The organism is Brevibacillus parabrevis (assembly GCF_003710905.1).
GTDB lineage: Bacteria > Bacillota > Bacilli > Brevibacillales > Brevibacillaceae > Brevibacillus > Brevibacillus parabrevis.
In genome coordinates this window covers 1-56,600 of sequence record NZ_RHHV01000018.1, presented here as the reverse complement: position 1 = coordinate 56,600, position 56,600 = coordinate 1, and the positions used below count along the sequence as shown (strand labels likewise).

The following is a 56,600-nucleotide window of genomic DNA, read 5'->3' as shown; positions in this document are numbered from 1 at the left end:
TCATGCAATCCAAAAACCTATCCGGTATTAGCATAAGTTTCCCTATGTTATCCCGGTCTGAGAGGCAGGTTGCCTACGTGTTACTCACCCGTCCGCCGCTAGGGTCCGAAAACCCTCGCTCGACTTGCATGTATTAGGCACGCCGCCAGCGTTCGTCCTGAGCCAGGATCAAACTCTCCAATAAAGTTTGTTACTGGTTCAAAGCTGGCAAATCATTAATGATAGACTCATCAACGCTTTCGCTGTTCAGTTTTCAAAGAGCATTTTTTGTCGAACGTTTTACATCTTATCACGTTCGTCATTTGCGAGTCAAGAACTTTTTTATCGAAAGTTGTTATCTTTTCTCGTTTTCTGTCGTCGTTCTTGGCGACAAGGAATAATCTATCACATATAAAAAATGAAATCAATAGTAAATTTCAAAGTTTTTTTCTTCCTGTGCAATCTATGCCCGCAATAGAGCCTTTCTGATGGCTGCATTCTCCAAACAAAAAAGAGCTGTTTCCGCTACATACAGCGGCTAACAGCTCCTTTGCACCTAATGGCTCAAAGCGAACTCTTCGCGTAAAATTCCCATCATAATCGTATCGTAATACTGCCCATTCACGTACTCGTTCTGGCGAAGCCGTCCTTCAACAACAAACCCGCATTTCTCATAAGCGCGAATCGCCCGGGTATTGCCGCTCCACGTATCGAGTTGCACACGATTCAGATTCAACCGCAAAAACAGAAAGCGAAGCAAAGTCTTCAACGTATCTGTCCCGTACCCCGTACCCTTTGCTCCAATACTCTTTTGCCAAAATCGCGATGCCAATCGTCGCTGTCCGCGTGACCGGATTGACATTGCGATAGTCACAATTGCCAATGTGAACACCTTCAAGCGTGTAAATCGAAAAAGCGAACCGATTCCATTTATCATCCAAACGAGACGTCTTTACGCTTTCCTCATACAAAACCCGCAGCGTATCAAGCGAGACATTGCTATACACCGCCATAGACGTTCCGGCGGCCAATGTTGCTGCCTCTTCGTCATTGCGCCACAGATACATTCTCTCCATATCCTCCGCCGCTACCGGGCGCAGTTCCACTACATTTCCTTTGATCAAATCGTTCCCTGCCTTTCAATCGGTGATTGTTTTCGTTACCAAGTCGTTCATGCTTGACGCTTGTTGTCTTCATAAGACATCACACCTTTCGAAAGTCAGATATTGGAATCATAACAAAAAACCACCCTACCGTACATAGAGTGGCTTCCAAACAAACTCAGATGAGCGCCTGGAACGCTTAACGCCTGCCCCGCAACTCAGCAAGCACATCATCCAAAGGCAGCTTCTGTTCCCGCAACAAGACAAGCAAGTGAAAAAGCAGGTCGGAAGCTTCGTAGCGCAATTCCTCGTGGCTGCGATTTTTGGCCGCAATAATGACCTCCGCTGCCTCTTCCCCTACCTTTTTCAAGATTTTGTCGACGCCTTTTTCAAACAAGTAAGTCGTATACGAACCTTCCGGCCGCTCCGCTTCACGCTTCGCGATCAATTCCTCCAATTCGCCCAGAATCGCAAACCGCTCGCCTGCTTCTCCCTTTTCAAGCTCCTTTTCCCCTGCCAAAAGCTCTCCGGAAAAACAGCTGTAGGCCCCGGTATGACAAGCCGGACCATTCGGCACTACTTGCACGACGAGCGCGTCGCTGTCGCAATCCACCTGCATGGAAACAATCCGCTGGGTATTTCCCGACGTCGCTCCCTTATGCCACAGCTCTTGCCTGGATCGGCTCCAAAACCACGTTTCTTTCGTCTCCACCGACCGCAAAAACGACTCCTCATTCATATAGGCAAGCGTCAAAACAGCCTTGCTCTGTGCATCTTGAACAATGACAGGAATCAATCCGTTTTCGTCAAACCGCAACTTCTGCGCTGCAAGTGCAAGTTCTACTGTCATGGCCGCACGACAACTCCTTTTGTCTGGAGATACTCTTTCACCGATTGAATCGATGTCTCATCATAGTGAAAAATCGAAGCTGCCAAAGCAGCATCGGCCTTCCCCGCTGTCAGCACATCGTAAAAATGTTCCTTCGTTCCCGCTCCCCCAGAGGCAATCACCGGAATGTTTACCGCTTCCGACACTTGCTTGGTCAATTCAATCCCAAAGCCTTTCTTCTCGCCATCATCATCCATGCTGGTCAAAAGAATTTCGCCAGCTCCCAACGCTTCTGCTTCCTGCGCCCAGCTGATGACATCTTTTCCCGCAGAATTGCGCCCGCCGTGCGTATACACGTCCCAGCGCCCTTCTCCCACCGCTCTGGCGTCGATCGCAACCACGATGCACTGGGAGCCGAACACACTCGCCCCTTCGCGAACCAGCTCCGGTCGAAACACCGCAGCCGTATTCAACGAGATTTTATCCGCACCCGCCCGCAAAATCCGCTTCATGTCCTCCACGCTGTTGATCCCGCCGCCAACGGTAAAAGGAATCGTAATATTCGCTGCCGTCCGCTCGATGACGTCCACCATTGTCTTGCGCCCTTCGTGGGAAGCGGAAATATCGAGAAAAACAAGCTCGTCCGCCCGCTCCTCGCTGTATTTTTTCGCCAGTTCGACCGGATCTCCGGCGTCGCGCAGCCCTACAAACTGAACCCCTTTTACGACACGACCGTCTTTTACGTCGAGACAAGGGATGATTCGTTTAGCCAACATTGCTTTCACGTCCCTCCATCCGACCAAGCGCTTCTTCCAATGTAAAAGCGTCCGTGTAGAGCGCTTTTCCGACAATCGCCCCGGAAACGCCGTCGGCTGCGTGCTGGGCCAACACCAGAAGATCGTCAAGCTGGCTTACTCCTCCCGATGCGATCACCGACTTGCCTGTCGCTTGCGCAAGTGCAGCAATTTCCGCGACATTCGGCCCTGTCATCGTACCGTCACGGACGATATCTGTATAAATGAACGTTTCCGCGCCATGCGTGACGAGCCGCTTGGCCAGCTCAGTCGCTGACACGTCAGTCGTCTCCAGCCACCCCCGCGTCGCCACCATGCCGTTGCGGCAGTCCAGCCCGATGGCGATTTGGTCGCCATAAGCTTGCAAAATCCGCTTGGTAAAAGGCTCGTCTTCAATCGCCGCCGTACCGACGATCACCCTCGCCACACCTGCTTCAAGGTAGTCCTTGATCTGCTCTTCCGTGCGGATGCCGCCGCCGACTTGCACAGGTACGGAAATCGTGCGGGCAATTTCCTTGATGATCGCAACGTTGACCGGCTTCCCTTCCTTGGCGCCGTCCAGATCAACGAGATGTACCCAGGATGCTCCCTGTTCCACCCAACGCTTTGCCATGGCAAGCGGAGAATCGGCGTACACCGTTTCCTTTGCATAATCTCCTTGAAACAACCGCACGCATTTTCCACCGCGAATATCAATAGCTGGATAAATGATAAAACTCACGCCAAAACCCCCTCGCATTGAACGGCAAAATTGCGCAGCAGCCGCATTCCGGTCTCGCCGCTTTTTTCCGGGTGGAACTGCATCCCGTACACTTCGCCCTGCGCCACAATCGCTGTCACATCCTGATAGTAGTCGCTCGTCGAAAGCAGCGCCTCTGGTTTGCACTTCACATGATAAGAGTGGACAAAGTAGACATAATCGCCTTCTGCAACTCCCGCCAAAAGCGGATGCTCGCGGTGCAGACGCAACTGATTCCAGCCCATGTGCGGCACCTTGTAATCCCCTTGGAAGCGGACTGCTTCTCCGCCAATCAAGCCAAGCCCGGTATTTTCCCCATGCTCCTCGCTTTTGTCGAACAAGAGCTGCATCCCCAGACAGATGCCCAAAATCGGCCTGTTTGTAGCCGCGTACGAACGGATGGCTTGATCCAGCCCCAGCTCTCTGATGTTCGCAATAGCGTCGCCAAAAGCCCCTACTCCGGGCAAAATCAACCCGCTATACTCCTGCAACCGCTCAGGGGCGGACACAAATTCGTACGAATAACCGAGCCGCTCCAGAGCCTTGCTCAAGCTGTACAAGTTGCCCATGCCATAGTCGATGATGCCAATCATGCTACAAAACCCCTTTGGTAGACGGGACCCCTTTGACACGCGGATCAATCGTCGTCGCTTCGTCCAGAGCGCGGCCGAGCGCTTTGAAAATGGCTTCGATCATATGGTGCGTATTGTGGCCGTAATGCAAAATCACGTGCAAGTTGATCCGCGCTTCAAGCGCCAGCTTCCATAAAAACTCGTGCACAAGCTCAGTCGGAAATTGCCCAACCATGTTCGTCGGATAGGCAGCCCGATACTCCAGATGCGGCCGATTGCTAATGTCGATCACCACTTGGGCCAGCGCGTCATCCATCGGAACAAAAGCGTTGCCGTACCGTTTGATTCCTTTTTTGTCCCCCAACGCCTCGCGGATACAATGTCCGAGACAAATGCCGATATCCTCCACCGTGTGGTGATAGTCGATCTCGATATCCCCTTTTGCTTTTACCGCCAGATCGAAATGCCCGTGACGCGTGAACAAGTCAAGCATGTGATCCAAAAAGGGTACGCCTGAAGCCTGACTGCTTTCCCCGGAACCATCCACCCCAAAGGAAAGGGCGATTTGCGTCTCATTTGTGTTGCGCTCTATTTCTGCTGTACGCAGCGTACGTTCACTCATCGTTTGCCACACTCCTGCTCTTCGCGTTCAAAGTCGCGCAGCCTTTCCGCTATGGCGCGCCCATGTCCTGCCAACCCTTCCTGTTCAGCCAGGGTAACGATCTTTTGTCCGTTTTTTCGCAAATCATGCTTGCTGTAGGAAATGACACTGGACTTTTTAATAAAGTCATCCACTGACAGAGGAGAGGAAAAACGCGCAGTGCCATTGGTCGGAATGACGTGATTCGTTCCGGCAAAATAATCCCCGACAGGCTCCGAGCTGTACGGGCCGAGAAAAATAGCCCCGGCATTTTGTACCTTCCCAAGCTGTGCGAATGGCTCGGCAATCATGATCTCCAAATGTTCGGGAGCGATCTGGTTGATGACCGCAAACCCTTCGTCCAAATCCTTGACAAGCAAAATGGCTCCGTAGTCGCGAATGGCTGCCGCGGCGATCGCATGGCGGGGCAAATCCGCCAACTGCCGTTCTACCTCAACAGCTACCTGCTCGGCCAACTCCTGCGACGCAGTGACCAGGATGGCAGCAGACATCGGATCGTGCTCAGCCTGCGACAGCAAATCCGCAGCTACATAACGCGGATTGGCCGTTTCGTCAGCCAATACGGCAATCTCGCTCGGTCCTGCCACCATGTCGATACTGACCAGCCCAAACACTTCCCGCTTTGCCAGAGCGACAAAAATATTTCCCGGTCCGACGATCTTGTCTACCGCCCTGATTTGCTCCGTTCCATAGGTGAGTGCCGCAATGGCTTGCGCTCCGCCCACTTTGTATATCTCCGTTACCCCCGCAATTTGCGCTGCGACGAGAATCGCCGGGTTTACTTTGCCGTCCGCTCCGGGAGGCGTTGTAATCACTACTTCTGGAACGCCCGCAATTTTTGCCGGAATCGCATTCATCAACACACTAGAAGGATAGGCTGCCGTGCCCCCTGGCACATACAGTCCCGCCCGCTGCAAAGGACGAACCAGCTGCCCCAGCATCGTGCCGCTTTCTTTTGTCACAAACCACGACTGGCGCACCTGACGACTATGATAATCGCGGATGTTCTCTGCCGCTTCCTCCAGTGCAGCTTTGACCTGTGCAGATACTTGCCCGTTCGCCTCGGCAAATTCCGCCTCCGTCACCCGAAACTGCTCCAGTCGCACGCGGTCAAACCTCTCTGTATACTCCCGCAATGCTTCATCTTTGCGCTCCCGAACATCCGTCAAAATGGCTCTGACAGCTTCTTGCTGTTCTCTCGTACCCGACTCCACTGACCGCTTCCCGTCAAACTCGCTGGCTGCCATAATCCGCATGGTCGCTCTCCTCTCCCCGTCTCTATTTTCTGCCTGGAATGACCTCAAGAAATTTTCCGGCGATGTCATCGACCGCTTCGCTTTTCATCCGATAGCTCGCTCGATTGGCAATCAGCCGAGTCGTAATCTCGCAAATATGCTCCAGCTCCACCAAGCCATTTTCCTTGAGCGTCCGCCCCGTAGAGACAATATCCACGATGCGGTCAGCCAGTCCGATCATCGGAGCCAGCTCAACCGAGCCATTCAGCTTGATAACTTCGACCTGCTGCCCTTGCTCGCGAAAATAACGGGAAGCAATCTTCGGGTATTTCGTCGCTACTCGCGGCGAGTCGGTCGGCTTCCAATCGGGCAATCCTGCCACCATCATGCGGCAGTAGCCAATCTGCAAATCCAGCAGCTCGTACACATCCCGTTCTTCTTCGAGCAAAACATCCTTGCCGACTACACCCACATCAGCAACTCCGTACTCCACATATGTCGGGACATCGGCAGGCTTTGCCAGGATGAACTCAAGACTGGCATTTTCCACCGGAATGACCAGCTTGCGCGAGTCCTGCAACTCAGCCGTTACTTCCAGGCCAGCTTGCTGCAAAAAGTGCACAGCCTCTTCAAAAATCCGCCCCTTGGGCATGGCAATCGTCAGCTTTTGCTCATTTGCGAAAAACGCCATCTGCTAATCCTCCTGTTCCGTCATGCAAATCACCCTGCTGTATCCTTGACCATTTTCTGCCGCGATCTCTGCCCTGCCGCCAACGAGTCTCGTGATAACCACGACTCCCTCCGCCCTCAGCTGCTGTGCCTTTGCCAGCGCTTCCTGACGCCGTTTTTCCGTATACAGCAGCAAAATTCGTTCGGTAGTTTCCCCTTTTACAGAGGGAGTAACGGTCAAAAGCCGATCCATTTTAATCGCAAACCCGGTGGCAGGAGCGGAACGTCCGAATTGCGCCAAAAGCTGATCATAACGGCCGCCACCCAACAGCGGAGAGCCGAGATCGGCTGCGTATCCTTCAAACACGACACCCGTGTAGTAATTCAGATTGATAATCAAATTGAAGTCCAACAGCAAATCTTCGGTGACGCCGTAAGCTTCCAGTGAGTCCCACAGCGAAGCAATCGTTTCTACCGCTTGCCCCGCTTTTCCATCCCCTGCTAAGGCTCTCGCCTCGGCAATCTTGCCTTTTCCGCCGCGCAAACGAAGCAAGGCATCCAGCCGTTTCTTCGCTTCGAAATCGATCCCGATCGTCTCCAGCAATTGGCGAAAACCAACAAAATCGCGTTCGTACAAAAACTGGCGGAATTGCTGGCGCGTGTCCTCATCGGCAATCACATCCTCCAAAAGCCCGTCAACAAAATCAACGTGTCCGATGGCAATGCGGAACGTCTCTACCCCTGCCGCACGCAGACAAAATACAGCAAGCGCGATGGCCTCGGCATCCGCATCAACTGAGCCATCCCCGATCAGCTCAATTCCCGTTTGAAAAAACTCCGCATTCCGGCCAGCTTCCTTTTCCTGCGCCCGAAATACATTGGCCTGGTAAAACAGCCGGATCGGCAGCGGCACATCCTTATATAAAGAAGAAACAACGCGAGCGATTGGCGTAGTCATATCCGGCCGAAGCACAACGGTATGCCCCTGTTTATCCAAAAGCCGGAACATTCGGTCCGTCAATGTTGCGCTCGCCGTCCCGACCGTATCGTAATACTCCAGAGAAGGCGTGGAGATTTCCTCGTATCCCCAACGCTCGATACAATGTCGCAACGACCGCTCCAAATGCCGTTGTTTCGCCAGTGATTCCGGTAATATGTCCCGCATCCCCAGCGGTTTTTCAAATCCCAACGGCTTCGCCATCGTCATTCCCTCCACCCATTCGCTTTACTCTGCTAATATGGTAACAAACTAAAGTGTTATGAAGAAGATTACCACGAAGCTCCGTTTAAGGTCAACAGAGATAAGAATAGTCGAAAAATTCTTTACCATGATCTTGCGCTACATAAAATATAGAAAAGAAGCCCGCCAATCAACGGACTCCCTTTTCTACCTAATTCTTCTACTCGCTGACGAACAGCCCTACTCCCTAATGGTCCGCAAGCCCTCCGGCGCGGATCACTTGCATCGGATTGCCGCCGACAAAAGCCCCCGGCGCTACGTCTTTATGTACCACGGTTCCTGCTGCTACGATCGCTCCGTCCCCAATCGTCACGCCTGGCAAGATAGTCGTATTGGCTCCAATCAACACTCTGTCGCCGATGATTACTTCGCCCAAGCGGTATTCCTCGACCAGATACTCATGAGCGAGGATGGTCGTATTGTAGCCAATCACACTGTTCTTGCCGATTTTGATCAACTCCGGAAACATCGTATCCATCATGACCATCAACGCCACGGCAGTCTCATGCCCGACCTCCATGCGCAAAAAAGTACGGTACATCCAGTTTTTCCAGGCCGGAAAAGGCGTATAGCGGGCAAGCTGGATGACAATGAAGTTTTTCATGACTTTCCAAAAGCTGACCGTGCGATACATTTGCCAGAGAGGGTTCGCTCCCTGGACCGGATAACGTGTTGTCTTTCTCATGCGCTGCTCCTCGTCCTACAAGTCCGAATCGGCATCTTCCAAAATCGCGTTGGACTGCTTGCGCGAGAAGTGCATCGCCGCATTGTAGCCCATCCGCTTCAAGCGGAAGTTCATCGCCGCCACTTCGATAATGACAGCCAGATTTCGTCCTGGGCGCACTGGAACGGTAATGATCGGAATTTCCGTGTCCATGATCTTCAACGTTTCTTCGTCCAGCCCCAGACGTTCGTACATTTTGTGTGGCTCCCACAGCTCCAGTTGAACCACCATTTCAATATTTTTCACATTGCGGACCGCACCTGCTCCGAACATGGTCATCACGTTGATGATCCCCACCCCGCGAATTTCAAGCAGATGCTGAATCAGTTCGGGGGCGCTGCCGCTAAGCTGACCACCTTGCGTCTGGCGAATCTCGACAGCGTCGTCTGCAACCAGGCGATGCCCGCGCTTGACCAGCTCCAGAGCCGCTTCGCTTTTCCCGATTCCGCTCGATCCCATAATCAGAACCCCGACGCCGTAAATGTCTGTGAGCACCCCGTGAATCGTGGTAGTAGGCGCGAGGCGATTCTCCAGAAAGTTGGTCATTTTGCCGACAAGCGTAGTCGTAGCCAGAGGGGATTGAAGTACAGGCACGCCCCAGTTGTTCGACGCCTCGATCATTTCCTCAGGTACAGGCTGGTTGCGGGTGACGCAAAAACATGGCGTCTGCCCTTGCATCAAAAAGTTCATCCGCTCCAGTCGTTCATCTCGGTTCAACGTTTGGAAAAAGTTGATTTCCGTCAAGCCAAACAGCTGAATCCGCTCTTCCGCGTAATAGGAGTAGTAGCCAGCCAACTGCAATCCGGGACGGCTCAAATCCGTCACTGTAATCTCGCGTCCCAGCCCTTCCTCGCCACTCAAAATCGTCATATTGAAATGATCCACAATGTGGCTTACATTTGTCCTTCGCATCAAAGCTTCCCCCTTGTCTGGGATAACCGTCCCCGGTAGTTCTTCTATTGTATCGAAACCGTCTTGCCTCCGACAACCTTTGCCAGGCAAGTCCTCGTGTCTATCGGATCAATTTGTCGTATCATTTACATTTTTCTTGTTATTTCATAAGATAGAAAATGAGGTTGGTATCAGGCAAAATCCGAGTTACAGTTCATATATAGACTGTTTTTCCGAATGTCGGACAAAAAGAGGAGGCAACAACTTGGACTTTTTACTCCGTTTCTTACTCGTAGACCTACCCGAAGCCTTCTTGCTACTGACGATTAGTTTAGCTTTTTTCAACCTGTCGGTGTTTGAGAAGAAAAAACAAGCTATTCTCTTTAGCCTGTTGTTTGCCGTGACTGGTGAACTGCTTGCTTTGTTGGAGGTGCCGTATCAGCCAAAAGTAATATTGATGTTTCTTACTGCAACTTTGCTTTTCCTCACCATCTACCGATTTAATACTCTTAAAGCAGTTTTTATGGGGACAGTTGATCTTGGCGTCATGATTCTCACCGAATCGATCATTCTCGCCATTTTCAACAGTCAGCAATATTTTTTAGAAGAGATTTTGTCTACCACTATGCTGACTGTCTTTGCTCGCATATTTTACTTGGGTATGTTCCTGACTATAGCCGTTGTGTTACGTGTCAATAAGTTCGATATCCATCAGCTCTTCAGACAAAATCGCTTAAATCGGTATTTGCTTCTGCTGATTCTACTGGGAAGCATCGAGTTCTTGCTTATATTGTTCATGAATACCTCCTTTTTCCTAAGAGAAAATAATTCATCACTATTTGCAATCTATACACCACAGTTCCAAATGTTTATTCAACTAGCCATTCTAGCTTTGTTTATTGTCATTGTTGTCTTATTCAGGATTTATCTCAATTTAACGATTAACCGAGTGGAAGAAGAAACCGGAACACCTTATTTAAACAGCATTCATGATCTTTTTACCGCTGTTCGCTCCATGAAGCATGACTCTTTAAATCATTACACAGCAATCAATGGCTTTTTGAAGAAAGACTTACATAGCTACGCCAAAGAATACGTAGAACAGTTGCTAAAAGAAACCGTCCTGATTGAAAGATCAGCTGACTCCAGTGTTCAAGTATTGGAGCAAATCAAAAATCCGGCTGTTGCCTCTTTACTGCAATCCAAAATGGTGGTCTGTCTGGTTGAGAGAATCTCGCTCACACTAGAAATAAAAGAAATTACTCAGTTCTCTCAATACAAAACGTACGATCTTGTCAAGATTTTAGGTAACCTGCTTGATAATGCAATTCGTGCCACCTCGTATGAGCTAGAAGAAAATCGTTATATCCTTTTTGAATGGGGACAAACAGAGGACGAGCATTACCTGTATATCGAGAATAGTGGACCAACAATTCCTGAAAATCAATTGCAAGAGATTTTCCAAGTTGGGTATACCACGAAAAAGAATGGTGAAGGTGGACTTGGTCTCGCCATCGTAAAAAATGTTGCAGAGCGTTACAACGGCAAAATAAAAGTCAGTTCCGTCGATGGTATCACCAGTTTTCGCATTACTTTTGCCAATCGATAACAGGAGGCAACATAATGACTTGGACACAGCGGATATCCGAAAGAATTGCCCATTTCATTAAAACGAGCGACTCTCCTTACACAGTGGAGCAATTGGCACATGGAATTGAACTCTTCTTGCTTAATACTCTCAATCTTTTCGTCATTCTTCTCATATCGGCTGGATTCGGTTTAACGGGGGAAGTTTTTCCTCTGCTGTGTCTATTCTTTTTGTTCCGATTACTAACGGGCGGAGTACACCTAAAAAACCCGTGGTCATGTTTAGCCGCCACGATTGTGCTTATGATCTCAGGTGGTGCCATTATCAATTACTCCCCCGTTGTTTCCGATTCTCTCTTAATGCTTATGATACTTGCATCGACCTTAATAGCCCTTGTGATCAATTATTTATATGGCCCTGCAAAACGTGCCTACATAAACGAAGATAGCAAAGCTCGAGAAAAGCTTCGAAGAATCGTCATAATCATCATCCTTATTAGTTGTTTTCTGTCAATTATATTGGTACAATATTCCTACAAGCTACCTATGATTTACATACTAGCAGTTTTATATCAGTCTCTTCTTCTTACCCCCTTTTCATTTCATCTTGTATCTTTCCTAGAAAAATCTTTTTCGAGAGGATGATACCATTGAAGAAAATTCTTTCAGCTTTTTGTAGTTTCTTTGGAGCCATTTCTGCTTTGAATATTGCAGGGGTTTTAAAAGCTGGCTTCCTTTACGAACCACTTCCCCCGCACATGAGAGAAGAAAGCTCAAAACATCAGACATAACCCGCTTCCACTAACAAACCCGCGCACTCCTCAACGAGCACGCGGGTTTTTTGATGCTTGCTACCTTTTCTCTTTTTTCATGCCGACGACCATTTCAATCAGCCAGCCGAAAATACTCATCAGCGCAGCGGCTACCATCACGATGCCGATGTTGTCGGGCCACGGTCCTACCTCGAAACCGTCGATGAAGTAGGCTGTCAAAGCAAACGTCAGGGCGTTGATGACGAACCAGAACAGCCCCATCGTCAAGATCGTCAGCGGCAAGGTGAAAAACGTCAAAACGGGGCGGATCAACGTGTTCACGACACCCAAAATCAGAATGGCCCACAAGGCCACGGTGAAATTGGCAACATAGATAGACGTAAACCATTTGCTGATCAGAAGCAAGGCCGCGCCGTTCAGCAGCATTTTGATTATCCAACGGATCATTCTCATTCCTCCTTTGGCTGGCGTCACCAGTGTCTACAAGAGCCCTTTTCCTTCCAAGTCCCAGCGCTCAAAAAATCGAACCATGAACTCGTGACGCTCCTCGGCAATTTGCCGGGCTGTTTGCGTGTACAGCCTGTCTTTGATGCGTCTCAGCTTCCATTCGTATTCTTTTGCCGGAGTATGCTGCTCCTCGTCGTCAGATTGGATAGGACCTCCAATAACACCAGTATAAGCAAAAACTCTGGCGACTCCAATAGCGCCTATTGAATCGAGTTTATCTGCATCAAACAAAATTTTCTCCTCCAACGATGCTGGAGGACGGTCTTTGCGAAAGCGATGAGCCAATATAGCCGACTGCACTCGCTTGATCTCTGCTTGCTCCATTCCTCGCTCTTGCAGCCATGTTCCTGCTGCCCTCGCGCTGATCTCGGCATGGCATTCGCCGGTTGCGCGCTCTTGTGCCCTTCCGACATCGTGCAGCAACGCTGCCAGCCGCAATACCTGCATGTCCGCCCCTTCCTCGCAGCCAATCCGCTCGCACATCGCCATGACGCGCAGATTATGCTGCCAGTCATGAGCCGGGTCCTGCCCGTCAAAACAGCGCTCGGCCTCCTGAACCAAATCGGCCGGAAGCGCAGCTATCGCTTGCTTTGCGTAATCCATAGCTTCTCCTCCTCCGTCTCGCCCTTGCATCACCGCACGACCATGTGCCAGTTGCCAGTCACTCGTTTTCTTTGTTAAACAGCAAAAGACGCCCCCCTGAACAATCAGAGAGGCAGTCTTTGGTTTACTTCGACACCAGCTGTTCCAGCTTGGCAATCGTTCTCGCTTTGTCTCTTTCCAAAATCGGCTTGAGGTATGTTCCGGTATACGAGCCTTCCAGCTTCGCCACTTCTTCCGGAGTACCCGAGCCGACGATCTGACCGCCGCGCGTACCGCCCTCTGGCCCCAGATCGACGATGTAGTCAACTGTCTTGATGACGTCCAGGTTGTGCTCGATGACCAGTACCGTATCGCCATTTTCCACCAGACGCTGCAACACCTTCAACAGACGATCAATATCGTCTGTGTGCAACCCTGTCGTCGGTTCGTCCAAGATGTACAGCGTACGCCCTGTGCTGCGGCGATACAGCTCGGATGCGAGCTTGACACGCTGCGCTTCGCCGCCGGAGAGAGTCGTCGCAGGCTGTCCAAGCTTCATGTAGCCAAGACCTACATCCACGATCGTTTGCAGCTTGCGCTCGATCTTCGGCAGGTTGCGGAAAAACTCAACCGCATCCTCAATCGTCATCTCCAAGACGTCTGCGATGCTCTTGCCTTTGTATTTCACATCGAGAGTCTCCCGGTTGTAGCGCTTGCCATGGCACACTTCGCAAGGCACGTACACGTCCGGCAAAAAGTGCATCTCGATTTTGATAATCCCGTCACCGCTGCACGCCTCGCAACGGCCGCCTTTGACGTTGAAGCTGAAACGGCCCTTTTTGTAACCGCGCACCTTGGCTTCGTTCGTCGAGGCAAACAAATCGCGAATGTCATCAAAAACACCCGTATACGTCGCCGGATTGGAGCGCGGCGTCCGGCCAATCGGCGATTGATCGATGTCGATCACTTTGTCCAAATGCTCCAGCCCGACGATTCGGCGGTGTTCGCCCGGTTTTACTTTGGCGCCGTTCAGATCGCGCGACAGCACCTTTTGCAAAATCTCATTGATGAGCGTACTTTTCCCGGAGCCTGATACCCCTGTCACAGCAACGAACAGCCCCAGCGGAAATTTGGCCGTAACGTTTTTCAGGTTGTTTTCCTTCGCGCCTTCGATCTTCACCCATTTGTCAGATGGCTTTCTGCGCTCCAGCGGAACAGGAATGAACTTTCTGCCGCTCAAATAAGCGCCTGTCAGCGAGTTCTCATCTTTCATCACTTCTTCCGGTGTGCCGGCAGACACTACTTGACCGCCGTGGATGCCTGCTCCCGGACCGATATCGATAATATAATCGCAAGCCATCATCGTATCTTCGTCGTGCTCGACGACGATCAGCGTATTCCCCAGCTTGGTCATATGCTCCAACGTTTTGATCAGGCGGGCGTTGTCCCGCTGATGCAGACCAATGCTCGGCTCATCGAGAATGTAGAGGACGCCCATCAAGCTGGAGCCGATCTGGGTAGCAAGCCTGATCCGCTGCGCCTCTCCCCCGGACAAAGTCCCTGCCGCCCGGCTCAAGGTGAGATAATCCAGTCCGACATCAATCAAAAAGTTAAGCCGTGCCTTGATTTCTTTGACGATCAGATTGGCGATCTTCGCTTCCCGCTCCGTCAGCTCCAGTCCGTCAACGAACTGATGGGCATCGAGAATAGACAAAGTCGTCAGCTCCGAAATGCTGCGCTCGCCGATCTTCACAGCGAGGCTCTCCTGGCGCAAACGATGCCCTTTGCAGACAGGACAAGGCTTTTGGCTCATGAAGCCTTCGATTTGCTCGCGAATGTAGTCGGAGCTGGTCTCCAGATGACGCCTTTGCAGGTTGGGCACGACGCCCTCGAATGGCACGACTGCTTCCCGCACTTGCCCGAACTCATTTTCATAACGGAACTGGATTTTCTCCCCTTCGCTGCCGTACATCAAAATCTGCACCTGCTCAGGAGTCAGCTCCTCGTACGGGATATCCATGCGAATATGGAAGTGGCGGCAAGCCGATTCCAACAGCTGCTGGTAATACGTCGACGACTTCGGCTCCCATGCACCGATCGCCCCTTCGTGCAACGTCTTGGTGGCATCCGGAACAACCATATCCGGGTCTACTTCCAGCTTTACTCCCAACCCGTCGCACTCCGAGCACGCACCGAACGGGCTGTTAAAGGAGAAAATCCGCGGCTCCAGCTCGCCAATGGAAAATCCGCAAATCGGGCAAGCGTGCTTCTCGCTGAACAACAGCTCCTCTTGTTCCATCACGTCGACGATGACCTTGCCATCTGCCAGACGCAAGGCCGTTTCCAGGGAATCCGCCAGGCGGGACTGCACATCCGGCTTCACGACAACGCGGTCCACCACAACCTCAATGTTGTGCTTCTTGTTTTTCTCCAGCTTGATGTCCTCGGACAAATCGGTAATCTCGCCATTTACGCGCACGCGAACAAAGCCTTGCTTGCGGATATCTTCCAACAGCTTGACGTGCTCGCCTTTGCGCCCCTGAACCATCGGAGCGAGAATTTGCATTTTGGTGCGCTCCGGATACTCCATCAGGCGATCGACCATCTGTTCAATCGTCTGGGATTGAATCTCGATGCCGTGTTCGGGACAAATCGCCCGGCCGACACGCGCATACAACAAGCGCAAGTAGTCGTAAATCTCCGTGACCGTACCAACCGTAGAGCGCGGGTTGCGGCTCGTTGTCTTCTGATCGATGGAGATCGCAGGAGACAGCCCTTCGATCGAATCGACATCCGGCTTGTCCATCTGCCCGAGAAACTGGCGGGCATAAGCAGACAGGGACTCGACATAACGGCGTTGTCCCTCTGCATAAATCGTGTCAAAAGCAAGCGAGGACTTCCCCGAACCGGACAAACCCGTCAAAACGACGAATTTGTCCCGCGGGATCACTACATCAATATTTTTCAGATTGTGGGCACGAGCGCCCTTGACGACAATATGTTCCAATGGCATGAAAATACCTCTCCTTAGAGTTCCGCCTTCAGTTCCAAAATCAAATCACGCAGTTCGGCCGCACGTTCGAACATCAAGTTGCGCGCCGCTTCCTTCATTTCTTCTTCCATACGCTCGATAACAGCCAGTCGATCCTTCTTCGGCATCTTCTTGAAGTCCGCATGTGGCAAATAGTCCGCTTTTTCCTCTGCCACCTTGGTCGCCTCGATCACTTCGCGCACGGCCTTTTTCACCGTCTGCGGCGTAATTCCGTGCTTCTCGTTGTAAGCGATCTGAATAGCTCGCCTGCGTTCTGTCTCGCGAATCGCGGAGTTCATCGAATCTGTCATTTTGTCGGCGTACATGATGACGCGCCCCTCAGCGTTACGGGCTGCCCGGCCGATCGTCTGAATCAGCGAACGCTCGTTGCGCAGGAAGCCTTCTTTATCGGCATCCAAAATCGCCACAAGCGATACTTCCGGCAAGTCCAAGCCTTCCCGCAGCAGGTTGATCCCGATCAGCACGTCAAATTCGCCCAAACGCAAGGAACGCAAAATTTGCATCCGTTCGATCGTCTTGATGTCGGAGTGCAGATAGCGTACCTTGATCCCGATTTCCTTGAGGTAGTCCGTCAAGTCCTCGGACATTTTTTTCGTCAGAGTCGTGACCAGTACGCGCTCGTTTTTGGCAATCGTCGCCTGGATTTCCCCGATGAGATCGTCAATCTGTCCTTTGATCGGGCGAACCGAGATCGTCGGATCGATCAGCCCTGTTGGACGGATGACTTGCTGCACCACTTCCGGGCAATGCTCCAGCTCGTACGGGCCGGGCGTTGCAGAAATGTAGATAGCCTGGTTGACCTTTTCCTCAAACTCCTGGAATTGCAGCGGTCGGTTGTCCTTCGCAGACGGCAGGCGGAATCCGTGCTCAACCAGGACGTTTTTGCGCGCCTGGTCGCCGTTGTACATCCCCCGCACTTGCGGCAAAGTCATGTGCGACTCGTCGATCAGCAAAAGGTAGTCCTCTGGAAAGTAGTCCATCAAAGTGTACGGAGCGTGCCCTGCTGGCAGCCCTGTCAAATGTCGCGAGTAGTTTTCAATCCCGGAGCAAAAGCCCATCTCCAGCATCATTTCGACATCGTAGCGCGTGCGCTGTTCCAGTCGCTGCGCTTCCAGCAGCTTTCCCGCCGCTTTAAGCTCGGCCAATCGCTCTTCCAGCTCCACTTCGATGCTTTGAACGGCCAGCTTCATTTTTTCTTCGCGGGTGACATAGTGAGAAGCAGGGAAAATGGCTACGTGGTCGCGCTGTCCCAAAATCTCTCCGGTCAACACATCGATAGAGGTAATCCGCTCAATTTCGTCCCCGAAAAACTCCACACGAATAGCCTGTTCGCTCTGCGACGCGGGAAAAATCTCCACGACGTCTCCACGAACCCGGAAGGTCCCGCGTGTGAAGTTGATATCATTGCGCGTGTACTGAATGTCGACCAGGCGATGCAAAATCTCGTCTCGGCCTTTTTCCATCCCCACTCGCAGCGACAGCAACAGTTCCTTGTACTCTTCAGGCGAACCCAAACCGTAAATACAAGAGACAGAAGCGACAATGATGACGTCCCTCCGCTCAAACAACGCACTGGTCGCCGAGTGACGCAGCTTGTCGATCTCGTCGTTGATGCTGGAGTCTTTTTCAATAAATGTATCCGATTGGGGAATGTATGCTTCTGGCTGATAGTAGTCGTAGTAGCTGACGAAGTATTCCACCGCGTTATTCGGGAAAAACTCCTTGAACTCTGCGCAAAGCTGGGCAGCCAGTGTCTTGTTGTGCGCCATCACCAGCGTCGGCTTGTTCACCTGGGCAATTACTTGGGCAGCCGTAAACGTCTTTCCCGTACCTGTTGCACCGAGCAGTGTCTGGTGCCGCTTGCCTGCCTGGATGCCTGCCACCAGTTCGGCGATAGCGGTCGGCTGGTCACCGGACGGTTGATACTCCGATACCAATTCAAAACGCTCCATTCCCTCGTTCATCTCCTCGTTGCAAGACTGTTCTATTTCCATTATAACACAATTTAAGCTCTGATAAGCCAGAAATTCGAACAAATGTTTGTCTTCATCCTTCGACAGATTATACCGATAATAAGTAGTAGTGCACAAGTATGTACGGTTAGACTCGCCACCTTCAGGGAGGATCGACATGTCAGATATCGGAACCACCGTTAAAAATAATCCTTATATACAGCCACACATGAGCTACCAGGGCAAAAAAGAGTTCTCGGCAGAGCTGGATAACAATGCGTTCATGAAGCTTTTGCTGGAACAGTTGAAGCACCAGGACCCTACATCCCCGATGGATAACTCGCAGTTCATTCAGCAAACGAGCATGATGACCATGGTGGAGCAAATGAAAAAGATGTCCACCTTGATGGAGCAATCCAACAACAGCATGCTGACGCTGGAAAAATACGAAGCGCTGACGGGTCGCACCGCAACCTACTCCCTCACGACCAAAGACGAAGTAACGGGAGAAACTGCGACTCAAACAAAAGAAGGCGTGCTGGAAGCCGTCTACATGGACAAAGGCAAAATATACTTCCGCATTACCGGAGAGACTAACCCGATTCCGCTTGCAGACATCAAAGGACTGGAGTCGCAAGGCATGACGGGGAATGCGCTGGACAGCAGCCTCAAGTTCATGAACATGATCGGCAAAGACGTTTCGTACAAAACGACCAAAGAAATAGACAAAGACGGAAACCCGGCTACTACGGACGACATCACGAAAGTCGACGAAATCGCCAACGCCGTCATCACCGGGTTCACAACAAAAGACGGAATCACTCAGTTCTCGCTGAACAACGGTCAGACGGTCAAGCTCGATCAGGTCGTCGGCATGAGCGTGAAGCCGGAAAACAATGCCATGAGCAACTCGTTGCAATATGCGCAAATGATCGGTTTCAACGTCACTTACACAGAAAGCCAAACCAACACGGACGGTTCAAGCTCAAACAACAGCCTGAATGGCGTCATCAAGGCTGTCAGCATGAAAAACGGCATCGTAGAGTTCGTCTTGGCTGATGACAAAAAAATTGCGCTGAATCAAATCACCGGATTTGAAGCGAGCGCCTAGTCTAGTTACACACAAAAGCCGCCTCTTCTGTAACGCAGAAAGAAGGCGGCTTCTTATTTTTGCTTATTCTTTGATAATGGTCTGCCCCGTCAAAGCATCAACATACACCGTCGTGTCAATCTTGGCATTTGCTCCGCAGAAGCAGTGCGAGCGAGTTTGCCGGAAAGACAGGTCGTAGCCCAGTTTAAAGGTAATCGCATTCGTCTGCGCATCCCGCTGGTGAATGTAGTTCAGTTCAAGCGGCAATACGCCGAGCAACCGATCCATGGCAGCCTGCTCCTTGATCGCCTTGGAGCTTGCAGGGTACACCACGTTTTCCGGACGGTTTATGCTGACTTCTTCGATTTTGCCCGTCCATGAATTTACTTTGACCGTATACATGCCAGCTTCTTCACTCTGTCCGATTCGGTAGACCGGGACATTTCCCAGCAGTGGATCAAGAGCCAGCGAGGTGTACTTCTCGTCGCCGATATCCGTCACTCGCAGCTGGTTGCTGCCGGAAAGAACAAGCCGCTTCAACAGCATTTCCACTGTTTTGCGATCGCGGTTTTTGTCGGTTTTGGCAGCAGCCCCTGGTTCATTCGCCTGTCTGTAAATAAACTGCTGCATCTGTCCCGTCTTGGCATCTGTTACGAGCATGATGTGCTGCCCCTCAGCCTTACTGACGCCCTCTGGGAACTGGCCGATTTGGTATTTCTTGTCCTGGTCAGTTGCGTCCTTTTGGAAGTGGCCCCAGATAAAATAGCGCACAGCCTCACCGTTGTCGTGTTTCTCCTCCAAAATGGTCATCGGCAATCTTGCCGTTTCCAGTTTGAACAGGATGCGCAGCAAGTTGCGTGCCTCTTTCTCTGTTTGGGCCGTCCATTTTTCTCCTGTACCGGTTACATTTAAAATTTGCGGCAATTTGTCAGGTGCGGCCAACTTTTTACCGCTCGTGGCATCCACTGCGCTTCCTGTATGTTCATTCGCAATGATGCCGCCTTTAACGATATAGGCAAGCTGCGCTTCCGTCCGGTTTGGCTGGTCCTGCTCCGGCAACAAATAGACCAGCTCCAGCGGTCGGCTCGCCTTCCATTGCGTCAGAGCTTGTGCAGGAGACAAGACGCGTTGCGCGGAAGGAAGCGTCGCAGGATTTATTTTTTCGTACAAGCGTCCGTCAAATGTTTCAAACGCGATGATCCGTCCCGCTGCGTCAAAATTGACAAAGTTGTCGTAGGCGTCGTCCAACGCTACATTGTTTACTTTGCGGACGAGTCTGACCGTGAGTTTGCCGCCTGCGTTCGTCACTTCTCTGGCCTGATACGTGCTGCCTGATGCAGCCAAGCCCGCGACAAACGCCTGCGCCCGAGCCTTCGCCTGCTGCTCGGTAGGAAAAGCCGGCTTCGTAGCCGCTTTGGGAGCAAGTTCGAGTTTGAGCAAATTACCTGTGGCCGAATCAAAGATGGCTCCGTCTACTGCCTTGTTTGCCTCAGCAGCGGAAAGCGCAAAAGAAACCTTTGCTCCACTGACTCCGGGACCATCCACATCCCCAACGTACACAACGTGCCGTGCAGACAGTTCAGGCAAAAGGCGAACCAGTGTTTGAACCCCTTTTGTTACAGGAACAGGGACAGCAACAACTTCCTGGGCACGCGCTACTGCTCCTGACGCAGCCGCCTTGTCAGGGCTAGTGCTGGCTCCCGCAAGTGGCACCACGATCAGACTTGTCGCGGCTAATGCTCCAGTCAAGACACACAGGACCGTTTTTTTGATTTCGGACAAATGCCTCACTCCCCTTTTTTCCTCGTACATTAAGACGTTCCAGTTCCGCATAAGTTTCTGAATAGACAAACATATCAAGAAAAAAATTTTTATCGAATCCGTCCCTTTTATGAAAAAAAGGCGTGCAACATCTGTCGCACACCTTCTCTTCCCCTTTGCTCAAGCGCCTACATTCAGTTTTTCAAGCTTTTGCTTGATCAGCTCAACTACGCTGGAGCGTTTCAAATCGACAAATACGCGAGTGGTTGCATCCGGCACTACGATAATGCCCAACTGATGATGGTTGCCAGCGTAGACTGCACACTGCACGAACTTCAGCTCTCCATCGCGCGTGAGCACTTCCATTTTGCAAAAAGCCGAGTTGGCTTGCAAGGCCGGATACAAATCCGTCTTATCCCGCACAGGAATGCCGTTCACTTTCACGATGATCTCCCCTGGAGCAATCCCGATTTCTTCCGCCCGCGTGCCCGGAATGACTCCCATCACCTTGATGCCGCGCGAGGATTGGATGAAATACGGTGACCGCTGCCGCTCTTTTAGCTGACTCCAGAAAAATAACGCTTCGTGTCCGAATAACGCGAACAAAGCGGCGAGCAGAACAAGCGGCATGAACAACACCGACAAGGCGCAAAGCGCCAAAAGCCCGATAGCGTACCAGATAAGGCTTTTGGAAATTTGCTTTGCCTTGCTGCGTGGTGTCATCGTTTGGGTCATATCGGAAAAACCGGTGACCGTAGGCAACAGCAACAAGCCAAAGGAAGCAAGCTCACCCGAAAAAAACGGCCAGCCCGGATACAAAGTGCCGCTGATCGTTCCCGGCTCGACCTGAACAAACAGGGCAAGCGGAGTCAGCCAGAAAGAATGCAACAAATACGCACCGACAATGCGCCCGCGCTGCCCTTCGACAAACAGCGGCGAAGCATCTCTGCCTCCGTTCCAGCGGACGAGCATCGCTTCAATCAAATGCATGATCGCCACCAAGGCAAGCAGCGGCACTGGCTTGGCTTGCAGCAACATTGTCCAGACAGGACCGATTACCTCGACGTCTTTCAGCCCCGGAGCTACTTGGGCAATTGTGTGCAAAATCGCGAGCAAGCCTGCGGCATACGCGAAGCAAAGAAAACGTAAACGAATCAGCGCCAACAGCAGAGCCAATCCCCATAAAATCCATAAATCTTGCGCCTGTACAACTACTCCCAGTCCTGCGGCGAGAAGAGAGATGCAAAGCCCCCCTACTACGCCCATGCCTGCCGCCCGGATTGTCGAAAGGAGCGGTGTTTGCATGCGTGCGGCAAACAGCTGCCTTTCCAGGTTCATTTGCCTGCGATAGTGCAAGTAAATGAAGCCGAGAAACAGGTAAAAGACGGGGTTGAGAAAAAACGCGGCAAAGCCATATGCAATGGAAAGCATATCTGCCTGAATCGCCAAATGCCTCACCTCAAATAGAAAAAAGAAAACCACGACATGTGATTTGCCGTGGTTATCATTTCTACGGAAACAAGGGGATTCCCTGCTTCCATATTCTTGTTATTTTCATTACTTGCCGCTGACAACGTCCAGAGCCTTTTGCAATTGCAGGTCATTCTCCGGTTTGCGCATGGTCTCGCGCAAGCTGTCTTCCAGTTGACTGCGCGTGGCAGCGTCCACTTTCCCGGTTACAGGAAGCTTCTTCGCGGTTTGGAACTGCTTGATTGCCTGCTCCGTCTTCTCATCGAAGTAGCCGTCATCACGACCTGGCGACAAATTCAGTCCGGTCAGGATCAGTTGCAGATTCTTCACGTCGTTGCCCGCCATGTCCTTGGCAAGCTCCTTGTCCGCTGGCAGTTGCGTCGCATTGAAATACTCAGGCTGCGCGACTTTGAAGTCCGGTTCGATCCCTTTTTTGTGAATCCATTCGCCGCTTGGCGTAACCCATTTGGCGATAGTCAGCTTCAACTGGCTCTTGTCTGTCATTTCCATCGTGCTTTGGACAGTTCCTTTGCCGAAGCTCTTTTCACCGACCAGCTTGTAGTGTCCGCTGTCGCGCATCGCGCCCGCCAAAATCTCCGAGGCGCTTGCGCTGCCCCCGTTGATCAGGACGGTGATTGGATACGGTTTGGCCGCATCTGTCATAGAACGATACTCTTCTTTTTGCTGTCCGCCAGTACCGTACTCAATGGCGACGATGACTCCTTTTTTCGGCACGAGCACTTCGCCGATTTCCTTGACTGCGAGCAAGTAACCGCCCGGATTGCCGCGCACGTCGATGACGAGTCCGCCAATCCCCTTTTTCTCCAGGGAAGCCAATTGATCTTTGAAGTGTTTCGCTGTCTCCGTCGAGAATTGGGTAATGGCGATCACGCCAACCTTTACGCCGTTTTTCTCAAGGATTTGGCTGTTCACTGTCTCGATCGGAATATCGTCACGGATGCACACGATGTTCAGCGGTTCCGCTACGCCTGCCCGAACGACTTTCAGTACAGCCTTCGTACCTTTTGGCCCGCGAATTTTCGTCACGGCCTGGTGCAAATCCAGACCCTCCAGCGATTCGCCGTTGACGCTCAAAATCTGGTCGTTTGGTCTGAGACCTGCCCGTTCAGCCGGGGAGCCTTTGAATGGCGAGACGACGGTAACCCGTCCATTTTGCATCGTTACCTCTGTCCCGATTCCCTGGAAGGTCGAATGCAGTGTAGAGGTAAACTCTTCGGCCGATTTCGGGTCCATGTAATCGCTGTACGGATCTTCCAAAGCCCCAACCATGCCGCCGATTGCGCCTTCTACCAACTGATCGTTGGTGACGGTTTGAATGTAATCTTTTTTAATCGCTGTAAAAGCTTCGTACAGCTTTTTGAACTCCTGCGGATATTCCGAGCTTCCCGAAAACACTGTGCTGGTAGAAGCCGTCAAGGCGCCACTCTGTGTTGCGTTCGCGCTGGCTGAAGTCTTCATCAGCGCTATGGTCAAAAAGCTGCTGGCTACCATCGAAATGAGCACAAGCGCTAATACAGTACGTCCTTTCCATCTCACTACTCACGTCACCATCCTTTGTGCTACCGGCAAAAAGATATGCTGCTAGTGTATGCATTCCCCGTTAGCAATATTTGTCTGGCTGCCCGCTGCATGACTATTTCAGGTACGGCATTGGGTTGACAGCAACGTCATTTTTGTAGACGGTAAAATGAACGTGATTTCCGGTAGATCGGCCTGTGGAGCCGACTTCTGCGATCTTCTGGCCTCTCGATACAGACTGTCCCGTAGACACTTTGATTCCGCCCTCGCGAATGTGTCCGTAGAGAGTGACCAGATCAGCGCTGTGCCTGATCATGACCGTATTGCCAAAACCATTGTAATACCCGGCATAAATTACGACACCGTCAGCCGCAGCCATGATCGTCGTTCCTTTATGAGCTGCCATGTCTACACCATTATGCCCAGCTGAACGTCCTGTAAACGGGTCGGTTCGCACCCCGAAGCCCGAGCTGAAGCGAAATTGTCCGTCTGCAACCGGCAAGGCCAGCTTGCCGCCCTTGTAGCCTGTGCTCGACGCGCTCATCGCCCGCACCCGCTCCGCGTACTTGGCGGATTCTTGCTTCGTGAACTCGATCAACTGCTGTCCATACTGCTCCAGGTCTTCTTCCAGAGCAGCTTCTTTCTTCTTCAGTTCAGCCTTGACCACGAGACTGTGCTTGTACTGCTTGTCCAGTTCGGCTTTGAGTGCTTCCGCCTCGTCAAGCATCCCTGCATAAACAGTCAGCTGGTGCTCGATCTCTTTCTTTTTTGTCTCGACTGTTTCTTTGTCGCGAATATTGTCTTCTAGAATACGCGTATCCTGCTCAAGAATCAACTGCAAACCCTCCATGCGGGTCAGGAAGTCGCCGAAATCGGACGATCCGAGAAGAACGTCCAGATAGGAGACATTTCCGCGCTCGTACATGGATTTTACCCGGGTTTTCAACAAGGTTTCCCGTTTTGCCACCCGATCTTTTGCTTCATCCAGTTCATCTTGCGCATTGGCAGCCTTTTCCTTCGTTTCATTCATTTGCTGCTCCAGCTTGTCCAACTTGCTTTGTGTTTCATTGCGGCGCAAGTCGATCGTCATGAGCTGTGTTTGCAAATCTTGCTGCTCCTTTTGCACGGCACCGATTTGCTGCTCAGCTTGCTTCATTTGCTGTTGCTGCTGCTTTTTCTTCTTTTGTATTTCCTTCAACTCTCGATTGATCTTGTCCAAAGATGCTTTGCTGGCTGCCCAGCTCACGTTAGTCGGGATCGCTGAACCGGCCAAAAGGCCAGTGATCAAGAGTGTTGCTAGGATCATCCTCTTTCTCATGATACTCCTCCCACGTTTTCCAATGTTAAACTCGCAGGAAGCGGCGAACTGACACCAGGCTTCCCCAGATTCCGATAAACGCGCCAATCGCCAGCAAAGCGAGGGCTACCTGATACACCAATGGGAACAATGGCAATAGATTGAACAGTTGGGAAGCTTCAAAGCTGGAATGAATGGCATCCAGCAGGTAGTAGTAGCCAACTGCCAGCAAAATGATCGGGATTAATGCCCCGGTTACACCCATGAGCAATCCTTCTACAAAGAACGGCCAGCGAATAAACCAGTTCGTGGCGCCAACAAGCTTCATGATCTCGATTTCTCTGCGCCTTGCTACAATGGTCAGCTTGATTGTGTTGGCAATCAGGAACATGGCGGTGAAGCCCAGACCGATAATGAAGGCGATCCCTACGTTTCTTACCGTGTCAGTGGCAGCAAACAGCTTTTCGACTGTTCCTTCCCCGTAGTTCAAGCTTCTGACCGATTTCATTTGCTTGATTTGATTGGCGACAGCAGGCGTGTCCTGCGGCAGCTTCGTCTTGACGACAAACGAGTCGGGAAGCGGGTTCCCTTTTTCCAAGCCGTCAAAAAGGTACGCCTTGTCCCCCATACTCTCCTTGAACTGCTTCAAGCCTTCGTCCTTGGAAATAAACTCGACAGACTCCACTGTCGGCATGTTGCGCACGCTTTGTTCAAATTTTTGCAAGTCTTCCTTGGAAGTAAGATCCGCCATGAAGACCCTGATTTCCACTTGTTTTTCGACTGATTTCGCAAAATAGTTGACGTTCATCGCCAAAATCAGGAAGACGCCAAGAATGAACAGAGTAAACGTAACGGCACTGACTGACGCGAACGACATCCAGCCGTTCCGGTTGAGGTTTTTGACCCCTTCACGGACGTGGCGTCCCAGCGTTCTAATCTTCATAACCGTAATCCCCTCTCTGCTCATCACGGGCAATTTGTCCTGCTTCGATGGCAATGACCCGTTTTCTCATGGTGTTCACAATCTCCCGGTTGTGCGTAGCCATGACGACTGTTGTGCCGCGCTGATTGATTTCTTCAAACAGCTTCATGATCTCCCACGACGTCTCGGGATCGAGGTTCCCTGTCGGCTCGTCGGCAATGATGATGCCAGGGCTGTTCACCAGCGCCCGTGCCAGTGCCACCCGCTGCTGTTCGCCACCGGACAGCTCGCTTGGCAACATTTTCGCCTTGTGCTTCAATTTGACCAGACCCAGCACATCCATGACACGCGGCTTGATCTGTTTTGGATTGCTTTCAATTACTTCCATCGCAAATGCGACATTTTCGAATACAGTGAGTGTCGGCAACAGTTTGAAATCCTGGAAGACAACCCCGATGCTGCGGCGAACGAGCGGAATTTGCCGCTCCTTGATCCGGCTTACGTTGAAGCCGCCCAGAAAAATTTGCCCTTTGGTCGGTTTCTCTTCGCGGTACATGAGCTTGATAAACGTGGACTTCCCTGCTCCACTCGGCCCAACCACATACACAAATTCGCCTTTTTCAATCCGAATGTTGATACCCTTTAGTGCATTCGTGCCGTTCGGGTACGTTTTCCAAACATCAAACATCTCGATCAAGCAAATCACATCCTACATAGTCAGATCCTTCTATATTCTCTTGATCCTGATTTTTATTTCTCTGCCGAAATGCTGCTGATTCAGGCAAAATCGACAAAACCCCTCTTCCCTCTGGCAACCTCTGTTGTTCGATGTTGAAAAACAGCGAGATTACCCATCTTATTTATTATACCACCCTGTTTCGCGGATGGTATCCACTAAATCTCTTATTTCTTGTCGAAAGCGTCGCGTTTTCTCTTCCATCCGACACGATTTGTTACCGAAAAGTTTACGAAACGCCACCAAGCCAAACTTTTTTGGCGAAGCCTCAGCACATCGCTGGCTGGCATGCATCCGGGCAGTTCGTTAAAATGTAGCTATGCAAGACGATGAAGGAGCTGACATGATGGAAAACTTCGTTTACTATAACCCGACTCAACTCATTTTCGGCCGAGGCCAACTGGCCCATCTGGAAGATAAAGCGAAGCAGCTTGGCAGCACGGTTCTGCTCGTGTACGGCGGTGGCAGCATCAAGCGCTCCGGCCTGTATGACAAGGTTGTCTCGCTGCTTCAAGCTGCTGGCAATCGCGTGCTGGAGCTTCCAGGCGTCGAGCCAAACCCGCGTCTTGGCACTGTGCAAAAAGGGATCGACCTGTGCCGCGCTGAAGGCGTCGACTGGATTTTGGCAGTGGGCGGCGGCAGCGTGATTGACGCAGCAAAAGCAGTTGCGGTCGGCGTTCCTTACGAAGGCAACGTGTGGGATTTCTATACGCGCAAAGCAGTAGCCGAAAAAGCTTTGCCGCTCGGCACCGTCCTGACGCTCGCTGCGACCGGCTCGGAAATGAATCGCGGCAGCGTCGTAACCAACTGGGACACACAAGAAAAGCACGGGGCTGGAACTACTTTCCCGACCTTCTCCATTCTCGATCCGGAAAATACGTTCAGCGTCCCGCGCGATCAGACCATTTACGGAATCAGCGATATTTTGTCACACGTTTTTGAGCAATACTTCACGCACACGAGCGAAATTCCGCTCCAAACCCGTTTTGCCGAGGCGATCATGAAAACCGTCATCGAAAACGCCGAGCGCGTTCTGGACAATCCGCAAGATTACGACGCGCGCGCCAACATCCTGTACAGTGGGACGATGGCTTTGAACGGAACGTTGCCTGTCGGCGTGACGACTGACTGGGCTACGCACTCCATCGAGCACGCCGTAAGTGCCGTGTACGATATTCCTCACGGCGGCGGCCTGGCGATCATTTTCCCGAAATGGATGCGGTATGTGTATAAGGAGAACGTGGCGCGATTCGTCCGTTTTGCCGTGGAAGTATGGAATGTCGATCCCGCCGGAAAAACGGATGAGGAAGTGGCGCTTGAGGGAATCGCTGCTGTAGAAGCGTTCTTTGCCCGAATCGGAGCCCCTACCCGTCTCGCTGACTATCAAATTACGGACGAGCATCTGGAACTTATGGCCCAGAAAGCAACTCCTTTTGGTCCGATTGGTCAGTTCAAAACATTAACCAGTGCAGACGTCCACGAAATTTTGCGCATGTCTCTGTAAAAAATCATAGCTGCCGACCAAGGAAAAACGCCGCGCTCTCGCAAGAGTCGCGGCGTTATTGTTTCGTGTCGTGGATTTGCGGCCCGGCCAATTTGCTCCTCCACTTGTACACAATCAGCATCAGCACGGGAAGCCCGATCGAATAGGTAAAGTCGTAATACGGCCAGTATTGCGAGATGATGCTGCCATACACAACCATGTTTGGCGTAAAAATATTTGCCATGACCAACAGCATGACCATGTACGGCAACGTAAGCACAGGCATATCTTGAATGCGGAAAACGTGGCGAAGTCCCAGTTGAAAAAACACACTGTAAATCGTGATCTTGGCGTTCACAGCGATGAACCAGACCACGGCGAGAATGACTTCCAGCCGCTGAATGAACGTCCCGATCTTTATTTGCTTCGCCAGGACGTACGACGGGTACATATGGCGCGCTGTCTGGTCAGCGCCCAGTACGAGGATGCACATAAAAATAACGATCGCAAGCACCATCCCGCCCAAAAAAGCCCCTTTCAAAAAATGCCGCATCCGCTTTTGAATGGGTGAAACGTACGGCAGAATCGCCAAAAATATAACCAACTCTGAAAAAGGAAACGCAACGGAAGGGATGGCACCTGCCACAATCGGCTTCCAGCCATTTTCCATCACAGGCTGTAGCCGGGAAAGATCAGCTTGCGGAATCAGGGAAAGGATGAGCAGCACGAACAGGAAAAAGAAGGTGTAAAAATAAATTTGCGCAGAGTAGGCCACCGTTTGCAGCCCGAGCCGCACTCCGAACATGATGAGAATAACGAGCAACAGCTGAATCGCGATGCTCGGCGTGTCATTCAAAAGATACGTCCCGACAAAATCTCCTGTTTCCAAGACGTGAGCTGAGGCTGAAAAAAACGTGTACCAGACGAAGGAGAGCGTAATCATGGTGCCCAGGACACGCCCGAATAATCGATCGATAAACGAAAAAAAGCTTACATTCGGATAGCGCTTGCCCACTGCGATCAGCAGCAGCACATTGCCCAGTCCGATGACAAGCCCGATCATGACTGCAATCCAGGCGTCCTGTTTCGCGAGATCGGCTGAGATAGCCGGCAGGACAAGTACAGAATCTCCAATCGTTACGAGGGTAACCAGCATCATAAATTGTCGGGGACTGATTTTGTAATTGTCCAGCATGATGATTTTGCCCGCTTTCGACCTTATGACCTTTTCACAATTATTTCCCCATACGCCCCCAGCTAAACGCCAAGCCCCGCCTCCGCTCCCCTCAAATTCATTTTTGCATGAAAAAAACGGACAGGCTCGCTGCCTATCCGTCCTCATGCTTTAGTCAAACTGCTCGATTATGCGGGTGATCCGACATCGATCAACGATTCAATCATCACTTTTTGACTGTTTTTATCTACCCAGACGTGCGTCTCTTTTAGCTTGTTCTGGAACCAGGCAATCTGTGCTTCTACCTGATTGCGCGCTGTACCGCCCAGCACGTTGCGGGCATTTACGACCGTCTCTACTGCCAGCGCATCGTACACGTCTGCCCCGATCACGCCCGAGAAGCTTTGGAACTCCTCCAGAGTCAAGTCGAGCAAATATTTTTGCTGCTCGATGCAGTACAGAACGGTTCTGCCCACGACTTCATGCGCCTGGCGGAACGGCATGTTTTTGCGCACCAAGTAATCCGCCAAATCAGTCGCATTGGAGAAATCGTTGGTGACAGCCTGACGCATGCGTTCTGTTCTCACCTGCATGGTCTGGATCATCGGCGTGAGCAGAGCAAGAGCGCCATGAATCGTCGCCACGGTATCGAACATGCCTTCCTTGTCTTCCTGCATGTCTTTGTTGTACGCCAGCGGCAAGCCTTTGAGCACAGTCAACAAACCAAACAGATTGCCGTACACACGGCCCGTTTTTCCGCGCACAAGCTCGGCGACATCCGGATTTTTCTTCTGCGGCATGATGCTGGAACCTGTGCAAAAGGCATCATCCAGCTCGACAAACGAGAACTCCTGGCTGCTCCAGATGACGAGCTCTTCACACAGACGGGACAAATGCGTCATCAAAAGCGAAGCGTCAGCCAAAAACTCGACGATGAAATCGCGATCGCTAACCGCGTCCATGCTATTTTGATAAATGCCGTCAAATTGCAGCATCTCAGCCACAAACGTACGGTCGATCGGGAACGTCGTGCCTGCCAGGGCACCGGCGCCAAGTGGCAGCACATTCACGCGATTCCACGTCTCGGTCATCCGCTCGATGTCACGCTGAAGCATCGAAACATACGCCATCAGGTGGTAGCCGAACAGGACAGGCTGCGCACGTTGCAAATGCGTATAACCCGGCATGACGGTATCAAGGTGCTGACTGGCTTGCGCAAGCATCGCTTCCTGCAGGTACATCGCCAACTGGATGATCTCCATCAGCTTCTCTCTGAGGTACAGGTGCATATCCAGGGCAACCTGATCGTTGCGGCTGCGTCCGGTGTGAAGCTTGCCCCCCACCGGACCGATTTCCTCAATCAGCATTTTCTCGATATTCATATGAACATCTTCGTGCGCGACCAAAAACTCGGCCTGCCCACGCTCGATTTTGTCTTTTACTTTTTTCAAGCCCGCGATGATTTGACGTACTTCCTCCATCGGCAGGATGCCGCACTTGCCCAGCATGGCAACATGAGCCAGGCTGCCGACGATGTCCTGACGCCACATCTTCTGGTCAAAAGAGATAGAAGCTGTATACTCTTCTACGAGCTGATTCGTCGGCTTCGTGAAGCGTCCTCCCCACAGTTTCATTGCGTGATCGCATCCTTTTCATCCAAAATCTTGATCGCCGTATTTTTGTTCTCATGCAATACGCCTTCGTTCACTTGCGCGTATACTTTTGTCGGCAATCCCCACAGCTTGATGAAACCAAGCGCTGCTTTGTGATCGAACTGATCGCCTGCATTGTAAGTAGCCAGCTCGTGGCTGTAGAGTGTCGAAGCAGATTTGCGGCCCACTACAATCGCATGTCCTTTGTGCAGCTTCACGCGAACGACACCTGTTACGTGCTTTTGCGTTTCTTCGATGAACGCCTGAACGGCATTGCGGATTGGCGAATACCACAGACCTTCATAGATCACTTGCGCCATTTTTTGCTCCACAATCGGCTTGAATTGCGCTACTTCACGAGGCTGCGTCAAAAATTCCAGCTCGCGGTGCGCGAGAATCAGGGTAGTCGCAGCAGGTGTTTCGTACACCTCGCGGGATTTGATGCCCACCAGGCGGTTTTCTACGTGGTCGATGCGGCCTACGCCGTGGTTTCCGGCAATTTTGTTCAGCTTCAGGATCAGTTCGGACAATGGCAGTTCCTCGCCGTTCAGCGCAGTTGGCTTGCCCTGGACAAACGTGATCTCGATTTCTTCCGCTTCTTCTGGAGCGTCTGCGATTGATTTCGTCAGATCGTACGCACCTTCTGGCGGCGCTGCCCACGGATCTTCCAGAACGCCGCACTCGCAGCTTCTGCCCCACAGGTTTTGGTCAATGCTGTATGGATTGTCCAGATCAATCGGGATCGGGATATTGTTCTTTTTCGCATATTCAATCTCTTCGTCGCGAGTCCAGCCCCATTCGCGAACAGGCGCCACGATTTTGATATCCGGATTCAAGGCAGTGAAGGATACGTCGAAACGCACCTGGTCGTTTCCTTTTCCTGTGCAACCGTGCGCTACCGCTACAGCGCCTTCTTTTTCTGCGATCTCAACCAGCACGCGAGAAATCAGGTAACGCGACAAAGCCGACACGAGCGGGTATTTGCCTTCGTACATCGCATTTGCTTTCAGGGCAGGCAGGACAAATTCTTCTGCGAATGCTTCCTTCGCATCAACAACGATGGATTTGAGCGCTCCTACTTGAAGTGCTTTTTTCTGGACGAAATCGAGGTCTTTGCCTTCCCCTACATCCAAAGCAACCGCGATGACGTCAAAATTGTACGTGTCTTGCAACCATTTAATTGCTACCGATGTATCTAAACCGCCAGAGTAGGCCAAAACAATTTTATCTTTTGCCATTATTCTCTCTCCCCGTTTCAAGTGATCTCTTATGTGAGTAATTATACAAACGAGTTAATAAAAATACAACCACTTTTCGCATTTATTTGCGAGATTTTCACAGACAAAATTAGTCAGCCGTTTTTTACCCGAAAAAGCGGCAAGCTACCCGCTTTTTCCACATGTGCCATTCGCCAGTTCCCATCGCATAGGCGTTTTTCGCCATTTTATCGCGCTCTGAGCCGATCCAGACTTGCCGCTTGTGCCTTTTGTATAGGCGAAAAATTCTGTTTATTCAAAACCGACTCTGTGCTGCCTCCCGCTCGCTTCTCGCCCGCTTTTTGGCGTGCATAAAACTGTATTTATGCATAGAAAAGTGTATTCATGCGAAATGAAGCTGCGGCGACGATAGGAATGACTCCCATTCAGGGAGAATCCATATAGTTATACGCTTTGGGACTTTCAAAGCCGGATGGGAGGAACAGATGAAGCAAATTTTTCTGGTGCGCCACTGCCAGGCTACAGGCCAAGAACCAGAAGCGGCGCTCACTGAACGTGGAGCGGCCCAAGCCGAGCAGTTGGCATCTTTTTTTGCCGCTTACCCGATCGACCGCATTATCTCCAGTCCGTATCGGCGGGCGCTGGCTACGATCGAGCCATTTGCTCGCAAGCAAGGCATCCCGATAGAAACGGACGAGCGCCTGGAAGAACGTGTGCTTTCCAGCGTGCCTCGCCCTGACTGGTATGAGCGGTTGCGCGATACGTTCGCTGACCTTTCTCTCAAGCTGGAGGGTGGCGAGTCCAGCCAGGAGGCAATGGATCGGGCCTGCGCAGTCATCCACGAACTGTTGCAAAGCGAAAGCGACCAGACTTTTGTGCTTGTCACACACGGCTGTCTGCTCGCCCTCGTCCTGAAAGCTTTCGACGAGCGGATTGGCTTTTCCGACTGGGAGCAGCTTCGCAATCCAGACGTATTTCGCCTCACACAAAGACGGGAAAAATGGCAGCTAACCAGGATCGAGCTGTAGCTGAGCGTGCGTCCAAACAAAAAACAGTTACAAGGGCCAGGTTCAAAACACTGTGCCTCTTGTAACTGTTTTTTTAGTTTGCCGCTTCTTCGGCAAGCGCAAATCATAAATTCACGGCCTGTTCGGCTTCATTCCAGTATCTCTACACGAGCGCTGCCAAAACTGCTTTTTGCGCGTGCAAGCGGTTTTCAGCCTGATCGAAAATAACCGAGCTTGCGCCGTCAATGACTCCCGCGCTCACTTCTTCGCCACGGTGCGCTGGCAAGCAGTGCAGGAACAAGTAATGGCGATCCGCATGTGCTACCAGTTGCTCGTTCACCTGGTACTCGGCGAATGCTTTCAGGCGCACTTCGTTTTCTTCTTCAAAGCCCATGCTGGTCCATACGTCTGTGTAAACAGCGTCTGCCCCTGCGACTGCCTCTACCGGGTCATGCGTCACGATCATTTTTCCGCCGCTCTTTTTCGCGTACTCGACCGCTTTTGCTACGATGGCAGCATCCATCTCATAGCCAACCGGCGTTGCCACGCGCACTTCGAGTCCGAGCAAAACGGCTGCCAGAACGAGCGAGTTGGCTACGTTGTTCCCGTCGCCCACATAGGCGAGCTTGACGCCTTTGAGCTTGCCTTTGTGCTCCCAGATCGTCAGCATGTCAGCCAGTGCCTGGCATGGATGGTACAAATCCGTCAAACCGTTGATGATCGGAATAGAGGCGTGTTCAGCCAACTCTTCCACGTAAGAGTGCGAGAACGTGCGAATCATGATCGCATCGACGTAGCGCGACAATACTTTTGCCGTATCGCTGATTGGCTCTCCGCGTCCCAGTTGCAATTCCTTGCCGCTCATGAACATTCCGAGCCCGCCAAGCTGGTGCATCCCCACTTCAAAGGAAACGCGCGTACGAGTCGAAGCCTTGTCAAAAATCATGCCCAACGTCTTGCCTTGCAAAGGCGTAAACGGCTGTCCCAGCTTTTGCAGCTGCTTGATGTGTGCCGCAAGATGGAGCAACTCCATCAATTCTTCACCGCTGAACTCATCGACACGCAAAAAGTCTTTTCCTTTATGCTTTTGCAGGGGCAAGTTTTGAAAGTGTTCCAATATCTTCACTGGCTGCATGAGAGCCACCTCTTTTCATCATAATGGACTTCACATATAACGAGAATGTATCTGTTGCACAGAACAGCGGAACTCCTTGCTGCACCATGCGGCTGCGCAAGGCAAACCCTCTTCTGCCCTGTTGGTTTCCTTTTGTAGCGGTAATCAGCGCAAAGGCTGCCTGCTCTTTTTGCAGCAATTGATTCCAGGCCGCTTCGTCTTCCACGACATGTTTGACCGAAACGCCAGACGCTGCCAGCCATTCGGCCGTACCAGCCGTTGCCGCTAGAGCCGCTCCTTCTGCTTGCAGCTGTCCGATCAGCTTGCCGACTTCTTCCTTTTTGTCCGCGTCAGTTAGCGAGACCATGACCAGCTTGCCTGTTTGCCAGTCGCCGTACAGATTGTCCTTGAAGGCAAACGCTTTTCCAGCCGCTTCCTCAAACGTCCGTCCCAGTCCCAACACCTCTCCGGTAGACTTCATCTCAGGACCGAGAACCGGGTCCACGCCATTCAGTTTGATCGTGGAAAAGACAGGTGCTTTGACGACGGCAAATGGAATGTCCGGCAGCAAGCCTGTTCCGTATCCCATATCCGCCAGCTTTTCACCCAATTGAGCCTTTACAGCCAACTGGACCATCGGGATGCCTGTCACCTTGCTCGTGATTGGCACGGTACGCGATGCACGCGGGTTTACCTCCAGCACATACACGGTATCCGTGTCGATGACGAACTGGATGTTGATCAGACCGACCGCTCCCATTTCACGGGCGATCGCTTCTGTATAGCTGGCGATTTTGCTCTTGATTTCAGCAGATAGGGCTGGAGCCGGGAAAAGCGCCACACTGTCACCAGAGTGAATCCCCGCTTTCTCCACGTGTTGAAAAATTCCCGGGATCACGACAGACTGCCCATCGCAAACCGCATCAACTTCGGCTTCCCGACCTGGTACGTATTTATCGACCAAAAGCGGGAAAAACGCGCTGCTTTGCGGATGATTCAGCCATTCACTGATCGTCGCTTCCAGCTCTGCGATGTCGTGTACAACCACCATTCCTTGTCCGCCGATGACGTACGAAGGCCGCATCAAAACAGGGAAGCCAATCTCTTCTGCGATCGCGGTCGCATCTTCCAGAGACGACACCCCTTTGCCCGGGATGTGCGGAATGTCGAGCTTGCGCAGCATGGCGTAGAACAGCTCGCGATCCTCTGCCCGTTCAATGGCAGCCAGTGACGTGCCCATTACCTTCAGCCCGGCCTGTTCCAGCTTTGCCGCCAGGTTGATCGCTGTTTGCCCGCCAAACTGAACCATGACTCCTTCCACCTGTTCACGTTCGGCAACGTGCAGCACATCTTCCACATGCAGCGGCTCAAAGTAAAGGTGGTCAGCCGTTTCATAATCCGTACTCACAGTTTCCGGGTTGTTGTTTACGACGACAGCGGAAATTCCGCTTGCTTGCAAAGCTTTCGCGGCGTGGACAGAGCAGTAGTCGAACTCGATGCCTTGCCCGATGCGGATCGGGCCGGAGCCGAGCACCAGAACTTTTCGTCCGGTCAATGTCTCGACTTCATCTACTCCTTGCCAATCCGAATAGTAGTACGGTGTCTGTGCGTCGAACTCTGCCGCGCACGTATCCACAATTTTATAAGTAGGCGTAATGTTCGCTTTCTCGCGCTGTTGTTTGATTTGCAAAGGCGTTGCTCCGGTCAGCGAAGCGATTGTTTCATCCGCAAAACCGAGACGTTTGGCAGCCAACAGCAGCTCTGTGGAGAGTGTGCTGCTGTCGTGAGCAGACAGCTCGACTTCCATGTCGACGATTTTGCGCAAGCTCCGCAGGAAAAACGGATCTACCCCTGTCAGGCCGTGCAACTGTTCTTCTGTGAACCCTTTGCGAATCGCTTCGGCAAAAACGAACAAACGGATATCAGTCGCATCCTGCAAAGCTTGAGCCAGCTCTTCATTCGTCCAGGAAGCAAGCTCCGGGCGAGACAGGTGTGTGCAGCCTTGCTCCAGCGAGCGAACGGCCTTCAACAAGCCAGCCTCCAGATTGCGGGCGATGGACATGACTTCGCCCGTTGCCTTCATCTGCGTACCCAGCTTGCGGTCAGCGTGCGGGAACTTGTCAAATGGAAAGCGCGGAATTTTTACCACGATGTAGTCCAAAGCAGGCTCAAAGCTGGCATACGTGTAACCCGTAATCGGGTTGATCACTTCGTCCAGCCCATAGCCCAATGCCAGCTTGGCAGCGATCCGCGCAATCGGATAGCCTGTCGCCTTGGAAGCCAACGCACTCGAGCGGCTCACCCGCGGGTTGACTTCGATCAGCACGTAGCGGTCAGAATCGGGATCGAGGGCAAACTGGATATTGCAGCCGCCTACTACGCCCAGCGAGCGGATCACTTTTGTCGAAGCGCTGCGCAACATTTGATACTGACGGTCTGTCAAAGTTTGCGATGGCGCCACGACGATGCTGTCTCCCGTGTGGATACCCACCGGGTCCAAATTTTCCATATTGCAGACGATGATGCAGGTGTCGTTGGCATCCCGCATGACCTCGTATTCAATCTCTTTCCAGCCTTTTACGCTCCGCTCGATCAGCACTTGCCCGATCGGGCTGGCTGCGATGCCGCCCGCCGCAACTTTGCGCAGAGCAACTTCATCCTCAGCGATGCCGCCCCCTGCTCCACCCAATGTATAGGCAGGACGGACGATGACGGGATAGCCGATGGAGTTGGCAAATTGAATGGCCGCTTCTACGGATTCCACTGTGTCGCTCTCGGGAACCGGCTCTCCGATTTGTTGCATCAACTGCTTGAACAGTTCACGGTCTTCCCCGTTTTGAATGGCGGCAAGCGGCGTTCCCAGCAGCTGTACCTGATACTTTTCCAGGACTCCCGCTTCCGCCAGGGAAACGGCGAGATTCAGTCCGGTCTGTCCGCCCAGTGTAGGCAAAAGGCCGTCCGGGCGCTCCTTGGCGATAATCTCGGTCACCGATTCCACGGTGAGCGGCTCCAGATACACTTTGTCTGCTACTTGCTCATCTGTCATGATCGTCGCCGGGTTGTTGTTCACCAGCACGACCTGCACGCCCGCTTCTTTCAACGAAAGGCAGGCTTGTGCTCCGGCGTAATCAAATTCGGCCGCCTGACCGATAACGATCGGGCCAGAACCGATAACCAAAACTTTGTGAATGTGTGGCAATTTAGGCATATCTCTTCGCTCCTACTACACGCATCGATTGCAAGAATTGGTGGAATATATGGGAAGTATCGCTCGGTCCGGGATGCGCCTCCGGATGGTACTGCACGCTGAACACGGGCAGACTCACATGGCGCAGCCCTTCTACCGAGCCGTCATTTACATTTCGGTACGACACGGCCAACTGGCGTTTGTCCAAAGCTTCTTCCTTGACGACGTATCCGTGGTTTTGCGAGGTCATGTATACTTTGCCCGTCATCATGTCCTTCACCGGATGGTTGCTTCCGCGGTGGCCATAAGCAAGCTTCTCTGTTTTGCCGCCGTACATCAGCGCCAGCACTTGATGGCCCAGACAGATGCCAAGTGTCGGGTACTGCTCAACCGCTTTTCGCCATTCGCTGCAATACGCGAGCAGATGCTCCGGATCTCCAGGGCCGTTGGAAAACAGCAGCCCGTCTGGCGCAAGCGCGTTGATTTGGGCAAATGTCGTATCAAACGGCACCACCGTGACACGGCACCCCAGTTCCAGCAGCGAATCGAGAATCGATTTTTTCATTCCGAGATCGACCAGCACGACATGCTCGCCTGTACCCGGGTAACGCTCGATTTGATTCGTGGAAACGTTCGCTACCAATGATTTTTTCGCATGCTTGTAGCGCAGTGACGCCACTTCAGCCGCTTGCATAGGCTGATCGGAAATCACACCGAAGACCGGACCATTTTGCCGCACGCGCTTCGTAATGGTTCGGGTATCGATTCCGGCCAGGATCGGAAAGCCGAAGTCTTCCGCCGCCTGGGCCAGTGTCTTGGTCGACTCGTAATGGCTAGGCTCTGTGCACAGCTCGCTGACGATCATTCCCGTCAATGCCGGCTTGGCTGCTTCATAATCTTTTTCATTGATCCCGTAGTTCCCGATCAATGGATATGTGAAGGTGACGATCTGTCCCGCAAAGGAAGGGTCAGTCATGACTTCCTGATAGCCCGTCATCCCTGTATGAAAAACCACTTCTCCGAATCCGTTAATGGGAGCACCGTAAAGCTGTCCTGCGAATACCTCGCCGCTCTCCAACGTGAGGTATCCCGTTCCCAGTGATTGATTCTCTCTGTTCATCCGTGAAGCCACTCCTCTCCAATAGGCACGTCTAGACGCCAACTGGCGCATATGATCAGGTGAATAATTCATTCACTTGTATACCGTTCATACCGAGAATTTATGCAACTCTTTGTATTAATATACATTCAACATTATAAAAATGCAACGAGTTTTTTGACTTCCGCAACTCGTTGCATTTTGGCAGAACATGCACTCTTTGCTGTTAGGCTTGCTCCAAAGCCTCTCCGAATACAGCCATTGCCTGCTTTACTTCCTCGTCCGTCGTAACGAAGGAAGGGAGCAGACGCAAAACTTGCGGCCCTGCCGTCAGGAAGATGACTCCTTTTTCCCGTGCATACGTCACGATATCGCCCGCCGGGATAGTCAGCTCTACGCCCAAAAGCAGCCCTTTTCCACGCACGGTGACGATCTTGTCAGGATGCTCGGCCTTCAATTTTTCCAGCTCTTGCGTCAACACTTGATGGATATGCGCTACCTGATCGAGGATTTGTTCTTCTTCCATCGTCGCAAGCGTAGCGATTCCTGCTGTCGCTGCCAACGGGTTTCCGCCGAATGTCGTTCCGTGCGTCCCTGGCGAAAATGCTTCTGCCACTTCTTTTGTAGCAACGACTGCGCCGATCGGGAAGCCGCTGCCCAAGCCTTTTGCCAAAGAAATCGCATCCGGCTTGACTCCATATTGTTGAAAAGCGAACCATGTGCCAGTTCGGCCAATGCCCGTCTGAATTTCGTCGACCAAGAGCAACAATCCGTGCTCATCGCACAAGTCACGCAGTGATTTCACCCAGGCTTCCTCTGCCGGGTGCACGCCGCCTTCGCCCTGAACCAGTTCCAGCATGATCGCGCACGTCTTGTCGTTAATCGCGGATTGAACCGCCGCGAGATCGTTGTACGGTACTGTGACGAAGCCCGCAGGCAAAGGCAGGAAACCATCCTTGACCTTGTCCTGGCCTGTCGCTGTCAATGTCGCCAAGGTACGTCCGTGAAAAGACTGCGCAAACGTAATGACCTCGTAGCGATCCTCGCCTTTCACTTTTTGCGCATAGCGGCGAGCAAGCTTGATCAAGCCCTCATTCGCCTCGGCCCCGCTGTTGCAAAAAAACGCCTGATCCAGCCCTGACAGGCGGCTCAGCTTTTCCGCCAAAATTTGTTGCTGCGGAATGTGCACCAGATTAGAACAATGCCACAGCGTATCCAGCTGTTCGTGCAGCTTGGCTGTCACTTTTGGCGGGACGTGCCCCAACGAAGTGACCGCGATGCCTGAGGTAAAATCGAGATAGGCTTTCCCCTGATCATCCCACACTTGATTTCCTTTGCCTTTTACCAGGCTGATTGGCCATCTTGCATAGTTATTCATAACATGCAATGGCGCTGTCACTGTACTCATGTCTTTGCCCTCCTTAATTGGCGTGATTTACATTCATTCTGACCGTTGTACCGACTGTCTCCCCTGTGCAGACGCCGAGCAAGTCTTCCGCTGTTCCCCTGCAAATGACGACCTGATTGACGCCTTGACCGAGTGCATCCAGTGCTGCCTGAACCTTCGGAATCATTCCGCCAGTAATGATTTGGGCCTCGATCATCGCTTGAATCTCTTCTGTGCTTGTTTGAGCGACAATTTCTTTGGTGCCATCTGCTTGCGGCCGCATGATCCCTGGAACATCTGTTACCATGATCAGCTTTTCCGCAGAAAGTGCTGCCGCGATTGCGCCCGCTGCTACATCCGCGTTGACGTTGTACGTATCCACCCCGTTATCGCTCACGGACAGCGGAGCAATGACCGGAACGTAGCCTTTTTCCAGAATCGCAGCCGGAATGGCCGTATCGGCTTTCGTAATCTCTCCTACCCAGCCCAGCGGTTTGGACGTTTTTTGCGCCACGAGTGTCTGTCCGTCGATTCCGCTCACGCCCCATGCCTTGGCGCCCGCTTGGGTCAAGCGCCGCACGAGTAGCTTGTTGATGCTTCCGCACAAAATCATTTCCACGACGCGCAATGTATCTTCGCAAGTCACGCGCAACCCGTCGACAAACTGCGGCGTGATTTGCACGCGGTCCAGCATGCTGTTAATCGCAGGCCCCCCGCCATGCACGATAACGATCTGCTTGCCTTCCTGTTGCAGCTTCGCAATCGCCTGAAAAAAAGAGTCCGGCAACTGATCCATCGTGCTGCCGCCGCATTTGATAACGACTATCCCCTGCATCGCTTTTCCTCCTCTACGGGAATACCGGAACGAGCGGCAAACCCGTTTTTTCTGGCATTCCGAACATGACGTTCATATTTTGCACCGCTTGGCCTGCTGCCCCCTTCATCATGTTGTCGATCACGGACAGCAAAACGACCCGACCCGTACGCTGATCTACATGAATGGCGATGTCGCAGTAATTGGAGCCGTACACTTCCTTCGTATGCGGATAGCTTCCCGCTGGACGTACACGGACAAACGGTTTGTCAGCATAAGTCGCTTCGTACAGCTCCTGTATTTGCGCCTGGCTTACCTCCTGGCTCAGTTGACCGTAAGCCGTGACCAAAATCCCGCGCGTCATCGGCACGAGGTGAGGAGTAAACTGCACGATCGTCTCCACGCCGCTCTGCTTGTGCAGCTCCTGCTCAATCTCTGGCGTATGCTGATGGCTGCCTACTTTGTAAGCATGGATGCTTTCGTTGATTTCGCTGTAGTGAACGCCGAGCGAAACACCTCGGCCTGCCCCGGAAACACCTGACTTGGCGTCAACGATCCAACTGTTCGGCTTGACCCACCCGCTTTTCATCAAAGGAATCAAAGCGAGGAGTGCCGCTGTCGGATAGCATCCCGGATTGGCAATGAGGCTGGCACCTGCGACCTGCTCCTGATTCCATTCCGTCAGTCCGTATGCCGCCTGCTCGACAAAGCTGGCTGGCGCTGGCTCTTTTTTATACCAGGCTTTGTATACATCGCCCTTCTCCAACCGAAAATCGCCGGACAGATCGATCACCTTCACGCCGCTCTCGACGAGTTGTGGAGACAATCCGGCGCTGACCCCCGCAGGCGTGGCCAGAAAAATCAAATCATTCGCTTTGCTCATGCTGTCCGCATCAATAGGCAAAAGCTTTGGCAACCCCAGCCCGCTTACATGCGGAAACGTTTTTTCCAGTCCCTCTCCATCCGCCGAGCTTGAATATACATTTGCTATTTCAACTTGAGGGTGGCCAGCCAGCAGACGAATCAATTCCGCTCCGCCGTAACCAGTTGCCCCAACGATTCCGACCCGAACCATGAACCTCTCCCTTTCTTTATATCCGTTTTTGTATTTTTATACATGAATGATAATAAAAATTCAGATGAAATACAACTGGCAAATCTGTATGCGCTAATTTTTCTGCTGGTGCTCAGCCTTAATTGGTTCTTCGCCAGCATGAATTTTTATAAGTCCCTAGCAATAAAAAAACGCCCGGATATTCTCCGAGCGCTTCGTTCTTGCCGTTATTTACTTTTTGTCAGCAAGCCAAGCTGCGATGTTTTCCGCGTCTGTCCCTTTTACCAGTCCAGGCGGCATCGCGCCCTTGCCTTTGTTCAACACTTCCAATATCTGATCTTTTGTCAGTTCCGAGCCAATCTTTTGCAGGTTGGGACCAACTGCGCCCTCCAGCGATTGGCCGTGGCACCCGGCACAGGTGTTTTTAAACAGCGTTTCTGCCGTTGCAGCATCGTAGCTGCCGGATGGAGCCGTGGTGGAAGGCGATTCAGTAGCCGGCTTCTCAGCAGGGGGTTGCGTCTGCTGATTGCCGCCGCCACAGGCGCCTAGCGAGAATGTGAGTACAGCCGCAAGCAGGGTGAACGGGATGCGTTTCAAGGCTGTTCCCTCCTTATTTAAGTAGAAATTCTTCGCTAAGTATGCCTCGACGACGACTTCTTCATTCCTCTCCCTGCCGAATTTAGGTCAAAGGCAGTTCAAGCGGGCTCCACTCGCGCAGCTCCAAAGTCCGCGCTCCTTCTACTACGACCGGATCGGCTTCGGCCAGTTTGCGCGCTTCTTCCAAGGACTCTGCCTTGTAGATGACCAGACCGCCCTGCTTGTCCGTGAATGGTCCTGCCATAAACACCTTGTCCTGACGGTACAGATCGTTAATATACTCCAAATGCGCTGGCCTGATTTTGGCATTCAATTCCTGATCAACAATCGGCAAAAAAGCGACATACAACATGCGTGAACCCTCTCCTTATCAGTTCGTGCGTTTGTTTGCAGTATACCATATTTGACAATCAGGACTTTAGCCCGGGTAGGATTTTTTCACTCTACAGCGAACGTTTTGAAATGGAGCAAGAAGCGACAGAAAGGCGGTCAGGTATGGGTACGCAGTTGCAGTTGTACAATTCGCTCTTCCATAACAATCCCGATGCTGTTTACATTATCGACATGCATGGCAACCTTACTGGCGTCAACGCCGCAGGAGAAGAACTGTTGGGCTACTCCGCTCCTGAACTGCTGCGGATGAAAATGTGGGAGCTGATTGCCCCTGTTCCTCAGCCGGACAAGGAAAGACTGGTTAGCCTGCTTAAAGAAGGCGTTCGCAAAAATATACCGTACCGTCTCCGACATCGGGACGGACGTTATTTGGAGATCAGCATCTCCAGCTTCCCAATCTTTCATAACGGAGAAATCGTTTGCCGCTATTCGATTGCCAAGGATGTCACACGCCAAAAGCAGACAGAAGAAGCGTTACTTTTCATGCAAGAAAATTTTCGGCTGATTTCGGAAAACATCATGGATCTGATTTTGATTGTCGACTTGAACGGGCACATTACATATGCATCGCCATCGATTCAATCCGTTCTTGGTCTGTCTGCCTCGCATATTTTGCTCCGGCACTTTTCCGTTTTGATACAGCCTGAGCAGCGTCAAGCCGCCAGCCTTGATTTTCAAAAGATGATCGTGGACAAGATACCACTGGAAACCGAGTATTCGTATCGTCATCCCGATGGCCGGATGCTTATTTTTGAGTTCAAAGGAACGCCGGACATCGGAGCAGACGGCCACGTGAAAAATACCGTAATCGTTGCCCGCGATATTACAGAGCGGCGGCATTCGGAGGAGCTGCTGCGTTACTCGGACAAGCTCTCCGCCCTCGGCGAGCTTGCCGCAGGCATCGCGCACGAAATCCGCAATCCGCTCACTTCATTGAAAGGATTCCTGCAATTGATGGAAAGCGAACCGGCAACAAACCATCAATATGTGCAAATCATGCTTTCCGAAATCGAGCGCATCTCTTCCATCACGAGCGAGCTTTTGCTGATGGCCAAGCCACAGACTCAGCGGTACGCGCCAAACGGTCTGCTGCCGCTGCTTCACTCTGTCATCAAGCTGCTTGCGCCACAAGCGCTGTTAAAAAACGTGAATATCGTGACACATTTTCCGTCAGCTACTTCGCTGATTCCTTGTGAGGAGTATCAAATCAAACAAGTGTTTATCAACATCATAAAAAACGGCATGGAAGCCATGCCGTCAGGAGGAATCCTCTCCATCGCAGTCGTCGAGGACGATCAGAACGTCCTGGTTCGGGTAACCGATCAAGGCCACGGCATACCCGAGGAGCTGCTTCCGCGATTGGGAGAGCTATTTTACAGTACAAAAGAAACCGGAACGGGTCTGGGGCTTCTCGTAAGCTCCAAAATCATTCGCGATCATGGTGGTACGCTTGAAATCACGAGCAAACTCGGCAAAGGAACCACCGTCATGATTACTTTGCCGAAAGTCGTGCAGTCATAAGCGACTTTCTATCGATTGATCTGCGCGCGCAGATACGCGTCGATAAAAGCGTCGATCTCGCCGTCCATGACAGCCTGAACGTTTCCTACCTCCATGTTCGTCCGGTGGTCTTTTACCAAGCTGTACGGATGGAAAACGTAGGAACGAATCTGGCTTCCCCAGGCGATATCCTTCTGCTCGCCCTGAATCGCAGCCAGCGTCTTTTCCTGCTCCTCCCTCTTTTTTTCAAACAGGCGAGCCGTCAGCATTTTCATCGCCCGCTCCCTGTTTTTGATTTGTGAGCGCTCGGTTTGGCACGTAACCACAATGCCTGACGGCAAGTGGGTAATCCGGACAGCGGAGTCAGTCGTGTTGATGTGCTGACCACCCGCACCACTGGAACGATAGGTGTCGATCTTGAGGTCTTCCGTGCGGATGTCGACTGCATTGTCGTCCTCGATTTCCGGGAGAACGTTGCAGGAAACAAATGATGTATGGCGACGCCCGGAGGCATCGAATGGGGAAATGCGCACGAGACGGTGCACGCCTTTTTCCGATTTCAAATATCCATAAGCGTTGTACCCTTTGATCAGGAGGGTAACGCTTTTGACACCTGCTTCATCCCCTGGCAGATAGTCGAGTGTCTCGACCTTAAAGCCTTTGGCATCCCCCCAACGTGTATACATTCGCAAGAGCATGGATGCCCAATCTTGCGACTCCGTTCCCCCGGCACCAGGATGCAGCTCCAGGATCGCGTTGTTTTTGTCGTATTGATCGCTTAAAAGCAGCTCCAGCTCAAAGCTTTCAAACGACTTTCTCAGCTCCTGGGTACTGTCGTACAAATCCTGGATGAGGGAAGTTTCGCCTTCTTCGATGACGAGTTCCAGCATCAACTGGAGGTCTTCGTATTGGGAATCCAGCTTGCCCATCGTCTCGACAAGACTTTTGATGGCGTTCAGCTCGCTGATTGTTTTTTGCGCAGCCTCGTTGTCGTCCCAGAAGTCTGGAGCAAGCATGCGCTCTTCCAATTCGCCGATCCGCTCTTCCTTTACAGGGAGGTCAAAGAGACCCCCTGATATCCGCTAAACGCTTAGCCATACTGGACATCTCTTGTTTGATGTCCGCAATATCGATCAATGCCATTTTTGCGAGTCACCTTCTCTTTACGTAAGCTAAGTTTATTGTAACGTAATTCGCTAGATCCGCAAACCTGGCAACCTGCCGTGCGTAAAAAGTGTGATTCGCCTTTTGTCTGGCGTGTGCTCTGCTATGTGGCCATCGGCGGTGATGGCGAGGATCTCAAGTCTCGGATTTCATGTGGTTGTTTATTATCCGCCTGCGGCGCCACCACCAATGAGAGATGATCCTTGCGCACCTGTACCGCTCGTTTGCGTATCATTTGTTTGCTTCGTTCTACTCTGCGTTTTCTCTGCCCCGCAGCCACCGGACTTCGCTGGCGTTGATCCAGCATGCCTTTTGGCGGAATGAGCACTCCTTGCGTCCAGTTCGGCTCCGGGATCTCTGCTGTCAGCCGTTCTTCATAGAAGACAGGGTCTTCTGCGGTAAAGACGGCCGGCTCCTCCCCGCGCTCTTCCTTCGCGATCCATTTGACTTTTTTATGTTCTCCCGCTGTTTTCAATACCGCTTTGAGTGTAACCCCAATTCTCTCCATCATGTTTTTCGTCTGTATGCCCATCACGTTGACTGTCGCTTTCATGTCCCATTCCCCCGTCCCCGTGTATTTGGTAAAAGTGTTGTACTTATGATTCTATTGATTTTTCCGAACATTTCCACCTGAATCGTTCGATGACTTTTACCAGTGTTAGACAAATAGACCGACCATAACAGGCGGCGAGGAAAAGATCAGGACGAATAGTGTCTATGCGTCAGGAAACAATTTGCAAATTCGGCTTGTTCGAGCTTTTTGGCAACTACATGCTCTCATTGTGTCGAGATGCCACTTCTTTTGAGCAAAGAAATGAAAAAAGCACCCCTCTCGCAGCAAAATGCGGCTGCAAAGAGGAGTGCTCGATTGACCTACTGTTTTTTGTTTTGACGGCGGCGTTCCTGTTCCTGAGCACGGCGCTGTGCGCGGTTTTTCGGGTCCGCATCGTTGGACTCTTCCGCTTCCGGATTTTCCGAAGGGCCGGAAGTTTGCAGCTGGCTTGGATCAATGCCTTGGCCGCGGATGACGTCCTGGCGCTCCAGGTTTTGGCTCACTTCAGCCTTCATGATGTACATTGCCACCTCTTCCTGTACGGAAGCAAGCATGGCTTGATACATCTCGTAGCCTTCAAACTGGTATTCGCGCAACGGATCGTTTTGCGCATAGGCGCGCAGGTGAATCCCTTGGCGCAGCTGATCCATCGCATCGATATGATCCATCCACTTGCTGTCGACAGCGCGCAGAATGACCACTTTTTCGAACTCGCGCATCATCTCGCCGATTTGAGCTTCGCGCTCTTTGTACTGTTTGTTGACTTCGGCTTTCAAAAGCTCGAGAATTTCTTCTGCTTCTTTGCCTTTCAGCATGGAAACGGTAATGTTCTCTTCGTGCAGGAAGCCGTTGTTCGCCGCATCTGCCAATGCTTGCAGATCCCAATCCTCTGGAACCTCTTCTTTTGGACAATGCTGTTCGACGGCACGCTCCAGCACGCTGTAGATCATATTCAACGCGACATCGCTCAAGTTAGCTTGCTCCAGGATGTCTTTGCGCTGCTTGTAAACAACGAGACGCTGCTGGTTCATCACGTCGTCGTACTGGAGTACGCCTTTACGTGCATCGAAGTTGGAGCCTTCGACACGTTTCTGGGCGGATTCAACCGCGCGAGTCACCAGACGGCTCTCGATCGGCATGTCTTCTTCCATGCCCAAGCGATCCATCATGTTCATGATGTTGTCCGCGCCAAAGCGACGCATCAGCTCATCCTGCATCGACAGGAAGAACTGGGAAGAACCCGGGTCCCCTTGACGTCCGGCACGTCCGCGCAGCTGGTTGTCGATCCGGCGGCTCTCGTGGCGCTCTGTACCGATGATGTGCAGACCGCCCAAGTCCGCTACGCCTTCACCCAACTGGATGTCGGTACCGCGACCGGCCATGTTGGTAGCAATCGTCACTGCCCCGTACTGACCGGCACGAGCGACGATTTCCGCCTCGCGCTCATGGTGCTTCGCATTCAATACGCTGTGCGGAACGCCTTTTTGCTTCAACATATGCGACAGGCGCTCAGAGTTCTCGATGGAAATCGTACCAACGAGAATCGGCTGGCCTTTTTTATGACGCTCGACGATATCGTTTACAACCGCACGATACTTGGCTGCTTCTGTCTTGAACACCAGGTCAGGCATGTCTTGACGAATGACTGGCTTGTTCGTCGGAATGACCACGACATCGAGGCCGTAAATCTTTTTGAACTCTTCTTCCTCGGTTTTGGCCGTACCCGTCATACCTGCCAGCTTCTCGTACATACGGAAGTAGTTTTGCAGCGTAATCGTCGCGAGTGTCATGCTCTCGCTTTGCACGCGCAGCCCTTCCTTGGCTTCGATCGCCTGGTGCAAGCCATCGCTGTAGCGGCGGCCGACCATCAGACGTCCTGTGAACTCGTCGACGATCACAACCTCGCCTTCCTGCACCACATAGTCCACGTCAAGCTTGAACAGCACTTGTGCTTTCAGCGCCGCGGTAATATGGTGGTTCAACGTGATGTGCGCCGTGTCGTACAGGTTGTCGATATTGAAAGCTTGCTCAACCTTGCCTACCCCTTCGTCCGTGAGGTTGACGATTTTCAGCTTTTCATCAATGGTAAAGTCTTTTTCCGGCTCCAGCCGCTTCACAAAATGCGAGCAGATGTAGTACAGCTCAGTCGATTTGTTGGCCGATCCGGAAATAATCAACGGAGTACGCGCCTCGTCGATCAGGATGCTGTCCACCTCGTCAATGATGGCAAAAAAGAGCGGACGTTGCACCATCTGTTCTTTGTACAGAACCATGTTGTCCCGCAAATAGTCAAAACCGAACTCGTTGTTCGTACCGTACGTAATATCACAAGCGTAAGCTTCCCGCTTTTCTTCCGGGCTCAGTCCGTTTTTGTTCAGACCGACTGTCAGCCCCAGGAAGTTGTAGAGCTGACCCATGATCCGCGAGTCGCGCTCTGCCAAGTATTCGTTCACAGTTACGACGTGAACGCCTTTGCCGAGCAAAGCATTGAGGTACGTTGCCAGGGTGGCAACCAATGTTTTCCCCTCACCGGTTTTCATCTCGGAGATACGGCCTTCTTGCAGCACCATACCACCAATCAGCTGAACATCGAAGTGACGCATGCCCAAAACCCGCTTGGATGCTTCGCGGACAACAGCAAATGCTTCATTCAAAATTTTGTCGAGCGGCTCTCCCTGAGCAAGTCTCGCTTTAAATTCCGCTGTTTTTTCCCGCAGCTGGTCATCGGAAAGCGCAGATACAGTTGATTCCAGCGCATTGATTGCTTCCACGCGCTTGAACATTTTTTTTACTTCACGTTCGTTGCTGTCGCCAAATATCTTTTTAACGAGTCCTAACATGAGGACACCCCTTCCATATGCTTCCGAACAAACATATCGTATGATTTGGCCTAAGCCTGAAATAAAATAAGATCGATTCTACGAAAATAAGACTTTCTAAAAAGCTATTTTAACAAATAGAAGCTCATATACACAAGTAAAGGGAGTTGCCAAAAGCAACTCCCTAGTCTTATACGAGTAACAAGGTGTAAAGTTTCGTTATTTCGGTTCAATTAATCCATAGCGCCCGTCGTTGCGGCGGTACACCACGCTGACATCGTTGGTGTCGCTATTTTGGAAAACGAAGAAGCTGTGTCCCAGCATATCCATCTGCATGACGGCTTCCTGCGCATCCATCGGTTTTAAGTCGAAACGTTTTGTTCTGACAATATCGATATCAACATCTTCCTCATCGACATCTGGTATTATCACAGCTACGGATTGACTGTCGCGCTGGCCTACTTTCGCAGCGGAATCAACTCGCAGCTTGCGCATCAATTTCGTTTTGTGCTTGCGAACTTGACGCTCGAGCTTTTCTGCCACCAGATCAATAGCGGCATACATATCCTCGTGTGTTTCTTCTGCTCGGATAATGACCCCGGCAAGCGGGATAGTTACCTCGATCGTGCCTTCTCCGCGATGTACATGCATGGTAACTTGTACATCGGCAGGCGTTGTTTCGAAATATTTTTCGAGACGGCCGACTTTCTTTTCCACATACTCTCTCAGTGCTGCGGTGACTTGAATGTTTTCTCCACGAATGTTAAATTTCATGGTTCCAACCTCCTTCCGTCTATATATAGGTATTCGGCACCCCTGTAAATAATCCTGCTCCAATCTCAAAAAAATCTTAGTGAAAATTTTACAATCCGGCAACAGTCGACAGAATTTTACCAATACTTACTAGATGCCCTATGCTATAATAGAAGGGTAATCACTCTATCCTATATATCGCGGTCGTCATCGCACTGGAGGAATCCTCATGGCAGAGGTGAAACCTTCTCATTCCATTATTGGCACAACGCTCGCGCAAGACGTCTACAATGAGTACGGCCTGCTTCTTTTGCCCGCCGGAGCTGTCCTTCACATGAGTGACATTCGCCTTTTGGAAGCGCATCAAATCCAGTCGGTGCATGTCGCTTCTGAACAGGGAACTCCTGAGGTGCCGTTGCCCATGCTGCATTGGAACGAGGCAGAGGCTGCCCGTGAGTACATTGCAGCAGTCAAGCAAACCGAGCATTTATTCAAACAGATCGCTACAGGTTCTGTTCCTCCCTTGCAGCAGTTCAACAGCACGTTTTATCCGCTGCTGGATCAGGTTCTCCAGCAAATGGGCTTTCTTCGGTTCATCTACATCAAAGAAGGGACGGAAGACTACACGTACCGCCATTCTCTTCATGTAGGAATCGTGGCTGCCCTGATAGGAAAAATTTTAGGACGACCCCAGGAGGAAATCTATCGCCTGGGACAAGCAGGTCTTTTGCACGACGTCGGGAAAATGATGATCCCGGATGAGATTTTAGCCAAGCCAGACCGCTTGACCGATGAAGAGTATGAGATCATGAAACGCCACACCATCTACGGCAATGAGCTGCTCATGTCGATGGAAGACGCTGACGAATGGATTGCCAGATGCGCCTTGATGCACCACGAGCGTCTCGATGGCAGCGGCTATCCACTCGGCCGCAAAAAGAAAGACATCCCCTTTGAGTGCCAGATCATCAGCGTGGCAGACGTTTTTGATGCCATATGTACGGATCGCGTCTATCGTCGCGGCACCTCTCCTTTTCAGGCTGCCAACGTCCTGTGGGAACTGGCATGCCAGGGCAAGTTGAATCCGCTGATCGTCTCCCGCTTTATCCAGTACATCATTTTGCTGTATGTCGGCTCCCAGGCTTTGCTCAACAATGGCGACCACGTCGAAATCATCATGATTCATACGGATGAACCCATGCGTCCACTCGTCCGCAGAGGAGACGAATTTGTGGATTTGCGCGATTATCGGGAGCTATTCATTACGAGAATGATCAGCTGAACTACAGCTGCCTTACTAAAAATCCCCCTGAGCCGGTAGCGCGGCCAGGGGGATTTGCTGTCATCGATATGTTTTACAGTTTGACGACGTTCGCTGCCTGTGGCCCGCGGTCGCCCTCCACGATATCAAATTCCACAGCTTGTCCTTCTTCCAGTGTGCGAAATCCATCCGTTTGAATGGCCGAGAAGTGGACGAATACATCATCGCCATTTTCCCGCTCGATAAAACCGAATCCTTTTTCTGCGTTAAACCATTTAACTTTGCCTTGCATGAAACAGCACAACCCTTTCTTTTGTAAAAATTTGGATAAAAATCCTTTGTGTACAACCATAGTCTCCCCAATTCGAGGAAACGCATTCTTCTATCTCGTAGAATATTTTTTCTCCAGGCCGCGCACGACGACCCGTGACAAAAACAGTGTCAGCACCAGGTAGACGGCTGCCTCCGTCAAGTAAGGAGGGTAGCGCTCAAATGTGCTCTTCGCCACGTTCATGGCGGCGTAGTTCAACTCTGGTGTCGCGATTACCGCACAAAGGGACGAATCCTTCAAGAGGGCAATAAATTCGTTCCCGATCGCCGGCAGCATGCGCGTAAACGCCTGTGGCAATACAATCAGGCGCATCGCCAGCCCCTTTGTCATCCCCAGCGAGCGCGCCGCTTCCATCTGCCCTGGATCGATCGATTGAATCCCCGCCCGAAAAATCTCGGCGATGTACGCAGCAGCATTGAGCGACAACGCTACAAAACCGGAATATATCGCTTCAGGACTGTTCTCTCCCGGAAAAAACAACGCCCATATCGACGGAATGACGGCGAAGTGGATCAGCAAAATTTGCACCAGCATCGGCGTTCCCCGAAACAACTCTACATAAATAGAGCATGTCCACCGCCAAAAGCGGTTGGCCGACATTTTGCCCAAGCTGATAAACAGCCCGAGGAAAGTCCCGCAAACGGTAGCTACTGCCGTCAGTAAAATCGTATTGATAATGCCGCGGATAAACAGTTCCCTGTACTCATAGATGACGCTCCAGTCCAATGGCAAGTCCTCCCTTCCTGTATGTCAGCACTGGAGTTCACAAACACCGGGCGCGTCCTCGCAGCGCACCCGGCTTGTTGTCGCTGACTACTTGCTGCCGAAATACTGGGTATAAATTTCTTGGAGCTTGCCATTTTCCTTGATTTTCTTCAGGCCGTCGTTGATTTTGTTCAGAGCGTCTGTGTTTCCTTTTTTGACCATGATGCCGTAAAATTCTTTTTCAAAAGAGTCGTCCTTGATCAGTTTGAATTTCTTGTCTTTGATTTTATTTACGTAATATTGCAGTACGCCATTATCACCTACAACTGCATCGACACGGCCATTGAAGAAGTCGTCCACAGATGAAGGCATGTCGTCATAGCCTTTCAAGCCTTCATACGTATCGCCAAACGCCTTTTTGACCACCTCTTCCCCTGTAGTGGCAGCTTGTACCCCGATCTTTTTGCCTTTCAGATCAGCCAGCTTGCTGACAGGGGAGTCTTCTGCAACCAAAATCAATTGATTCGCCTCGAAGTACGAATCCGAGAAGTCGTATTTCTCCTTGCGCTTGTCCGTGATCGTGATGGACGATATCCCGATGTCCACCGTGCCTTTGTCCAGGCCGTCAAACAGCGGGTCCCAGCCTGTGTTTTTCCACTCGATCTTGAATCCTCCCGCTTCCGCAATCGCATTCATCACATCGATGTCATGCCCGCTGATCTTGTCAGCCTCAAGCATTTGGAATGGCGGGTAAGCCGCATCCGTTCCGACCACGTATACTTTGTCCTGGGAACCGCCACCGCTCGTACCGCTTCCCGAAGACTGCTGGCCTCCCGAACCACAGGCAGAGACCAAAAGCCCCACACCTGCTACCAGCACAAGAGACTTGAACCACTTTTTCCCGAAACCCATTCGAAATCCCCCTTGTTTCTCTCTGTATAGCATACTTTTCCCCAGCACTGTCCACATGGAAATCGTGTGTTTTTTGCGTTCTCCACAAAGTTATCCACATTATCCACATAGCGTTGTGCACAAGCTGGGTATAACTATTTTCCTGCTTGTTCTGCGGCCCTGGTACTATGGTTACGGAAGCGATAGGAGAGATAGAACCGGAGCTGGCAACAAATGGTCAAGACCGTTTGGTTGGCCGCAAAGCGACATATCCGCTTTCATGAAAACCGCCGAGACGTTTTTCACAAGAAAAAACAGGATTCGTATACACCGGATATACTTCTATCCTGTATATAAAAATCCTGCCTAAAAACATTAATTTATCAGAAAAATACGAATTATTCTTTTTCCGCCAAAATAATAATCTCCACTCGCCGGTTGCGCGCGCGGTTCTCATCGTTGGAATTATCCACGAGCGGCTTGTATTCTCCCAATCCCGCGACCGTAAAGCGCGATGCCGGCAAGGAATATGCATCAACCATTTCCCGCATTACTGCAATGGCGCGGGCAGAGGACAGCTCCCAGTTGGATTTGAATGAACTGCGCGAGATCGGCACATCGTCCGTGTAGCCCTCAATCCGCACTCTGTGCTCATAGCGCTGCAACACCTGGGCTACGGTGCCTACGACCTCTTTCCCCTGCTCCTGGAGATCAGCAGAGCCGCTGCCGAACAAAATTTTCTCCGGAAGCCGGATACGCAATCCCTCTTCGGTCTCCTCATAGTCCAGATTCAGTTCCGCCAGAGCAGAGGAAAGCTGGTTGTGCACCGTCTCCATATCGCGTTCACCCGAGTCTGGCATGCCAACAGGCGGCTTAGGCAAGTTCGCCATTTCTTGCTCCTGCGAGCCTTTCTCGTCAATCGTGCCTGTGAGCACCTTCTTTTGCCCCTCCAGCTGATGAATCTCGCGCTCCAGCTCGAGCTTTTGCAGATTCAACAGATCAAGGCTTTGATGCACCTGCTTGAGATTGGCCTCGTGCTCCACCTGCTCCTTTTTGGCAGCCTCGCGCTCGGTCTGAATCCTGGTCAACTGCGTCGCCGCGATGATGATCACGATGACAAACAACAGCGTAATCAAGTCACTGTAGCTGATCAGCCAGCTTTTCTCCAGCTCCTTCTCGTCGTACAACCGATCGTCATGCATAGCGATCCTGCCTTTCAATCGTGCCCTTCATGCTGCCAGGCTCCTTGACGAGCACCAGCTTCTGGTCGCCAGGCAAAAACGAATTGAGCTTCTCAAACAACAGGCGCGGCGTCTCCATCCGCTGCAATCCAACACAGCCTTCGATGTAGAGCCGTTTTTCAAACATTTCCCGGTCATACAAGTCCATCATCCGGTAGTAACACGGCAGAGCGAACAAATTCGCAAGGAGCGCGCCATAGAGCGTGGCGACCACCGCTGCGCTCAGACTGTGCCCAGTGAGCGCCATGTCTTCGAGCGACTTCAACACCCCTGTCATCCCGAGCAGCGTCCCTACCAGCCCCATCCCTGGCGCCAGCAAACTGATCAGCCGGAAGAAGCCAGCTGCCTGCTGATAGCGATACTGCTCGCCCTTCAGCTCGTTTTCCAGAATCATTCGCAGCTCTTCTTCTGGCACACCCTCTACCGCCAGCAGGCTGCCGCGCTGCACGAACGAATCTTTCTCCTGGTGCAGCTCGCGTTCGAGCGCGATATATCCCTGTTCTTTTTGAACGAGCGCGTAATAGTAGAAGCGCTTGATCGTTTCCTCTACGTTGCTGTCCCTTCCGTGAATCAAAAGGCGGACGATTTTTTTTACATCAAGATGCTTGCGCTTGATCGCGTACGACACAACCACGGAGAGCGCGACCAGTTCAATCGCGGTCACGTTCAGCAAATCACCGAGGTTGCCGTTCAAGTAAACCGCGTGTATGAAAATGAGGAGGACGGCTCCGATCAAGACGAGTGAGCGGCGTTTTGTGGACAATGGTGTCACCTTCCTAGTATTCTTTCCTGTCAAACGAGTTAAGTTTTCCTCTTGGTGTATCGGTAGATTTGAATTTTTTTATTATAGCAGAGGTCTATAATGATTATGAATAAAAAATCTCTCCTCTAATGAGCCCCCTGTTAAATTTTGTAGAAAGACTACTCGGGGGCATAAATATTAACGTTTTCCATCAAAAAAAGCTTTCCAACAAATTCTTTATAACCCCAAAATGCCTTACGTTGCTTTTCCACTCAAACAAGGGTATGAACCTCACACAAACATTGACCACTTTGCTCGACACAAAGTTACCCACCTAGCAACTTAGATACACACCTTTCTTTTGGCGCCTACTAACAAAGATTGTCAAGGCTTTGTTTTCTTCATTAAAGAAAACAAGACCCAGTACCGTATACGTACTGGGTCTTGTTTTTACAAAATACTTTATGCTACTTATTCAGCCTCGAAAGCTTTAGTTACTTTTTCACTAACCAATTTGCCAGGACTCTGTACTGTAATTTCCACAACACCAGCTTCTACTCCAAGTTGAGAAACTCTAATGACTGCCTCAGTTCCACCATCTGCAACAGTAGTCGTTCCCAAAACCGTTGTAGTTCCTTCTTTGTAGACTTTTACAACATCGCCAGAAGAAAGATTTGATATGGTAACAGTATCTGCTTTACCCGTATTGTTTACAATGCTGATGTCATCTGCTGATGGTGCTTTGGATACAGCTTCTGCATCATAAGATTTTTCTAAACGTTCGCTTTCTTTTTTACCAACTTCAGTTACAGAGATAAATACACTTCCTGCTTCAGAGCCCAATTGCGAAATGCTAATGCTTGCCTCATTTTTGCCTTTAGGTACTGTCGCAGTCCCTAAAACTTTTCCATCTGTAGCTGCGTTATAAACTTTTACTACTGAACCTTCCGCTGCTGTAACCACTATGGTATCCGTTTTTCCTGCATTGTTGGAGACTGTAACTTCATCAGCTTTAGGTGTAGCAGTTGTAGCTTCAGCATCATACGCTTTCTCTACTCGTTCACTCTCTTGTTGACCACTTTCTGTGGTCGATACATAGATACTTCCTGCTTCAGATCCTAATTGGGAGATACTAATTGTTGCTTCAGTTTTCCCTTTAGCAACTGTTGCAGACCCCAGCAATTTTCCAGCAGTTGCATCATTATAAACTTTTACAACAGTACCTTCCGCTGTCGTTACTGTTACTGTATCAGCTTTACCTGCATTATTTATTACCTCAATATCTGCCGCCTTAGGAGCTGTAGAGGTACCTTCTGCGTCATAGGCCTTTTCGGTACGATTACTTTCTTGTTTTCCAGTTTCTGTTGAGGAAACATATACTTTTCCTGCTCCTCCACCCAGTTGACCAATCGTGATAACGGCTTCTGTTTTGCCTTTGGCTACTGTAGCAGTTCCTAGTAGTTTACCCGCTGTTGCAGCATCATACACTTTTACAATCGTACCTTCTGTTGCCGTTACTGTTACGGTATCTGATTTACCTGCAATATTAACAACTGTGATATCAGCTTCTTTTGGTGCAGTCGTCGAAGCCTCTGCATCAAATGCCTTTTCGGTACGATTACTTTCTTGTTTTCCAGTTTCTGTTGAGGAAACATACACTTTTCCTGCTTCTCCACCCAGTTGGTTAATGGTAACTACCGCTTCTGTTTTGCCTTTGGCTACTGTAGCAGTTCCCAGTACTTTCCCTGCTGTTGCAGC

General features: G+C 51.4%; 49 protein-coding genes, 1 rRNA gene and 1 pseudogene. 7 read left to right on the top strand and 44 right to left on the bottom strand.

What is annotated here, in order from left to right; translation table 11 throughout:
- From EDM60_RS23555 to hprK, 13 genes are all read right to left on the bottom strand, one after another.
- Positions 1-184: ribosomal RNA gene (locus EDM60_RS23555) — 16S ribosomal RNA — on the bottom strand; the annotation flags it as partial.
- Between the two features lie 351 nt (positions 185-535).
- Positions 536-748 (bottom strand): GNAT family N-acetyltransferase, encoded by a 213-nt coding sequence (locus tag EDM60_RS29260; RefSeq protein ID WP_341867788.1) that lies wholly within the window; start codon positions 746-748, stop codon positions 536-538.
- Positions 651-1,103 (bottom strand): GNAT family N-acetyltransferase, encoded by a 453-nt coding sequence (locus EDM60_RS23550; RefSeq protein WP_233454183.1) that lies wholly within the window; start codon positions 1,101-1,103, stop codon positions 651-653. The genes EDM60_RS29260 and EDM60_RS23550 overlap by 98 nt, the downstream gene beginning before the upstream one ends.
- Positions 1,104-1,281: 178 nt before the next feature.
- A complete protein-coding gene (gene hisIE / locus EDM60_RS23545; RefSeq protein ID WP_122966118.1) occupies positions 1,282-1,932 on the bottom strand; it encodes a bifunctional phosphoribosyl-AMP cyclohydrolase/phosphoribosyl-ATP diphosphatase HisIE in 651 nt (216 codons plus the stop codon).
- Positions 1,929-2,687 carry an imidazole glycerol phosphate synthase subunit HisF gene (gene hisF / locus EDM60_RS23540; RefSeq protein WP_122966117.1) on the bottom strand — a complete coding sequence of 253 codons (759 nt, stop codon included), beginning with the start codon at positions 2,685-2,687 and terminating at the stop codon, positions 1,929-1,931. Before hisF ends, hisIE begins: the two co-directional genes overlap by 4 nt.
- Positions 2,677-3,426 (bottom strand): 1-(5-phosphoribosyl)-5-[(5-phosphoribosylamino)methylideneamino]imidazole-4-carboxamide isomerase, encoded by a 750-nt coding sequence (gene hisA, locus EDM60_RS23535; RefSeq protein WP_122966116.1) that lies wholly within the window; start codon positions 3,424-3,426, stop codon positions 2,677-2,679. The genes hisF and hisA overlap by 11 nt, the downstream gene beginning before the upstream one ends.
- Positions 3,423-4,037, bottom strand: coding sequence for an imidazole glycerol phosphate synthase subunit HisH (gene hisH / locus EDM60_RS23530; RefSeq protein WP_122966115.1), 615 nt, complete (start codon positions 4,035-4,037; stop codon positions 3,423-3,425). The genes hisA and hisH overlap by 4 nt, the downstream gene beginning before the upstream one ends.
- 1 nt (position 4,038) lies before the next feature.
- A complete protein-coding gene (gene hisB, locus EDM60_RS23525) occupies positions 4,039-4,638 on the bottom strand; it encodes an imidazoleglycerol-phosphate dehydratase HisB (RefSeq protein ID WP_122966114.1) in 600 nt (199 codons plus the stop codon).
- Complete coding sequence (gene hisD, locus EDM60_RS23520) at positions 4,635-5,933, bottom strand: histidinol dehydrogenase (protein ID WP_122966113.1); 1,299 nt, start codon at positions 5,931-5,933, stop codon at positions 4,635-4,637. The genes hisB and hisD overlap by 4 nt, the downstream gene beginning before the upstream one ends.
- Before the next feature lie 22 nt (positions 5,934-5,955).
- The gene (gene hisG / locus EDM60_RS23515) at positions 5,956-6,603 is read right to left on the bottom strand and encodes an ATP phosphoribosyltransferase (RefSeq protein ID WP_063229311.1); all 648 of its coding nucleotides are present in this window, start codon (positions 6,601-6,603) and stop codon (positions 5,956-5,958) included.
- A gap of 3 nt (positions 6,604-6,606) precedes the next feature.
- A complete protein-coding gene (locus EDM60_RS23510) occupies positions 6,607-7,782 on the bottom strand; it encodes an ATP phosphoribosyltransferase regulatory subunit (RefSeq protein ID WP_122966112.1) in 1,176 nt (391 codons plus the stop codon).
- 226 nt (positions 7,783-8,008) lie between these two features.
- Positions 8,009-8,506, bottom strand: coding sequence for an acyltransferase (locus tag EDM60_RS23505; protein ID WP_122966111.1), 498 nt, complete (start codon positions 8,504-8,506; stop codon positions 8,009-8,011).
- 15 nt (positions 8,507-8,521) lie between these two features.
- Positions 8,522-9,457: an HPr(Ser) kinase/phosphatase gene (gene hprK / locus EDM60_RS23500; RefSeq protein ID WP_063229308.1), complete on the bottom strand. Its 936-nt coding sequence runs from the start codon at positions 9,455-9,457 to the stop codon at positions 8,522-8,524.
- A gap of 244 nt (positions 9,458-9,701) precedes the next feature.
- Here hprK and EDM60_RS23495 point away from each other — a divergent pair, with 244 nt between their 5' ends.
- Positions 9,702-11,045 carry a sensor histidine kinase gene (locus tag EDM60_RS23495; protein ID WP_122966110.1) on the top strand — a complete coding sequence of 448 codons (1,344 nt, stop codon included), beginning with the start codon at positions 9,702-9,704 and terminating at the stop codon, positions 11,043-11,045.
- A 14-nt stretch (positions 11,046-11,059) separates the two neighbouring features.
- Positions 11,060-11,668, top strand: coding sequence for an accessory gene regulator B family protein (locus EDM60_RS23490; RefSeq protein ID WP_122966109.1), 609 nt, complete (start codon positions 11,060-11,062; stop codon positions 11,666-11,668).
- A gap of 206 nt (positions 11,669-11,874) precedes the next feature.
- Here the strand turns inward: EDM60_RS23490 and EDM60_RS23485 are convergent, their stop codons facing one another.
- The 4 genes from EDM60_RS23485 to uvrB all read right to left on the bottom strand — a co-directional run bounded on the left by EDM60_RS23485 (position 11,875) and on the right by uvrB (position 17,889).
- Positions 11,875-12,243, bottom strand: coding sequence for a phage holin family protein (locus tag EDM60_RS23485; RefSeq protein WP_063229305.1), 369 nt, complete (start codon positions 12,241-12,243; stop codon positions 11,875-11,877).
- A gap of 33 nt (positions 12,244-12,276) precedes the next feature.
- Positions 12,277-12,906 carry an HD domain-containing protein gene (locus EDM60_RS23480; protein WP_122966108.1) on the bottom strand — a complete coding sequence of 210 codons (630 nt, stop codon included), beginning with the start codon at positions 12,904-12,906 and terminating at the stop codon, positions 12,277-12,279.
- Positions 12,907-13,030: 124 nt separating this feature from the next.
- Entirely contained in the window at positions 13,031-15,898 is a 2,868-nt protein-coding gene (gene uvrA, locus EDM60_RS23475) for an excinuclease ABC subunit UvrA (RefSeq protein WP_063229303.1), read from the bottom strand.
- 14 nt (positions 15,899-15,912) lie between these two features.
- Entirely contained in the window at positions 15,913-17,889 is a 1,977-nt protein-coding gene (uvrB, locus tag EDM60_RS23470) for an excinuclease ABC subunit UvrB (protein WP_122966107.1), read from the bottom strand.
- 178 nt (positions 17,890-18,067) lie between these two features.
- Between uvrB and EDM60_RS23465 the strand changes: the two genes are divergently transcribed.
- Positions 18,068-19,000 (top strand): flagellar hook assembly protein FlgD, encoded by a 933-nt coding sequence (locus EDM60_RS23465; protein ID WP_122966106.1) that lies wholly within the window; start codon positions 18,068-18,070, stop codon positions 18,998-19,000.
- A gap of 63 nt (positions 19,001-19,063) precedes the next feature.
- On the opposite strand, the gene EDM60_RS23460 is transcribed toward EDM60_RS23465, so the two are convergent.
- The 6 genes from EDM60_RS23460 to ftsE form a co-directional block, all read right to left on the bottom strand.
- Positions 19,064-20,770: a hypothetical protein gene (locus EDM60_RS23460; RefSeq protein ID WP_122966105.1), complete on the bottom strand. Its 1,707-nt coding sequence runs from the start codon at positions 20,768-20,770 to the stop codon at positions 19,064-19,066.
- 150 nt (positions 20,771-20,920) lie between these two features.
- A complete protein-coding gene (locus EDM60_RS23455) occupies positions 20,921-22,189 on the bottom strand; it encodes a PDZ domain-containing protein (RefSeq protein ID WP_122966104.1) in 1,269 nt (422 codons plus the stop codon).
- A gap of 108 nt (positions 22,190-22,297) precedes the next feature.
- Entirely contained in the window at positions 22,298-23,767 is a 1,470-nt protein-coding gene (locus EDM60_RS23450) for a S41 family peptidase (RefSeq protein ID WP_122966103.1), read from the bottom strand.
- 97 nt (positions 23,768-23,864) lie between these two features.
- On the bottom strand, positions 23,865-25,067 hold the full coding sequence (locus EDM60_RS23445; RefSeq protein WP_122966102.1) for a murein hydrolase activator EnvC family protein: 1,203 nt from the start codon (positions 25,065-25,067) through the stop codon (positions 23,865-23,867).
- Positions 25,068-25,092: 25 nt separating this feature from the next.
- A complete protein-coding gene (gene ftsX, locus EDM60_RS23440; RefSeq protein WP_122966101.1) occupies positions 25,093-25,989 on the bottom strand; it encodes a permease-like cell division protein FtsX in 897 nt (298 codons plus the stop codon).
- Positions 25,979-26,665 carry a cell division ATP-binding protein FtsE gene (gene ftsE, locus EDM60_RS23435; RefSeq protein WP_063229295.1) on the bottom strand — a complete coding sequence of 229 codons (687 nt, stop codon included), beginning with the start codon at positions 26,663-26,665 and terminating at the stop codon, positions 25,979-25,981. The genes ftsX and ftsE overlap by 11 nt, the downstream gene beginning before the upstream one ends.
- A gap of 385 nt (positions 26,666-27,050) precedes the next feature.
- On the opposite strand from ftsE, the gene EDM60_RS23430 reads away from it, so the two are divergent.
- Positions 27,051-28,208, top strand: a complete 1,158-nt coding sequence (locus tag EDM60_RS23430; protein ID WP_122966100.1) for an iron-containing alcohol dehydrogenase — start codon at positions 27,051-27,053, stop codon at positions 28,206-28,208.
- Positions 28,209-28,263: 55 nt separating this feature from the next.
- Here EDM60_RS23430 and EDM60_RS23425 read toward each other — a convergent pair whose 3' ends face one another.
- The 3 genes from EDM60_RS23425 to EDM60_RS23415 form a co-directional block, all read right to left on the bottom strand.
- Entirely contained in the window at positions 28,264-29,382 is a 1,119-nt protein-coding gene (locus tag EDM60_RS23425; RefSeq protein WP_122966099.1) for a GerAB/ArcD/ProY family transporter, read from the bottom strand.
- Between the two features lie 167 nt (positions 29,383-29,549).
- Positions 29,550-30,995: an argininosuccinate lyase gene (gene argH, locus EDM60_RS23420; protein ID WP_122966098.1), complete on the bottom strand. Its 1,446-nt coding sequence runs from the start codon at positions 30,993-30,995 to the stop codon at positions 29,550-29,552.
- Entirely contained in the window at positions 30,992-32,251 is a 1,260-nt protein-coding gene (locus tag EDM60_RS23415; protein ID WP_063229292.1) for an argininosuccinate synthase, read from the bottom strand. Before EDM60_RS23415 ends, argH begins: the two co-directional genes overlap by 4 nt.
- 464 nt (positions 32,252-32,715) lie before the next feature.
- Here EDM60_RS23415 and EDM60_RS23410 point away from each other — a divergent pair, with 464 nt between their 5' ends.
- Complete coding sequence (locus EDM60_RS23410) at positions 32,716-33,258, top strand: histidine phosphatase family protein (protein ID WP_122966097.1); 543 nt, start codon at positions 32,716-32,718, stop codon at positions 33,256-33,258.
- A 142-nt stretch (positions 33,259-33,400) separates the two neighbouring features.
- Here EDM60_RS23410 and argF read toward each other — a convergent pair whose 3' ends face one another.
- The 8 genes from argF to EDM60_RS23370 all read right to left on the bottom strand — a co-directional run bounded on the left by argF (position 33,401) and on the right by EDM60_RS23370 (position 42,841).
- Positions 33,401-34,372: an ornithine carbamoyltransferase gene (gene argF / locus EDM60_RS23405; protein ID WP_122966120.1), complete on the bottom strand. Its 972-nt coding sequence runs from the start codon at positions 34,370-34,372 to the stop codon at positions 33,401-33,403.
- Complete coding sequence (carB, locus tag EDM60_RS23400; protein WP_122966096.1) at positions 34,317-37,559, bottom strand: carbamoyl-phosphate synthase (glutamine-hydrolyzing) large subunit; 3,243 nt, start codon at positions 37,557-37,559, stop codon at positions 34,317-34,319. Before carB ends, argF begins: the two co-directional genes overlap by 56 nt.
- Positions 37,552-38,658 carry a carbamoyl phosphate synthase small subunit gene (locus tag EDM60_RS23395; protein ID WP_122966095.1) on the bottom strand — a complete coding sequence of 369 codons (1,107 nt, stop codon included), beginning with the start codon at positions 38,656-38,658 and terminating at the stop codon, positions 37,552-37,554. The genes carB and EDM60_RS23395 overlap by 8 nt, the downstream gene beginning before the upstream one ends.
- Positions 38,659-38,863: 205 nt before the next feature.
- Entirely contained in the window at positions 38,864-40,045 is a 1,182-nt protein-coding gene (locus tag EDM60_RS23390; RefSeq protein ID WP_122966094.1) for an aspartate aminotransferase family protein, read from the bottom strand.
- Positions 40,046-40,058: 13 nt separating this feature from the next.
- A complete protein-coding gene (gene argB / locus EDM60_RS23385; protein ID WP_122966093.1) occupies positions 40,059-40,859 on the bottom strand; it encodes an acetylglutamate kinase in 801 nt (266 codons plus the stop codon).
- A 13-nt stretch (positions 40,860-40,872) separates the two neighbouring features.
- Complete coding sequence (argC, locus tag EDM60_RS23380) at positions 40,873-41,913, bottom strand: N-acetyl-gamma-glutamyl-phosphate reductase (RefSeq protein ID WP_122966092.1); 1,041 nt, start codon at positions 41,911-41,913, stop codon at positions 40,873-40,875.
- A gap of 210 nt (positions 41,914-42,123) precedes the next feature.
- Positions 42,124-42,489 (bottom strand): cytochrome c551, encoded by a 366-nt coding sequence (gene cccB, locus EDM60_RS23375; protein WP_063229284.1) that lies wholly within the window; start codon positions 42,487-42,489, stop codon positions 42,124-42,126.
- An 82-nt stretch (positions 42,490-42,571) separates the two neighbouring features.
- A complete protein-coding gene (locus tag EDM60_RS23370) occupies positions 42,572-42,841 on the bottom strand; it encodes a YciI family protein (protein ID WP_122966091.1) in 270 nt (89 codons plus the stop codon).
- A gap of 143 nt (positions 42,842-42,984) precedes the next feature.
- Here EDM60_RS23370 and EDM60_RS23365 point away from each other — a divergent pair, with 143 nt between their 5' ends.
- The gene (locus EDM60_RS23365) at positions 42,985-44,403 is read left to right on the top strand and encodes a PAS domain-containing sensor histidine kinase (protein ID WP_122966090.1); all 1,419 of its coding nucleotides are present in this window, start codon (positions 42,985-42,987) and stop codon (positions 44,401-44,403) included.
- Positions 44,404-44,411: 8 nt separating this feature from the next.
- Here EDM60_RS23365 and prfB read toward each other — a convergent pair.
- From prfB to hpf, 4 genes are all read right to left on the bottom strand, one after another.
- A protein-coding gene (prfB, locus tag EDM60_RS23360; protein ID WP_122966089.1) for a peptide chain release factor 2 occupies positions 44,412-45,525 on the bottom strand; the annotation gives its coding sequence in 2 pieces (ribosomal slippage) (positions 44,412-45,443 and positions 45,445-45,525; 1,113 coding nt in all).
- 124 nt (positions 45,526-45,649) lie between these two features.
- Entirely contained in the window at positions 45,650-46,099 is a 450-nt protein-coding gene (locus EDM60_RS23355; RefSeq protein ID WP_063229281.1) for a hypothetical protein, read from the bottom strand.
- Between the two features lie 320 nt (positions 46,100-46,419).
- Entirely contained in the window at positions 46,420-48,939 is a 2,520-nt protein-coding gene (gene secA, locus EDM60_RS23350; protein WP_122966088.1) for a preprotein translocase subunit SecA, read from the bottom strand.
- A gap of 198 nt (positions 48,940-49,137) precedes the next feature.
- The gene (hpf, locus tag EDM60_RS23345) at positions 49,138-49,692 is read right to left on the bottom strand and encodes a ribosome hibernation-promoting factor, HPF/YfiA family (RefSeq protein ID WP_122966087.1); all 555 of its coding nucleotides are present in this window, start codon (positions 49,690-49,692) and stop codon (positions 49,138-49,140) included.
- A gap of 208 nt (positions 49,693-49,900) precedes the next feature.
- Here hpf and EDM60_RS23340 point away from each other — a divergent pair, with 208 nt between their 5' ends.
- Positions 49,901-50,953, top strand: a complete 1,053-nt coding sequence (locus tag EDM60_RS23340; protein WP_122966086.1) for an HD-GYP domain-containing protein — start codon at positions 49,901-49,903, stop codon at positions 50,951-50,953.
- Positions 50,954-51,026: 73 nt separating this feature from the next.
- Here the strand turns inward: EDM60_RS23340 and EDM60_RS23335 are convergent, their stop codons facing one another.
- From EDM60_RS23335 to EDM60_RS28825, 6 genes and pseudogenes are all read right to left on the bottom strand, one after another.
- The gene (locus EDM60_RS23335) at positions 51,027-51,224 is read right to left on the bottom strand and encodes a cold shock domain-containing protein (protein WP_063229318.1); all 198 of its coding nucleotides are present in this window, start codon (positions 51,222-51,224) and stop codon (positions 51,027-51,029) included.
- Between the two features lie 90 nt (positions 51,225-51,314).
- Positions 51,315-51,989 (bottom strand): amino acid ABC transporter permease, encoded by a 675-nt coding sequence (locus EDM60_RS23330; RefSeq protein ID WP_122966085.1) that lies wholly within the window; start codon positions 51,987-51,989, stop codon positions 51,315-51,317.
- A gap of 87 nt (positions 51,990-52,076) precedes the next feature.
- Entirely contained in the window at positions 52,077-52,880 is an 804-nt protein-coding gene (locus EDM60_RS23325; RefSeq protein WP_063229276.1) for a basic amino acid ABC transporter substrate-binding protein, read from the bottom strand.
- A gap of 377 nt (positions 52,881-53,257) precedes the next feature.
- Positions 53,258-54,061 carry an OmpA family protein gene (locus EDM60_RS23320; protein WP_122966084.1) on the bottom strand — a complete coding sequence of 268 codons (804 nt, stop codon included), beginning with the start codon at positions 54,059-54,061 and terminating at the stop codon, positions 53,258-53,260.
- On the bottom strand, positions 54,054-54,863 hold the full coding sequence (locus EDM60_RS23315) for a motility protein A (RefSeq protein WP_122966083.1): 810 nt from the start codon (positions 54,861-54,863) through the stop codon (positions 54,054-54,056). Before EDM60_RS23315 ends, EDM60_RS23320 begins: the two co-directional genes overlap by 8 nt.
- 450 nt (positions 54,864-55,313) lie before the next feature.
- Positions 55,314-56,600: pseudogene (locus EDM60_RS28825) on the bottom strand (hypothetical protein); the annotation flags it as partial.

Excerpts from the sequence above, each read along its gene's own strand:
- hisIE (WP_122966118.1), bottom strand. The coding sequence starts at position 1,932 with ATGACAGTAGAACTTGCACTTGCAGCGCAGAAGTTGCGGTTTGACGAA.
- hisF (WP_122966117.1), bottom strand. The coding sequence starts at position 2,687 with ATGTTGGCTAAACGAATCATCCCTTGTCTCGACGTAAAAGACGGTCGT.
- hisH (WP_122966115.1), bottom strand. The coding sequence starts at position 4,037 with ATGATTGGCATCATCGACTATGGCATGGGCAACTTGTACAGCTTGAGC.
- hisB (WP_122966114.1), bottom strand. The coding sequence starts at position 4,638 with ATGAGTGAACGTACGCTGCGTACAGCAGAAATAGAGCGCAACACAAAT.
- hisD (WP_122966113.1), bottom strand. The coding sequence starts at position 5,933 with ATGCGGATTATGGCAGCCAGCGAGTTTGACGGGAAGCGGTCAGTGGAG.
- hisG (WP_063229311.1), bottom strand. The coding sequence starts at position 6,603 with ATGGCGTTTTTCGCAAATGAGCAAAAGCTGACGATTGCCATGCCCAAG.
- EDM60_RS23510 (WP_122966112.1), bottom strand. The coding sequence starts at position 7,782 with ATGGCGAAGCCGTTGGGATTTGAAAAACCGCTGGGGATGCGGGACATA.
- EDM60_RS23505 (WP_122966111.1), bottom strand. The coding sequence starts at position 8,506 with ATGAGAAAGACAACACGTTATCCGGTCCAGGGAGCGAACCCTCTCTGG.
- hprK (WP_063229308.1), bottom strand. The coding sequence starts at position 9,457 with ATGCGAAGGACAAATGTAAGCCACATTGTGGATCATTTCAATATGACG.
- EDM60_RS23490 (WP_122966109.1), top strand. The coding sequence starts at position 11,060 with ATGACTTGGACACAGCGGATATCCGAAAGAATTGCCCATTTCATTAAA.
- EDM60_RS23485 (WP_063229305.1), bottom strand. The coding sequence starts at position 12,243 with ATGATCCGTTGGATAATCAAAATGCTGCTGAACGGCGCGGCCTTGCTT.
- EDM60_RS23480 (WP_122966108.1), bottom strand. The coding sequence starts at position 12,906 with ATGGATTACGCAAAGCAAGCGATAGCTGCGCTTCCGGCCGATTTGGTT.
- uvrA (WP_063229303.1), bottom strand. The coding sequence starts at position 15,898 with ATGCCATTGGAACATATTGTCGTCAAGGGCGCTCGTGCCCACAATCTG.
- uvrB (WP_122966107.1), bottom strand. The coding sequence starts at position 17,889 with ATGGAGCGTTTTGAATTGGTATCGGAGTATCAACCGTCCGGTGACCAG.
- EDM60_RS23465 (WP_122966106.1), top strand. The coding sequence starts at position 18,068 with ATGTCAGATATCGGAACCACCGTTAAAAATAATCCTTATATACAGCCA.
- EDM60_RS23445 (WP_122966102.1), bottom strand. The coding sequence starts at position 25,067 with ATGAGAAAGAGGATGATCCTAGCAACACTCTTGATCACTGGCCTTTTG.
- ftsX (WP_122966101.1), bottom strand. The coding sequence starts at position 25,989 with ATGAAGATTAGAACGCTGGGACGCCACGTCCGTGAAGGGGTCAAAAAC.
- EDM60_RS23430 (WP_122966100.1), top strand. The coding sequence starts at position 27,051 with ATGGAAAACTTCGTTTACTATAACCCGACTCAACTCATTTTCGGCCGA.
- EDM60_RS23425 (WP_122966099.1), bottom strand. The coding sequence starts at position 29,382 with ATGCTGGACAATTACAAAATCAGTCCCCGACAATTTATGATGCTGGTT.
- argH (WP_122966098.1), bottom strand. The coding sequence starts at position 30,995 with ATGAAACTGTGGGGAGGACGCTTCACGAAGCCGACGAATCAGCTCGTA.
- EDM60_RS23415 (WP_063229292.1), bottom strand. The coding sequence starts at position 32,251 with ATGGCAAAAGATAAAATTGTTTTGGCCTACTCTGGCGGTTTAGATACA.
- EDM60_RS23410 (WP_122966097.1), top strand. The coding sequence starts at position 32,716 with ATGAAGCAAATTTTTCTGGTGCGCCACTGCCAGGCTACAGGCCAAGAA.
- argF (WP_122966120.1), bottom strand. The coding sequence starts at position 34,372 with ATGCAGCCAGTGAAGATATTGGAACACTTTCAAAACTTGCCCCTGCAA.
- carB (WP_122966096.1), bottom strand. The coding sequence starts at position 37,559 with ATGCCTAAATTGCCACACATTCACAAAGTTTTGGTTATCGGTTCTGGC.
- EDM60_RS23395 (WP_122966095.1), bottom strand. The coding sequence starts at position 38,658 with ATGAACAGAGAGAATCAATCACTGGGAACGGGATACCTCACGTTGGAG.
- EDM60_RS23390 (WP_122966094.1), bottom strand. The coding sequence starts at position 40,045 with ATGAGTACAGTGACAGCGCCATTGCATGTTATGAATAACTATGCAAGA.
- argB (WP_122966093.1), bottom strand. The coding sequence starts at position 40,859 with ATGCAGGGGATAGTCGTTATCAAATGCGGCGGCAGCACGATGGATCAG.
- argC (WP_122966092.1), bottom strand. The coding sequence starts at position 41,913 with ATGGTTCGGGTCGGAATCGTTGGGGCAACTGGTTACGGCGGAGCGGAA.
- EDM60_RS23370 (WP_122966091.1), bottom strand. The coding sequence starts at position 42,841 with ATGTTGTATGTCGCTTTTTTGCCGATTGTTGATCAGGAATTGAATGCC.
- EDM60_RS23365 (WP_122966090.1), top strand. The coding sequence starts at position 42,985 with ATGGGTACGCAGTTGCAGTTGTACAATTCGCTCTTCCATAACAATCCC.
- EDM60_RS23355 (WP_063229281.1), bottom strand. The coding sequence starts at position 46,099 with ATGAAAGCGACAGTCAACGTGATGGGCATACAGACGAAAAACATGATG.
- secA (WP_122966088.1), bottom strand. The coding sequence starts at position 48,939 with ATGTTAGGACTCGTTAAAAAGATATTTGGCGACAGCAACGAACGTGAA.
- hpf (WP_122966087.1), bottom strand. The coding sequence starts at position 49,692 with ATGAAATTTAACATTCGTGGAGAAAACATTCAAGTCACCGCAGCACTG.
- EDM60_RS23340 (WP_122966086.1), top strand. The coding sequence starts at position 49,901 with ATGGCAGAGGTGAAACCTTCTCATTCCATTATTGGCACAACGCTCGCG.
- EDM60_RS23335 (WP_063229318.1), bottom strand. The coding sequence starts at position 51,224 with ATGCAAGGCAAAGTTAAATGGTTTAACGCAGAAAAAGGATTCGGTTTT.
- EDM60_RS23325 (WP_063229276.1), bottom strand. The coding sequence starts at position 52,880 with ATGGGTTTCGGGAAAAAGTGGTTCAAGTCTCTTGTGCTGGTAGCAGGT.
- EDM60_RS23320 (WP_122966084.1), bottom strand. The coding sequence starts at position 54,061 with ATGCATGACGATCGGTTGTACGACGAGAAGGAGCTGGAGAAAAGCTGG.